The 49,809-nt window shown below is 55.3% G+C and carries 46 protein-coding genes, 2 tRNA genes, 1 rRNA gene and 1 pseudogene (1 of these 50 cut by a window edge); 27 read left to right on the top strand and 23 right to left on the bottom strand.

Translation table 11 applies throughout. The annotated features are described in order from the left end of the window. The 9 genes from N5098_RS05445 to N5098_RS05485 all read left to right on the top strand — a co-directional run. A protein-coding gene (locus N5098_RS05445) for an enoyl-CoA hydratase/isomerase family protein (RefSeq protein ID WP_267636710.1) crosses the window boundary here: on the top strand, positions 1 to 159 show its 3' portion. Its footprint begins 597 nt before the window's first position; only the last 159 of its 756 coding nucleotides appear in the window; the start codon falls outside the window, past its left edge; its stop codon occupies positions 157 to 159. 29 nt (positions 160 to 188) lie between these two features. Beyond that, positions 189 to 1,370, top strand: coding sequence for a thiolase family protein (locus N5098_RS05450; RefSeq protein WP_267636711.1), 1,182 nt, complete (start codon positions 189 to 191; stop codon positions 1,368 to 1,370). Between the two features lie 128 nt (positions 1,371 to 1,498). Beyond that, positions 1,499 to 2,485, top strand: a complete 987-nt coding sequence (gene mvk, locus N5098_RS05455; protein ID WP_267636712.1) for a mevalonate kinase — start codon at positions 1,499 to 1,501, stop codon at positions 2,483 to 2,485. A gap of 6 nt (positions 2,486 to 2,491) precedes the next feature. Then, a complete protein-coding gene (locus tag N5098_RS05460; protein WP_267636713.1) occupies positions 2,492 to 3,274 on the top strand; it encodes an isopentenyl phosphate kinase in 783 nt (260 codons plus the stop codon). A 63-nt stretch (positions 3,275 to 3,337) separates the two neighbouring features. Beyond that, positions 3,338 to 4,648: a hypothetical protein gene (locus tag N5098_RS05465; protein ID WP_267636714.1), complete on the top strand. Its 1,311-nt coding sequence runs from the start codon at positions 3,338 to 3,340 to the stop codon at positions 4,646 to 4,648. Positions 4,649 to 4,732: 84 nt separating this feature from the next. Then, on the top strand, positions 4,733 to 5,605 hold the full coding sequence (locus N5098_RS05470) for a CheF family chemotaxis protein (RefSeq protein ID WP_267636715.1): 873 nt from the start codon (positions 4,733 to 4,735) through the stop codon (positions 5,603 to 5,605). Positions 5,606 to 5,873: 268 nt separating this feature from the next. Beyond that, complete coding sequence (locus N5098_RS05475) at positions 5,874 to 7,220, top strand: RNase J family beta-CASP ribonuclease (protein ID WP_267636760.1); 1,347 nt, start codon at positions 5,874 to 5,876, stop codon at positions 7,218 to 7,220. A gap of 3 nt (positions 7,221 to 7,223) precedes the next feature. Further along, positions 7,224 to 8,258, top strand: coding sequence for a geranylfarnesyl diphosphate synthase (gene idsA3 / locus N5098_RS05480; protein ID WP_267636716.1), 1,035 nt, complete (start codon positions 7,224 to 7,226; stop codon positions 8,256 to 8,258). 69 nt (positions 8,259 to 8,327) lie between these two features. Then, a complete protein-coding gene (locus N5098_RS05485) occupies positions 8,328 to 9,116 on the top strand; it encodes an enoyl-CoA hydratase/isomerase family protein (protein WP_267636717.1) in 789 nt (262 codons plus the stop codon). 18 nt (positions 9,117 to 9,134) lie between these two features. Here N5098_RS05485 and N5098_RS05490 read toward each other — a convergent pair whose 3' ends face one another. After that, on the bottom strand, positions 9,135 to 9,413 hold the full coding sequence (locus tag N5098_RS05490; RefSeq protein WP_267636718.1) for a UPF0058 family protein: 279 nt from the start codon (positions 9,411 to 9,413) through the stop codon (positions 9,135 to 9,137). A 101-nt stretch (positions 9,414 to 9,514) separates the two neighbouring features. Beyond that, positions 9,515 to 9,730 carry a ribbon-helix-helix domain-containing protein gene (locus tag N5098_RS05495; protein WP_267636719.1) on the bottom strand — a complete coding sequence of 72 codons (216 nt, stop codon included), beginning with the start codon at positions 9,728 to 9,730 and terminating at the stop codon, positions 9,515 to 9,517. A 190-nt stretch (positions 9,731 to 9,920) separates the two neighbouring features. Between N5098_RS05495 and N5098_RS05500 the strand changes: the two genes are divergently transcribed. Next, positions 9,921 to 11,264 carry an isochorismate synthase gene (locus N5098_RS05500; protein WP_267636720.1) on the top strand — a complete coding sequence of 448 codons (1,344 nt, stop codon included), beginning with the start codon at positions 9,921 to 9,923 and terminating at the stop codon, positions 11,262 to 11,264. Next, positions 11,261 to 13,009, top strand: coding sequence for a 2-succinyl-5-enolpyruvyl-6-hydroxy-3-cyclohexene-1-carboxylic-acid synthase (menD, locus tag N5098_RS05505; protein WP_267636721.1), 1,749 nt, complete (start codon positions 11,261 to 11,263; stop codon positions 13,007 to 13,009). The genes N5098_RS05500 and menD overlap by 4 nt, the downstream gene beginning before the upstream one ends. 11 nt (positions 13,010 to 13,020) lie before the next feature. On the opposite strand, the gene N5098_RS05510 is transcribed toward menD, so the two are convergent. Continuing rightward, the gene (locus N5098_RS05510) at positions 13,021 to 13,887 is read right to left on the bottom strand and encodes a J domain-containing protein (protein ID WP_267636722.1); all 867 of its coding nucleotides are present in this window, start codon (positions 13,885 to 13,887) and stop codon (positions 13,021 to 13,023) included. 114 nt (positions 13,888 to 14,001) lie between these two features. After that, the gene (sufU, locus tag N5098_RS05515) at positions 14,002 to 14,427 is read right to left on the bottom strand and encodes a Fe-S cluster assembly sulfur transfer protein SufU (protein WP_267636723.1); all 426 of its coding nucleotides are present in this window, start codon (positions 14,425 to 14,427) and stop codon (positions 14,002 to 14,004) included. Between the two features lie 109 nt (positions 14,428 to 14,536). On the opposite strand from sufU, the gene N5098_RS05520 reads away from it, so the two are divergent. From N5098_RS05520 to N5098_RS05530, 3 genes are all read left to right on the top strand, one after another. Next, a tRNA-Ile gene (locus tag N5098_RS05520) sits at positions 14,537 to 14,611 on the top strand. A gap of 164 nt (positions 14,612 to 14,775) precedes the next feature. After that, positions 14,776 to 15,015 (top strand): hypothetical protein, encoded by a 240-nt coding sequence (locus tag N5098_RS05525; RefSeq protein ID WP_267636724.1) that lies wholly within the window; start codon positions 14,776 to 14,778, stop codon positions 15,013 to 15,015. Between the two features lie 60 nt (positions 15,016 to 15,075). Next, positions 15,076 to 15,408, top strand: coding sequence for a hypothetical protein (locus N5098_RS05530; protein ID WP_267636725.1), 333 nt, complete (start codon positions 15,076 to 15,078; stop codon positions 15,406 to 15,408). A gap of 55 nt (positions 15,409 to 15,463) precedes the next feature. Here N5098_RS05530 and N5098_RS05535 read toward each other — a convergent pair whose 3' ends face one another. The 6 genes from N5098_RS05535 to N5098_RS05560 form a co-directional block, all read right to left on the bottom strand. After that, complete coding sequence (locus N5098_RS05535; RefSeq protein ID WP_267636726.1) at positions 15,464 to 16,705, bottom strand: ABC transporter substrate-binding protein; 1,242 nt, start codon at positions 16,703 to 16,705, stop codon at positions 15,464 to 15,466. Between the two features lie 2 nt (positions 16,706 to 16,707). After that, positions 16,708 to 17,925, bottom strand: coding sequence for an ABC transporter substrate-binding protein (locus N5098_RS05540; RefSeq protein WP_267636727.1), 1,218 nt, complete (start codon positions 17,923 to 17,925; stop codon positions 16,708 to 16,710). 362 nt (positions 17,926 to 18,287) lie between these two features. After that, positions 18,288 to 18,530 (bottom strand): DUF7533 family protein, encoded by a 243-nt coding sequence (locus N5098_RS05545; protein WP_267636728.1) that lies wholly within the window; start codon positions 18,528 to 18,530, stop codon positions 18,288 to 18,290. Positions 18,531 to 18,685: 155 nt separating this feature from the next. After that, positions 18,686 to 19,480, bottom strand: coding sequence for a hypothetical protein (locus N5098_RS05550; RefSeq protein ID WP_267636729.1), 795 nt, complete (start codon positions 19,478 to 19,480; stop codon positions 18,686 to 18,688). A 271-nt stretch (positions 19,481 to 19,751) separates the two neighbouring features. Then, complete coding sequence (locus N5098_RS05555; RefSeq protein ID WP_267636730.1) at positions 19,752 to 20,867, bottom strand: oxidoreductase; 1,116 nt, start codon at positions 20,865 to 20,867, stop codon at positions 19,752 to 19,754. A 276-nt stretch (positions 20,868 to 21,143) separates the two neighbouring features. Next, on the bottom strand, positions 21,144 to 23,090 hold the full coding sequence (locus N5098_RS05560) for a sensor histidine kinase (protein WP_267636731.1): 1,947 nt from the start codon (positions 23,088 to 23,090) through the stop codon (positions 21,144 to 21,146). A 345-nt stretch (positions 23,091 to 23,435) separates the two neighbouring features. On the opposite strand from N5098_RS05560, the pseudogene N5098_RS05565 reads away from it, so the two are divergent. After that, positions 23,436 to 23,868 (top strand): annotated as a pseudogene (locus N5098_RS05565) (phosphoenolpyruvate hydrolase family protein); the annotation flags it as partial. Between the two features lies 1 nt (position 23,869). Continuing rightward, positions 23,870 to 25,075 carry a Tm-1-like ATP-binding domain-containing protein gene (locus N5098_RS05570; RefSeq protein ID WP_267636732.1) on the top strand — a complete coding sequence of 402 codons (1,206 nt, stop codon included), beginning with the start codon at positions 23,870 to 23,872 and terminating at the stop codon, positions 25,073 to 25,075. 62 nt (positions 25,076 to 25,137) lie between these two features. Here the strand turns inward: N5098_RS05570 and N5098_RS05575 are convergent, their stop codons facing one another. Further along, on the bottom strand, positions 25,138 to 26,964 hold the full coding sequence (locus N5098_RS05575; protein ID WP_267636733.1) for a PAS domain S-box protein: 1,827 nt from the start codon (positions 26,962 to 26,964) through the stop codon (positions 25,138 to 25,140). 254 nt (positions 26,965 to 27,218) lie between these two features. Continuing rightward, positions 27,219 to 28,670: an ATPase domain-containing protein gene (locus N5098_RS05580; RefSeq protein ID WP_267636734.1), complete on the bottom strand. Its 1,452-nt coding sequence runs from the start codon at positions 28,668 to 28,670 to the stop codon at positions 27,219 to 27,221. A 247-nt stretch (positions 28,671 to 28,917) separates the two neighbouring features. On the opposite strand from N5098_RS05580, the gene N5098_RS05585 reads away from it, so the two are divergent. Together N5098_RS05585 and N5098_RS05590 are read left to right on the top strand one after the other, a co-directional pair. After that, positions 28,918 to 29,637 carry a GNAT family N-acetyltransferase gene (locus N5098_RS05585; protein ID WP_267636735.1) on the top strand — a complete coding sequence of 240 codons (720 nt, stop codon included), beginning with the start codon at positions 28,918 to 28,920 and terminating at the stop codon, positions 29,635 to 29,637. 610 nt (positions 29,638 to 30,247) lie between these two features. Then, on the top strand, positions 30,248 to 32,983 hold the full coding sequence (locus N5098_RS05590; protein WP_267636736.1) for a hypothetical protein: 2,736 nt from the start codon (positions 30,248 to 30,250) through the stop codon (positions 32,981 to 32,983). A gap of 32 nt (positions 32,984 to 33,015) precedes the next feature. On the opposite strand, the gene N5098_RS05595 is transcribed toward N5098_RS05590, so the two are convergent. The 9 genes from N5098_RS05595 to N5098_RS05635 all read right to left on the bottom strand — a co-directional run bounded on the left by N5098_RS05595 (position 33,016) and on the right by N5098_RS05635 (position 40,188). Then, positions 33,016 to 33,450 carry a dCTP deaminase/dUTPase family protein gene (locus N5098_RS05595; RefSeq protein ID WP_267636737.1) on the bottom strand — a complete coding sequence of 145 codons (435 nt, stop codon included), beginning with the start codon at positions 33,448 to 33,450 and terminating at the stop codon, positions 33,016 to 33,018. A gap of 45 nt (positions 33,451 to 33,495) precedes the next feature. After that, on the bottom strand, positions 33,496 to 34,230 hold the full coding sequence (locus N5098_RS05600; protein ID WP_267636739.1) for a DNA-directed RNA polymerase subunit epsilon: 735 nt from the start codon (positions 34,228 to 34,230) through the stop codon (positions 33,496 to 33,498). A gap of 288 nt (positions 34,231 to 34,518) precedes the next feature. Next, a complete protein-coding gene (locus tag N5098_RS05605) occupies positions 34,519 to 35,634 on the bottom strand; it encodes a CapA family protein (protein WP_267636740.1) in 1,116 nt (371 codons plus the stop codon). Between the two features lie 102 nt (positions 35,635 to 35,736). Then, a complete protein-coding gene (locus N5098_RS05610; RefSeq protein WP_267636741.1) occupies positions 35,737 to 36,996 on the bottom strand; it encodes a PAS domain S-box protein in 1,260 nt (419 codons plus the stop codon). Between the two features lie 165 nt (positions 36,997 to 37,161). Further along, positions 37,162 to 37,317 carry a hypothetical protein gene (locus N5098_RS05615; RefSeq protein ID WP_267636742.1) on the bottom strand — a complete coding sequence of 52 codons (156 nt, stop codon included), beginning with the start codon at positions 37,315 to 37,317 and terminating at the stop codon, positions 37,162 to 37,164. A 6-nt stretch (positions 37,318 to 37,323) separates the two neighbouring features. Further along, positions 37,324 to 38,112 carry a DUF7260 family protein gene (locus tag N5098_RS05620; RefSeq protein ID WP_267636743.1) on the bottom strand — a complete coding sequence of 263 codons (789 nt, stop codon included), beginning with the start codon at positions 38,110 to 38,112 and terminating at the stop codon, positions 37,324 to 37,326. A 1-nt stretch (position 38,113) separates the two neighbouring features. Next, a complete protein-coding gene (locus N5098_RS05625; protein WP_267636744.1) occupies positions 38,114 to 39,028 on the bottom strand; it encodes a DUF7551 domain-containing protein in 915 nt (304 codons plus the stop codon). A 362-nt stretch (positions 39,029 to 39,390) separates the two neighbouring features. After that, positions 39,391 to 39,462: transfer RNA gene (locus N5098_RS05630), tRNA-Thr, on the bottom strand. 72 nt (positions 39,463 to 39,534) lie between these two features. Further along, positions 39,535 to 40,188, bottom strand: coding sequence for a DUF7114 family protein (locus tag N5098_RS05635; RefSeq protein WP_267636745.1), 654 nt, complete (start codon positions 40,186 to 40,188; stop codon positions 39,535 to 39,537). Between the two features lie 162 nt (positions 40,189 to 40,350). Between N5098_RS05635 and N5098_RS05640 the strand changes: the two genes are divergently transcribed. The 3 genes from N5098_RS05640 to N5098_RS05650 are packed head-to-tail and all read left to right on the top strand — an operon-like array spanning position 40,351 to position 42,074. Then, complete coding sequence (locus tag N5098_RS05640) at positions 40,351 to 40,878, top strand: SRPBCC family protein (RefSeq protein ID WP_267636746.1); 528 nt, start codon at positions 40,351 to 40,353, stop codon at positions 40,876 to 40,878. A gap of 55 nt (positions 40,879 to 40,933) precedes the next feature. Then, positions 40,934 to 41,377, top strand: a complete 444-nt coding sequence (locus N5098_RS05645; RefSeq protein WP_267636747.1) for an SRPBCC family protein — start codon at positions 40,934 to 40,936, stop codon at positions 41,375 to 41,377. A gap of 1 nt (position 41,378) precedes the next feature. After that, positions 41,379 to 42,074 (top strand): enoyl-CoA hydratase/isomerase family protein, encoded by a 696-nt coding sequence (locus N5098_RS05650; protein WP_267636748.1) that lies wholly within the window; start codon positions 41,379 to 41,381, stop codon positions 42,072 to 42,074. A 12-nt stretch (positions 42,075 to 42,086) separates the two neighbouring features. Here the strand turns inward: N5098_RS05650 and N5098_RS05655 are convergent, their stop codons facing one another. Further along, the gene (locus tag N5098_RS05655; RefSeq protein ID WP_267636749.1) at positions 42,087 to 43,067 is read right to left on the bottom strand and encodes a hypothetical protein; all 981 of its coding nucleotides are present in this window, start codon (positions 43,065 to 43,067) and stop codon (positions 42,087 to 42,089) included. Positions 43,068 to 43,282: 215 nt separating this feature from the next. Here N5098_RS05655 and N5098_RS05660 point away from each other — a divergent pair, with 215 nt between their 5' ends. From N5098_RS05660 to N5098_RS05675, 4 genes are read left to right on the top strand one after another with little or no spacing between them, the layout of a single operon-like run. Beyond that, positions 43,283 to 44,443 carry a sensor histidine kinase gene (locus N5098_RS05660; protein ID WP_267636750.1) on the top strand — a complete coding sequence of 387 codons (1,161 nt, stop codon included), beginning with the start codon at positions 43,283 to 43,285 and terminating at the stop codon, positions 44,441 to 44,443. A 28-nt stretch (positions 44,444 to 44,471) separates the two neighbouring features. After that, a complete protein-coding gene (cheB, locus tag N5098_RS05665) occupies positions 44,472 to 45,527 on the top strand; it encodes a chemotaxis-specific protein-glutamate methyltransferase CheB (protein ID WP_267636751.1) in 1,056 nt (351 codons plus the stop codon). Between the two features lie 40 nt (positions 45,528 to 45,567). Further along, positions 45,568 to 46,614, top strand: a complete 1,047-nt coding sequence (locus tag N5098_RS05670) for a saccharopine dehydrogenase family protein (RefSeq protein WP_267636752.1) — start codon at positions 45,568 to 45,570, stop codon at positions 46,612 to 46,614. A gap of 38 nt (positions 46,615 to 46,652) precedes the next feature. After that, on the top strand, positions 46,653 to 46,934 hold the full coding sequence (locus N5098_RS05675) for a DUF357 domain-containing protein (RefSeq protein ID WP_267636753.1): 282 nt from the start codon (positions 46,653 to 46,655) through the stop codon (positions 46,932 to 46,934). 294 nt (positions 46,935 to 47,228) lie between these two features. Here N5098_RS05675 and N5098_RS05680 read toward each other — a convergent pair whose 3' ends face one another. Further along, positions 47,229 to 47,750, bottom strand: a complete 522-nt coding sequence (locus tag N5098_RS05680; protein ID WP_267636754.1) for a phosphate-starvation-inducible PsiE family protein — start codon at positions 47,748 to 47,750, stop codon at positions 47,229 to 47,231. 346 nt (positions 47,751 to 48,096) lie between these two features. Between N5098_RS05680 and N5098_RS05685 the strand changes: the two genes are divergently transcribed. Together N5098_RS05685 and N5098_RS05690 are read left to right on the top strand one after the other, a co-directional pair. After that, entirely contained in the window at positions 48,097 to 49,059 is a 963-nt protein-coding gene (locus N5098_RS05685) for a transcription initiation factor IIB (protein ID WP_267636755.1), read from the top strand. A 573-nt stretch (positions 49,060 to 49,632) separates the two neighbouring features. Next, positions 49,633 to 49,809 (top strand): 16S ribosomal RNA (locus N5098_RS05690); the annotation flags it as partial.

Below are 49,809 nucleotides of genomic sequence, written 5' to 3' on the forward strand. Positions count from 1 at the left end.
ACTGAAACAATCGCACTGGCAAAAGAGGCCATACACAACAACCTCGGACGACAGTGGGACGATGCAAGAGACCACGAGACGATGTTACAGATACAGGCCTACGGCTCCAAATCTCACGAAGAAGGCGTTGCAGAGTTCCTTTCGGACGGCAGCGAGTAAATAAATGGGCTCCGTGCATAGATAGTTGTATGCAGGATGCCTATATCGTCGATGCAGTCCGGACACCCTTTGGCAAACATGGGGGGTCGTTCAGGGACACACACCCACAAGACTTGGCCGCCGAACCGCTTCGGGCACTCAATGAACGGAACAGTCTCAACGGCGGCAACCCTGTCGAGGACGTTATCTATGGCTGTGTCTCGCCTGTTGGGGAGCAGGGAGTTAACATCGGGCGTCTGGCACCGCTTATTGCTGGGTGGGGCGAGGAGATGCCCGGTGTGCAACTGAACCGGATGTGTGGCTCAGGCCAGCAGGCGGTCAACTTCGCTTCCGGGAACGTCCGCGGTGGCCTCTCGGACGTGCTCGTGGCCGGTGGGGTCGAACATATGACTCGCGTCCCGCTCGCGAGCGACGTTGATACTGACGGCCAGCATTACGCCGACGAAAGTATCGTTACTGAAACATACTTCGAGCATTTTGATGAGCTGACAACACAGGGAGAGGGGGCAGAACGCATTGCTCAACAGCACGGACACGACCGCGAAGATGTCGACCAACTCGCGGTCGACTCACAGCGGCGCTGGGGCGAGGCTGTCGACTCCGGGGCCTACGACGAGCAAGTCGTGCCCGTCGAGACAACTCTCGATGGGGAGTCTGTCGTCGTAGACGAAGACGAACATCCGCGTCCTGAAACGACTCTCTCGACATTAGGTGACTTACCGCTGGTCTTCCGTGAGGAACAAGCGGGTGTCGTTCACGCCGGTAACGCTTCGGGAATTGTTGACGGCGCGGCAGGCGTCCTTGTCGCTGCTGGTACTGCCTGCGAGGAACACGGCTGGAAGCCGATGGCTCGTATTGTCGATACTCACGTCGTCGGTGTCGACCCAGCGACAATGTTGACGGGACCGATACCGGCAACAGAGCGTATTCTTGAGGAAAACGACCTTTCGGTCGACGACATCGACCGCTTCGAGGTAAACGAAGCATTTGCCCCGGTCGTTACCGCGTGGTTGGATGAAACTGGGGCAGACTGGGACCGGACGAACGTCTGGGGTGGCGCAATCGCTCACGGGCACCCACTTGGAGCAACTGGCGCAGCACTGCTTGGGAAACTTCCATACCAGTTGCAGGCGTGTAACGGGCGGTACGGTATCGCCACAATGTGTATCGGATTCGGGCAGGGGATTGCGACCCTCATCGAGCGTGTATGAGACGTATCGTGGTCACCATCACATTCTGCACACGGCTGTCTGTTGAAGCAGATGGGTTGTGATACGTTCCTCTCTCTGTTGACGATGAAACCGATATTTAGAACACGCTCGCTCTCGGAGGTACAGCCATGGTAACTGCAAGCGCCCCCGGCAAAGTCTATCTCTTCGGGGAGCACGCTGTCGTCTACGGCGAACCGGCGGTGCCGTGTGCAATCGGACTGCGCGCAAGCGTGACAGCGGAGGAACGCTCGGCGGGAATGCGTATCCAGGCGAGTGACCTCTCGCTGGATGGGTTCACTGTCGAGTACGACGGCGAGGGAAGAGACCATCCCGACATCGATGTCCCTGACACGCTTGTCCAAGCGGCGATGGGATACGTCGACGAAGCCGTTACACAGGTCAGAGAGGCCGCTGACGCCCCTGAGGCGAGCTTCGAAATCACCATCGAGAGCGAGATACCACTGGGTGCGGGACTTGGCTCCTCTGCAGCTGTTGCGGCCGCGGCAATTGAAGCTGGAACACGAGAACTTGGCGTCGAGATTACGCCGACCGAGATAGCTGAGCGAGCGTACCGAGTCGAGAACACCGTCCAAGACGGGCAAGCATCCCGTGCGGACACGTTCTGTTCGACGATGGGCGGAGCAGTCCGCGTTGAGGGCGACGACTGCCACTCTATCGAGTCGCCTGACCTCCCGTTTGTCATCGGATACGACGGGGGAGCAGGTGATACGGGTGCACTCGTGGCTGGCGTCCGAGAGCGACGCAAAGAGTACGAGTTCGCTGCCGACACCATCGAAGCAATTGGCGATGTTGTCCGGCGTGGCGAGCAGGCCCTCACGGCGAATGATACCGAGGAAATCGGCAATCTGATGGATTTTAACCACGGATTGTTGTCGGCCCTCGGTGTCTCCTCACGAACGCTCGATTCGATGGTTTGGGCAGCGCGTAACGCTGGCTGCCTCGGAGCGAAGCTGACCGGAGCCGGTGGCGGCGGCTGTATCGTCGCGCTTGACCCGACTCCCGAGACGTTGACTGCGCTCGAATACACACACGGCTGTGAGGAAGCCTTCCGTGCGGAGTTGGACACGGACGGCGTCCGCGTCGAATCGGAGTAACTGCCCATGAGTACAACTCATTCGCTGACTGTTCTCAAACTCGGCGGCAGCCTTATCACGCACAAAGACCAGCGCGAAACGGTCGACTGGAACTCACTGGACCGCGCTTGCGCCACAATCGGGACTTTCCTCGGCGATCTGCCCGATGAACACCGGCTTATTATCGTCCACGGTGGCGGCAGCTTCGGCCACCACAACGCTGCAGAACACGGCGTCTCCAGCACTGAAGGAAGTACAGACGCTCGGGCATTGACGGCGATTCATCATGCGATGGGTGAACTAAACGGTGCAGTGCTTGGCGGACTCCATGACCACGGTATCGACGCGCTCCCAGTTCGCCCACTGTCAGTGGCTGCACAGGATGGACCCCTTCAGTTCCCAACGGCGTCCGTCGAGGCCATGCTAGATGAGGGATTCGTCCCGGTGACACATGGTGATGTCGTCGTAGACGACCGAAAGGGGGGAACGATTCTGAGTGGCGACGACATTGTCGTCTCACTGGCACGCACGCTCGGCGCTGACCGGGTCGGTCTCTGTTCGACGGTCCCTGGCGTCCTCGACGACGACGACGCGGTTATTTCACAGGTCGATACGTACGACGACGTCGCGTCGGTGCTGGGGGGCAGTGACGCGACTGACGTGACTGGGGGGATGGCACATAAGGTCCGTCAGCTTCTGGCACTCGATGCAGCCGCCGCTATCTTTGCACTCGACGACCTCTCCCAATTTCTGGAACACGGGACAGCAGGAACCGTTATTTCCGGACACGACGAGGAGAGGAGTCACTGACTCCGGGTTGTCGCCTCGCGGTTCGTCGGAATTTATTTAGTCGTCGTTGTTGATGCAATTGATATGAATACTGTTGATGTCGGAGAGAGTCTGACGTATGGGTTCAAATTATTTGTCTATCTCCTTGGAATCGCCGTAGTTGGTGGTGGTGGGATGGCACTTGGCGGCGCGCTCGCCGGTCCCGAAATTATCGATGGGACAGTGACAGATAATCTCAGCTCACCCGAGTTATTGGGTGGAGCCGTACTCGGCATACTCGGGCTGACTGTCTGGCTTTCGGGCTCGCTTGGACTGACCTACAAACTCCTCGCCGACGCAGTTCAACGGGGAACCCCTGCTGCAACAGACCTGACTGCTGACTCACAAGAAACTAATCAGAAGCCGACGGTTCAACGACCGCCCGAACCAGTAGGACCGTCGCCGGGCGAGCAGGCAGCCCGTCAGTTCGGCCGCGGTTCGACCGTTCCAAGCGCCGCCAACGTTCCGGACAGAGCACGACACCCAGTTGCTGAATCTGACTCGGGGACGGCCCAGACGACCGAGAAGCAGCCTGTGGACACCACCACTCAGCCTCCTGAGCCGGCCGTAGAGACCGAGTCGCCAGACGAGACCGGTGTCACTGAGGATAACTCACCGACAAAACCCGAGTCAACACCCAACGAACCACCGACCGATGGAGACGACTCGACGACAGAACAACAGCCGGCGACCGATGTCACTGAGTCGATGGCTGCTGACAGCACGGACAGTGCTGTCGCTGAGGATAGTCCTTCTCAGACAACAAAACGGGAGTCCGACGACGCGTCGGCTAGTCCGGGTGACCCGAAACTCTTCGATGAGAGTGAGGAAGCCCCAGAAGAGAGACCGGACACGGCTGAGACTGAAGACACAACCGGCGAAACGGACGACGCCTCAACGGAACGGACGGCAGAGGAAATTGCGTTCGGTACGGGTGAAAAACCAGCTTCCGAGGTGCCAGCGACACAGGAAGCAGGTCCCGACTCGGCTGACCAGTCTACGCCGGAACACGCCGACGACAATGAACGTGACACGCCGACGGAAACTGGCTCTATTCCCCCCTACGAAGAGATGGATGAATCTGAGCTGGCAGAGTCTAGTGAACACGAGTCTATCCGGCAGGAGACTGACTCCACACAGGGAGCCAACAGTAAAACCGAGGACGAATCGGATGCTGAGAACGGTTCCGTAGATTCAGATACTCTGCTTTCGCCTTCTCATAGCGAGGACGACCAAACCGAGACGCCCAAACCAGAGGTGGGAGACGATGCTGACGAAACCGACGAGCACGCCGAGGACACAAACAGTGATGATGCCGACGATAACTCCGACACCGGAATGGACCCACTTTCCTGACCCCATCGAAACGGCGCGGTAAGCAACGAGTCACAAAGGTTGAAGATGGTCCTGGCCTTACGGTTCTGGTAGACAATATACTCAATGTCATCAGTGCTTGCGGATTTTGTGGCCCACTTTACGTCCGAGACAGCCGACTGGGACGACCCAACAGAGGGACGTATCTTGTTGAGTGAATCACAGCTTGTCTTGGCCAAAGACGAAGAACAAAAAGAAGTAATTGGGCTAGACCAGGTGTTCGATATCAATACGGAGACAACGCCGAAGTTTGTTGAGCCGATGCCGGGACGACCGGTAACTGTCGCCTATCAGAGCGGAAATAACCGTGTAACTGCCGTTGTTTCCGCAGATAAGACGACGAGCAAAAAATTCGAGACAGTGTTGTTCAAAGGGTTACTTAGCGGGACCTACATGGTGCTCAAACATCCAGCGAAAGTTGGTGGGCGTGTCATGGACACAGAGTTTCAGGGGGGTATCATGGGGCTGTCGACAAATGCTGTCACGTTCGAAATTGATGAGGGACCGGTGACGATTCCGTTAGACAGTGTCGTAGATTTCTCCCGTGAACAGCGGACTGTCAACGGTGAAAACCGGCCGGTGCTCGTAGTTAGTCACATGGATAACGGCGAAGCACTCGAAACCGTCGCAGCGAGCGACTCATCGCGGATTCTGTCGATTCTTGGTCGATATTTCAGGGGTACATACGAAGAGTTGCTCGCCTCGCTCCAGCAAATATCACTCTCAAATGCCGAGACGGAGGCGTTGACAACTATCTACTCAACTGGAGATATGGATGTCTCACTGCCAAGCGTTCTGGGGATGGACCCAAAGAAGGTAAAACGCGTGTTACACTCACTGCACGATAATGGCCTCATCGAAGCGGGCGAGAATGGTCCGGTGTTGACTGCCAAAGGCCAGATTGTTGTCAACGAATATCTCGAACGAGTCAACGAGTAGCGCCGCGCTCCCGCCTGCTTTCGGGCACTGGGATTCCAACCAACGTTCTTTTAAGGCTTGCGGTAGCATATACGCGTATCCGAGCGAACGGTCGCCCCGGGAAACGATACGGGCGACCGGCGTGCCGCCGGAAGACGACGTGCTTGGCCGTTTGGCCAGCACGCCAGACGGTGGCCGACCGACAGAGTCGGGACTCCACACGACCGGAGAGACGGTCGTGCTGGCAGTCGCCGGGCCACCCGGGAGACGACCGCCTCGGCGTAACACAATGGAAATCGAAATCGCAACAATCGGCGGTTACGAAGCGGTTGGACGCCAGATGACGGCAGTCCGAGCAGGTGACGATGTCGTCATTTTCGACATGGGTCTTAACCTCTCGAAGGTACTGATTCACGACAACGTTGAAACCGAGCGAATGCACTCGCTTGACCTCATCGACATGGGTGCGATTCCGGATGACCGCGTCATGTCCGATCTCGAAGGCGACGTTAAAGCAATCGTCCCCACCCACGGCCACCTCGACCACATCGGTGCAATCTCGAAGCTAGCTCACCGGTACGACGCGCCAATCGTCGCATCGCCGTTCACGATTGAACTGGTCAAACAAGGGATTCAAAGCGAGGAGAAGTTCGGCGTCGAGAACGACCTCGTCAAGATGGAAGCCGGCGAGACGATGCGTATCGGTGACCACAACGAACTTGAATTCGTCAACGTCACTCACTCTATCATCGATGCAATCAATCCGGTGCTTCACACACCCGAAGGGTCGATTGTTTATGGACTCGACAAACGTATCGACCACACGCCAGTCATCGGCGACCCTATCGACATGGAGCGGTTCCGTGAGATTGGCCGCGAGGATAACGGTGTCCTCTGTTATATCGAGGACTGTACGAACGCTGGAAAGAAAGGACGCACCCCGAGCGAGGCGACTGCTCGTCGCCACCTCAAAGATGTCATGTACAGCGTTGAGGATTACGACGGCGGTATCGTCGCGACGACGTTCTCCTCGCACATTGCCCGCGTGAAGTCCCTCGTCGAGTTCGCCGACGACATCGGACGCCAGCCCGTTTTGCTTGGGCGGTCGATGGAAAAATACTCCGGCACCGCTGAACGACTCGACTTCGTTGATTTCCCCGAGGACCTCGGGATGTACGGCCACCGCAAATCCGTCGACCGGACGTTCAAGCGAATCATGAACGAGGGCAAAGAGGACTTCTTGCCCATCGTGACCGGTCATCAGGGAGAACCACGAGCGATGCTGACCCGGATGGGCCGGGGCGAAACGCCGTTCGAACTCGATGATGGCGACAAGGTCATATTCTCTGCCCGCGTGATTCCTGAACCGACCAACGAGGGACAGCGCTACCAGTCTGAGAAACTCCTCAGTATGCAGGGTGCACGCATCTACGACGACATCCACGTTTCGGGCCACCTCAACCGCGAGGGCCACTACCAGATGCTTGACGCGCTCCAGCCCCAGCATATTGTCCCGGCACATCAAGACCTCTCTGGTTTCTCCTCGTACGTCGACCTCGCGGAAGACGAGGGCTACAAAACAGGTCGTGACCTCCACATCTCACGCAACGGGCAGATGATTCAGCTGGTCGAGTAAACGATGACACGACAGCAGGCAGTCGAAGGCACTATTGCACGGTGTCGACAGCAGGTCAACGATGCAATTCAGGAGGACCTCCCGGTTTCACAGCCCGAACGGCTCTACGAGGCGTCACGATATCTTCTCGATGCCGGCGGGAAGCGGCTGCGCCCGACAATTCTCCTCCTTTCGGCTGACTCGCTTGCTGATGCAGTCCCCGACGCGAAACCGTACCGTCAGTTCCCGGCTGCTGACAGCAAGCAGGTCGATGTACTTTCGGCCGCGGTCAGTATTGAGATCATCCAGTCGTTTACTCTCATCCACGACGACATCATGGACGACGACGACATGCGTCGCGGTGTCCCGGCTGTCCACCGCGAGTACGATGTGTCAACAGCAATCCTTGCTGGTGACACGCTTTACTCGACGGCCTTCGAGAATATTCTTCGGACCGGTGCACCGCCAGACAGGTCAGTGCGGGCACTCTCAGAACTTGCGACAACCTGTACCGAAATCTGCGAGGGTCAATCGCTCGATATTGAGTTCGAGAGCAGGGGCCATGTCACGCCCGAGGAGTATTTGGAGATGGTCGAACTAAAGACGGCGGTACTGTACGCCGCTGCAGCCTCCATCCCGGCAGTATTGTTGGGATACAACGATGCAGTCGACCCACTACACAGCTATGGGCTTGATATCGGCCGGGCCTTCCAGATTCAGGACGACCTGCTGGATTTGACGACGCCAACAGAGAAACTCGGCAAACAACGGGGAAGCGACCTTGTCGAGAACAAACAGACGCTCATTACTGTCCACGCGCGACAGCAAGGCGTTGACGTGGATTCGCTTGTCGAATCGGATTCCGTTGATGAGGTCTCAGAGGCAGAAATTGTAGAGGCTGTCGGCGTACTCGAAGACGCTGGCAGCATCGAGTATGCCCGCCAGACAGCTCGTGACTTCGTTCAAAGCGGAAAGGAACGGCTCGATGTTCTCCCCGATAACGAGGCTCGTGAGCGTCTTTTCGACATCGCTGACTATCTGGTCGAGCGAGACTACTGACAGACCTCCGTGAGCCCGAACTGAACGCGTCGGGGCACTTTTATCAGCACGCCTCCGAACAACGCGGTAATGGAGACAATCGAGTACGAGATTCACGACCAGCGAGCGACAATCACAATTACGAACCCTGAGCTTCGAAACGCGCTGACTCTCGATACAGCAACTGCGATATCTGATGCGCTGGCTCAAATCGAGGATAGCAACGCCCGCTGTGTCGTCTTGCAGGGCTCGTCAGGGACGTTCTGTGCTGGTGGCGACATTGAACTGATGATGGAAGGGTTGACCAGCGAACGCGATACTGCAGAACTCATGGAGGAAGCGGCCTACCCCATCAACCGAACCGTCCAACGTGTCTATGAGTGTCCGCTGCCGACAATAGCGAAAGTCGATGGGGCGGCGTTTGGTGCCGGCGCATCGCTGGCAATCGCCTGTGATGTCGTGCTCGCGAGCGAACAGGCAACCATGAGTTTCGGCTTCCGTCGCGTTGGTCTGTCGGTCGACTCAGGAACCTCGTATCTCCTGCCGCGGATCGTCGGCGAGAGTACTGCAAAGGACCTCGTTTACTCAGGCGACCTGCTCGATGCAGCCGAGGCAGCAGAGTTAGGACTGTTCAACCGCGTCTACCCGACCGACACGTTCGATGAGAAGGCAAACCAGTACGTCGAGAACGTCACAACAGGTCCAACAGTGGGATTAAAACACTCGAAACAGCTCCTCCAGCGTGGACTTGACCGTTCCTTTGAGGAAGTAATTGATGCCGAAGTGGATGCTATCGAGACCGCATTCCAGACCGACGATTTCGCCGAAGGCGTCGAGTCGTTCCTCGACGAAAGCACGCCGACGTTTGAGGGAGAGTAGCTCTGACCTGTGTCGCCGTTATAGCTTGTTTTCTGCGTCTTCGGCGAGTTCTTTCATCCGCTTGCCGACACGCCCAGCGTCGGAAAACTCGTCGTCGCTCATCGCGTTTGCGAGGGCGTTTCCGAGCACGAAAACAGCATGCTTGTGTTCGCTTTTGGACATATGAACGTCGTCCGGGGTAACTTCAATTTCGTCGTACTGGTCAAAGAGAGTATCGTCTGTGGTCTCAAGGCTGTCGAAGTACTCCATGATGATGACCATCTGCTCGTGGAGTTCTAGCAGTTCGTCCTTGTGCATTGTTGTATCCAATAAAGAGGTATCGGTTCAAGTATGTTTGGTCTTTGCTCGAACCGTACTCAGAAGGCTGTTCGCGGCCAAACCGAGTGCAACTCGAAGAGCTAGAAGACGTACTCGTCGTCGTGGCCCATCATACCGTCATCTTCATACCCAGGTTCATCTTCATCGTCGACTGGGCCGCTCGTCTTGTAGGCTTTCACGCCAGTGGCGACCAGTTCCTCGATAGCTTCCTCACGGTTGAGGAACTCTCCCTCGTCGACGAGCTGGGTGATCTGCATTTCGAGGTGCTCCGGGATAGTAATCTCTACCTTTGGCATCTAACGTGCGACTCTTTGCCTGAGGTGTATTTAAAACTAACGGGGAGTATCATTTGCAACAGTAGACTAACTCCTTCCGGGTCTTGTTCGTGTTCTGTCGCCGTTTTTTCGAGTTTCCCTTGCTGGACTCTGGTTGTCCCTCGAAGCCAATAGTCAGGCTCAAAGGGCCTGCGTCGTAAACCCAACAGAGATGGAGTCTACCCGTGGTGATGAGGTGGCTGCTGGCGAGCCCTGTGTGGTTCAGGGCTGTGCCATCGAGATGCCGTCGCTCCGCTCGGCGCTGGAACTATTCGACGCGCCACGGACAGGGTGGGTCGCGCCGACAACCTCGGTCGTTGCTGGAGGCACAACTGCGACACTTACCGCAACTGGTGCCTGTCGGTTTGAGAAACTTCGGACCGATGCCAGGGCGTTGTTCAGACGCGTCGATACACCTGACACGCTTCCTGATGGAGCACGCCCCCGACTGTTTGGCGGCTTCTCGTTTACCGGAACTGAGAGAGACACGAATAGAACGATGGAGAATGAACCCTGGGCGGCGTATCCAGACGCACATTTCGTGCTTCCAGCGGTTCAAGTAAGTGTTACCTCAGATGGAACGTGGCTGACGACGACAGCGCTCGGGGCAGACGCGAAAATGAAAGCCAGCGAGCGACTCACCCGCTGGCGTGACCGTCTCACGGCTATCCCCGAGTTCGACCGTGGTAATCCGCCCGGTGTCCAAAGCCAGCAACACACACCGACACTCCCCGGCTGGCGGGACGGCGTCGAGTCTGTCATCGACCGAATTGACCGCGGAGCTGTGAAAAAAATCGTTCTAGCAAAAGCGCTGTCTGCGCGTCTTGACCGCGAGCTGAGCGTTGTCGACGTGCTTGCCCGGCTTGGTGAGTCTTACCCCGGCTGTTACCGATTCCTCTTTGAACCGGCCGGCGGTGCGACTTTCTTCGGGGCAACTCCCGAGCGACTAGTCAGTCTTCGTGGACGGACTGTCGATACGGAAGCGCTTGCTGGGTCGATTGGCCGTGGCGAAACAGACGATGAGGACGACTGGCTCGAACAAGAACTCCGTAAAAGCGACAAGAACAATCACGAACACGACTTAGTTGTTGATACGATACACCGGCAACTCGATAGTGTAACCGACAGCGTCGAAACTGGTTCTCGGACCGTTCGAAAACTATCAACCGTCCAGCACCTCCAGACACCGATTCGAGGGACACTCGACGGCGATAGACACGTGCTTGAACTGGTCGAACGCCTCCATCCAACGCCCGCAGTCGGCGGCCTCCCGCCTGTTGGGGCAACCAGAGCTATTGAGGAACTCGAAGGGTTCGACCGCGGCTGGTATGCCTCTCCAGTCGGGTGGATGGACGCAGATGGCAACGGGACGTTTGTAGTTGCGATACGCTCGGCAGTTGCCAAAGCAACGGAGGTCCGACTGTTCGCTGGTGCAGGTATCGTCTCCGACAGCAATCCAGATGAAGAGTGGGATGAACTCCGGTTGAAGTTTCGTCCCATTCTCGATGAGCTATGACCGCGCCAAATCGGAACACGCTCTGGGCTGCAGTGCTTGTTGACGAACTGTCTGCCTGTGGCGTCGAGGCTGTCTGTCTCTCGCCGGGGTCGCGGTCGACACCGCTGACAGTTGCCTTTGCCAACCACGCTGATATCGAGACGTTCTCCCACCTTGATGAGCGTTCCAGTGCGTTTTTCGCACTTGGCCGCGCTCGACGGACGGGGACACCGACAGCGTTGGTCTGTACGTCTGGCACTGCAGCGGCAAACTTTCACCCCGCAATTCTTGAAGCCAGCGAGAGTCGCGTTCCACTCATCGCACTTACTGCAGACAGGCCACCAGAACTCAGAGACAGTGGCGCGAACCAGACAACCGACCAACTCAAACTGTACGGTGATGCAGTCCGGTGGTTCAAGGACCTCCCGAAACCCGAACCTGACGACCGGAAACTTCGGTCGCTCCGCGTGACGGCGGCCCGGGCTGTTGGGGCTGCAAGTGGGATGCCAGCGGGGCCGGTCCACCTGAATGTCCCATTTCGAAAACCGCTAGAACCAACCCCTGTTGAGGGTGACATCCCGACCAATTTTGCCACGGAGGCTCCGCTGGCCGTCAATGGACGGGACGGTCCGTTTGTGGAAACGACACGGGGACGACAGACTGTCGACACAGCGGACCGCGACCGTCTCGCCGCGACGCTTGCCGACACAACGCGCGGTCTTATCGTTTGTGGACCGGCTGACAGCCCGACACCATCCCGTGAGTCACTTGCTGCTCTGGCCGGGGCGACCGGCTTCCCAGTCCTTGCAGACCCACTCTCTGGCCATCGATTCAGTCCGACTGTCGACACTGCACCGCTATGTGGCGGTTACGATTCGTATCTCGACGACACAGACTGGCCGGCACCGGAAGTTGTGCTTCGGTTTGGTGGGTCACCAACATCCAAAACACTCCGGAAATATCTCGCAGATATTGAGACCAGACAGTTTATTGTCGACCCTGCAGGTCAGTGGCCCGAAGCGGAGTTTACCGCAACAGATCTTGTCGTTGCTGACCCGTCACACCTTGCTGAGTCACTCGCTGATACTGTCGACAACTCAACAACGGCGTACCGGGACCGATTTGCAGCAGCCGAGCGTCGCTACTGGGACCTTGTCGATGCGGCTCGCAGTGAACAGTTGTTCGAGGGTGGTGTCGTTGCCTCGGTGGCTGAGAACGCGCCAGACAACGGGACACTATTTGTCTCGAACAGCATGCCGATACGTGATCTTGACCGGTTTGGACGACCGCGGGCAATCCCGCTGACGGTCCTTGGTAACCGTGGCGTCAGTGGTATTGACGGCATCATTTCGACGGCACTGGGTGCGGGCAGTGCGACAGCGACCCCTCTCGTGGTTGTGACGGGTGACCTCGCCTACTACCACGACATGAACGGGCTACTAGCACTTTCCCGCGTTGGCGTCGATGCAACGATTGTGCTTATCGACAACGATGGTGGCGGTATCTTCCATAAACTACCAATTGAGGCGTTTGACCCGCCGTTTACTGCGGAGTTCAGAACACCCCACGGACTGGACTTTGAGCTAACAGGCGATCTGTACGGGCTTGAATTCTGTCGAACACCCGACGAAGCAAGCTTTGTGTCGGCGTTTCAGAAGTCCCTTGACAGAGACGGGACACAGGTACTCTCAGTCGAGGTTGACGGCGAATCTAGTCACCGATTCCGCGAGCGACTCCACGAACGAGTCCAATCTGAGATTCAGTAACGGTGGCCGACTCAGCCAGCAGTTATTGGCCGGATAGCGATGCGTGTCAACGTGGAAAGACCAAGCGGGAAGACGACTGCCGTGACGGCAAAGACGCTCTGTAACGAGAGGATGTCGAAGCCAAGCCCACCAAACAAAAGTGGTGGAAGTAAGATAGTCCAGCTGCCAAAGACGAGTATACCGATTTCGGGGACGCTTTGCAGGAAGGCGATGACAAAGATGACACAGGCCGCAATAAAGAGGTTGATCCCAAGCGGAAATCGCGGGGTGAGCGCACCAAAGAGCAATACAGGATAAACGAGAAATGTCGTCCCAAGCAACACGAACGCGTGTTGGTTGCCAAAGAAACCATCAAACCCTAGTGCATCTACGCCCCGCTCGACTGCATACGCACGGTCGCTACTCCAGACGTGCCATGCCCTATCGTTCTGTCCGGACGACTCTGCTTGTGTACTCTCCTCGTCAGTGCGTGCCCATGCTGCCCCTGATCCAACATTTTCCGTGTTTGAAGTGGCTGTGCCCCGTGCCTGGCGCTTGCGTTCTCGGTTTCCGTAGGTGGCTTTTGTCCTGCTTTTGTTTCGTCTTTTATCTGTTTCACTGACAGTCTCGCTCCAGTCGTCCGCTTTCGGCCCGGAGGTCGCTGTCTCGGTACTTGCACTGACGTAGGACTCGTGTCCCTGACGGTCATATCGCTTGCGCTCTGTTTGGTCAGTGAGTGTCTCCTTTGCTTCGATGAGTTCTTTGGTCTGCTCGCTGGCGTCGTCACTGTCGCTGACGTCCGGGTGTGACTCCTTGAGTCGCTCGCGGTATGCTTGCTGAATTTCTGCGGTCGACGCACTCTCGGATACCCCGAGCAACTCATAGTAACGCTCGGCCATTCGAAACTATATGTATTCAGTAGCAGGCTCTGCGGTAAAAATACTACTGACACACCAGTCCTCGGTCAATCTGTGTAACGGAGTAAACCAAATACGTGGAGAAACTGCTGTGTCTTAGTCTTCGATGGTGGTCTTTTCGATGTCTGTCTCCTCGCCAAAGTAGATACTGGCGCCATCTTTGGCGACTTTTTCGGCGAGAACAGCACACTTGACACGCATCGGCGAGATATCGACCCCGAGCATTTCAGTCATGTCGTCGCGGTCCATCTCTTGTAGTTCGGGGATAGTCTTACCGACGAGCATCTCCGAAAGCATCGAGGCAGCGGCCTGCGAGATTGCACAGCCGTCGCCTCGGAACGCGAGGTTTTCGATGACCTCATCTTCGTCGTCGAGTTGCACGTCGACTTCGATCGTGTCACCACACATCGGATTTTCGCCGACGTGGGTGAACGTCGGCTCCTCTAGCTCTCCGTAGTTCCGCGGGTTCTTGTAGTGGTCCAAAATCTGCTGTCGGTACATGTCGGAGCCGCCTATTCCCATAGCTATCTTTTCTTTGTGTCGGTGACAGTAAAAGAGTTCCGTCAGGGGCTTTTCTGGGTGATACCGATGCGATAGAGTTTAGTTCGATGACCCAGTATGCCCGGACAGCGGGCCTGTAGCTCAGTTTGGTAAGAGCCCCCGGCTCATAACCGGGTATGCGGTGGTTCAAATCCGCCCGGGCCCACTCCCATTTTACCCGACGACTGACCCACTTACCTCCGGGTATAGCGGGTCTGAAATGCTATAATTCGGCAGATTCACGTTCTCAGAATCGGCCGAAAAATGTTACGTTCACTCACTCGGCTACCGATTACAACACCGTCGGGCGATTAGCGTTAGCCGAAGGCGATGGCCGTGAGTAAAGCGGTCACCGGAGAGGTTGAGCAGGATGTCTCCGAGACTGTCGTGAGAAACCGGTCTCGATACGCCGATCTACTCCACCGCCCGGACCCTGACAGCGACGACACGCGCCCGGCGTGTCCGACTCGGGAATCAGAGAAAGAGTACACGACCGTTCCGGCCGCCGCCTACTTGGGGCACTACAAGCTCTGTGGGAATCCAGCGTGTTTCGGGGGTGATTGGCGGTGACTTACCAGTCGCCGCTGTTCAACTTCGAGGATGACTTGGCGGAACTGACCGACGCCGAGCGTGAAGTCTACCAAGCCGTTGAACAGGACGGTATCGGTCCACGACCGTTTCCACGAGGTGACACAATCCGGCGTTATCGTAGAACAGACTGGCGACCAGTACACGATAACCGTCACCGACCAGAATACCGAACTGGACGGTGGACGCGAAAAGTCCCAAGTAGACGCGCTTGCCCGTGCGAAGCGCATCTGTGACGAATACGGTGTTGAGGTGCTGTTCAAATACGAGCGTACAGGGTCGCGGTGGCGGCGAGTGCCGTCGTCGATGAGTCGTCACTGCCGCCCAGACAGCCCCCAAGGAGGCCGCCACCGAGAATTGCCCCACTGCCTTTGATAGCATCTCTGCGTTCGGTACTTCGTGTTGAATCGCGGCACTGTTTTTTTTATCGTTAGAACTTTCCGTTGATGATGTTCGCGACCCGCTCACGGTCGAACAGCCGTTCGTCGACCGGGATTTCCGGATAGGAGTCTTCGCTTCCATCGGCGGGCCACTCTCCGAAGATGTCCGGATACAGCTGTTTCGCCGTCATCTCAAGTTGGAACAGATGCATTAGGGGTCCCTGGAACGGCGTCCCGGAACTGTACACGCGGTCGCTCTGTACGGCTGTGAGTTCGCTTCCGACGGAGTGGTCTTCCAGCGTCTTGCGAATCGCAGCCACGTCGAAAAAGCCGCTGATACCCTGACTGTGGAGGATTACGTCCGGGTTGGCTGCCAGCATCGCTTCATAGTCGAGGCGTCCGTCTTCGTTCTCGTTGTATGTCTGGTCGCTGTCGGCGAATGCATCCTGAACACCGAACGGTCGGAGGTGAGCTTTGGCGAACCCAGGGTTATTCAATTTGTAGGGGCGGAACGTACCGTCACTAAACACGATGAGGCCGACCGTCGGTCGCTCGGACTCCGGCGGGAGGTTCGCCCGAATCCTGCCGTACAGTTCCTCATACTCAGACCGAAACGCCTCGAACCGTCGGCCCTCGCGGAAGACCCCAGCGACCCGCTCCGAGAGTTCCCACAGGGTGTAATATCGGTAGTCCTCGCGACAGCCTTCGGGTGGCTGCGTGTGCTCACGGCTGTAGCGGTTTCCGAACCAGGGTCCGATATTTTCTCGCACCTCTTCGATGTCCTCTTGCTCCCAGTTCTGTGCGAAACTCCTCAGCCAGCACGGGTCCTGAAAGTGGACGTCCGCATCAAGGTCGTAGAACAGTTCCTTGTCGACTCCGTCGCTCCACGCTGCTCTGAGGTCATCACTCTCGATCGACGCCCCATCGATGGCGTCATAGTAGTAGTTCATCGATGTCACGTACGCGTCGGGAGCCCCGAGTGACGCGATGGCGTCCCTGTGACCGAACGCAACCGCCATGTCGGCGTAGTGCGGACTGTATGCGTAGGCCGTCTCAGGGACCTCCTCGAAGATCACCTCGCCCATCGGCGCCATCCGTACCGAGTAGGTATCTTCGGTCGCGGTCTGGGTGGGTGTCGCAGTGTCGGTGCCCGTCTCCGACGGGGTGGGCGTCCCCTCCGAGCTGGAGTCGCTGGTACAGCCAGCCAGCAAGCTACCGCCGATGATGGCCCCGCCATACTTCACGTAGTCTCTGCGCGTCGGTGCCTCGGTGGTTTCGGTGTCGTCGTTCATTGTTAGAGATCTCCGTTGATGATGTTCGCTACACGCTGGTGGTTGAACAGTTGTTCTTCGGGCGAGAAGTCGGGATACAGGCCGCCATCGTATGACGGCCATTCACCGAATTGCTCGGGATACAGCTCCTTGGCGGCCATTTCCAGCTGGAAGAGGTTCAGAATCGGACCCTCGTATTGGATCGCCTGCGGGTGGATCCTATCGTTCTCGACTGCCGGAATCTCTTGTGTAACCGGATCGTTTTTGAGTTCGTTCTCGATCTCGACCCAGTTTCCACGCTCTCCCATCGAACCGGTGCGGAGAATGACGTCCGGCTCGGCCGCGACGAGCGTTTCCCGATCGATCCGTTGGAACCGTTGAAGATCCGGGAAGGCATCGTTCGCTCTGAGCGGGCGGGTACTCGAACGATAGAACCCTGGGGCATTCAGGCTGTACGCCCAGATTCCGTCGCTCAGGCCGGTCCGGGCGATATGTACGTGTGCCGTCCGTGGACGTTCCTTCTGTGGCGGGAGGTTCGATTGGATGGTCGAGATGAGATTCGAGTGGATCTCCGAAAGTGCCTGATACCGTCGCTCTTCCTGGAATACCTTCGAGACTTTCTCGAAGATCTCCCAGAGCGTGTAGTACTGGTACTCGTCGGCCCACGGTTGCGGAGCTTCTCTGTGTTGCCCGCTGAGTGTGTTTCCGAACCAGGGGCCGATGTTCTCGCGGACTTCTTCGATGTCCGCTGTGTCCCAACTGTCCATCTGCGCGGCGACGTACGCCGGATCCGTGAGGTGAATGTCGCTATCGAGATTATAGAGTGTCTCTTTGCCCGCATTCCAAGAATTGGCGAGATCCGACCAGTCGACGGAAACGCCATCGAGGCGTTCGAGGAATATTGGGTAGAGCTTGTCGAAGTCCTCTTGGGTGTACATCGCATTAATGGCGTCGCCGTATCCGAGTGCGAGTGCCATATCGGCGTGATGGACGAGGACAGTGAAGATGCTCTGTGGGGGTTCCTCAAATTCGACCGTCCCGACAGGCGACATCGTCACTGAATATGACTCGTCCTCAGCCGTTGTCTGAGAACCAGTGGTTTCGTTTGTGTCGGTCGAAGTGGATGCTGGATCAGTATTGCCCGAGCAGCCGGCGAGAAGACTGCCGCCGATGATGGCCCCGCCGTACTTCATGTAGTCCCTGCGCTTCGGTGCCTCGTAATGTTCTGAATCGTCTGCCATACTGTTTAGGCCAGCCTAAACTCTTAAAATGGTTTTGAAACTCCGACAGCCTGTTCTGTTGAATAGTCCTCTCTGAGTGAGGGTTGAGCGTCTTCAGCTCTGAGATCGCGGGGCTCACCCACTCACGAGCAGGCCCAAATTCAACTGGTATAGCCAACCACCGCTATTCAACAGAGCACCTACAACAGGAAAGAGAGACTTCCATGCATGATTGTGAAGAAGAATATGGCTCCGATGGCGCCAATGGGGGAGTGTTTCCAGAGTGTCGAGAAGTCGCCAGCCTTGACTTTTGCCACTAAATCGGCAGCTCTAAGCTTTGATAATCACCTTGAGACATGTGGATAGCCAGTTCGAAAAACAGATTACTCTTCTTCGTCGGGTTGGCGGACAACGATACCGACGAGTTTGCTAGCCAACAGTGCTGGCAAATCGCTGGGTGTCGTGATGTACTGGTCGGCGACGACCATCGCGAATGCCACACCAAGTAGTGTGGCTCCGATTGTAAGATTGCCGTCAATGAGGACTCCTGCACCAGCAAATGCGGGCGGAATCGCAACGAGAGCAATTGTCACCCACCCGAACATCTCTAGAATCCCTCGTGCCATTAACACTCCTAAATGTGGGGTAGACATACGGTTAACGCTCTCTTGACCTCTTGGACTGCGATACCTCGCTGATGCGTTTACCTACTCAATTTCGGGGCCCAGTGTAGTGCGATGCGTCCAAAAACCCGTCTCTTGAAATGAGTAATACAGACGATTCACTCATCGAGAAGAGCGTTACAGTCGGCCGCAAGCTTAGTCGCCCTCTCAATTGCTGCCGCTAGGGCTGTTGCGTCCTCGGTTTGATGCACTAATGAGCGATTTGCGTGCATCACGTTGTTCCGGTATCTCGCTATTGAGTCGAAACAGTCTCTGCAACTGTTTTTCGAGGTGAATCCCAGTCCGGTTCGCAGACGGCTGATGTTGGTAACAACTACCTTCAGGTCCGTCAAATTCATAAACTCGCTTAGATGAAGCTCCGTGTTCGCATCCTGCTCTTCACGCCAGCGTTTGATAGCTCGTGTTGTGTTGCGGTTGTCAGCATAAACCTCAGCTAACTCGGCGCTCCCAAATTCGCTTTCGAGAAACCTGGATACCGAGTTGGCTACCTTCGCAAAATAGGGATACAGCCGCTGTTTAGCAACACGGCTGTTTAGATCCGCGAGAGTCATGAATCTGTAACAGGCCGTATCTGGATGGGTGACAATTACGAATGGATACTCGGTCAGGACGTTAAGACAGCGTAGCACAGTGCTCTCATACGAGACGTGTTGGGCACGGTCAACTTGGTTTACCGTATCATCGGCAACGTCAAGATACTCTCGCAAGTCGTACGGCCGTACCGGGACGTAGTCATAGCTTTTCGAGAGAAAGCGCTGTCGTTCGCGCCGCCGTTGTTCTGTGTGCTCCACATCAGTCTTTGCGACGAATTCAATCGGTGAACTGATATCCTGTGCAGGAACCTCATTCGGATAGATGACGACTTCTTCAACGGCCTCGCTATCCCAGTACATCTGTTGTCATACTCGCAGGTGAACTGTAAAATAGATATGGTGGGTGTGTGTCTCGGAGTGATTAATAAAACGTTACTTCTGTCTGACACTGACTAACTCGATTGAGTATTTGGTTACAGAAAACTAAGTGAGTGACAGTATCTACCGTCAACACACCTGTTAGGACAGCATGGATAAGAAACGCTGAGCCAACGGTGAACGTTTTCAATACGCGGCCTCGGCAACCTCTAGTAAAAAACACTTCTACAATCTGTACCGCGAATGGTGATCGTCAGTTGTTAGATGAAGGCGTATTGTTTGGGAGTTCGTGTTCGGAGATGGTCGCCTCCGGACGGAGGAACTTTCGGTAGTCAAACTCAACCAGTTCATCATCATGAGCAGCCCGAGTCGGCCAGTCCGGGTTTGCAAGTGCACTTGTCGCAAGTGTCAGGAGGTCTGCACCGTCTTCGAGCGCACTGCGTGCGGCCTCGGGTGTTCCCAGCCCCCCGTTCGCGATGACAACTGTGTCGTCAGTAACGTACTCAACGGCAGCCTCTCCGAGCGAAAAGCCAGCCTCACCGAAAGAAGAGACTGTCGCGTCGGGCTCGGTCGTGTGTACGAAATCTGCGCCGGCAGCCGACAGTTCCTCGAAGAACACCGCCGCCGCGTCCTCTCCTTCTTTCCACTGGTGTTCAGTATCAGTCACCATCGTCTGTGAAATCCGAATGCCGACAACGAACTCTTCGGGGACGGCATCCGCGACCGCAGAGACGACTTCGGCTGGATACCTGACACGTGCTTCTGGCCCACCACCGTACTCGTCATCGCGCTGGTTCATGGTTGACGAGAGGAATTCGTTAAGGAAATACCCGTTTGCACCGTGTATTTCGACACCGTCAAAGCCAGCCTCAGCAGCATTCTTGGCAGCTGAAACGAATCCTTCTCGCGCCGTGTCGAGGTCGTCGTGGGTTGCTTGCTCTGGCACTGGGTACGAGCCACTCCCGCCGTACGCTTCGGACTTTTCAGCCTCTGGCTGGACCGCCGAGGGCGCGATTGTCTCTTGTGGTTCGGAGGGTGGCATCCCCTGGTTTTGGGCCCCACAGTGCATCAACTGTGCAAAGATTGGTGACCCAGCATCGTGCACAGCGGCGACCACTGTCGACCACGCATCGACGTGGTCGGCAGTGACAAGTCCCGGTTGGCTCAGGTAGCCTTTGCTGTACGCGTTGTCAGTGTAGACTCCTTCTGTGACGAGAAATGAAAACCCACCATCGGCGAATTTTGCGTAGTACTGCGCCATCTCGTCGGTCGCACACCCGTCTTCCGTCGCGCTTACCCGAGTCATCGGTGCCAGGCCGACACGATTGTCGAGCGTCAAATCTTTCAGCGACGTTGAGTCGAACAACATGTCGATAGTAGCTATGTGTTTGACCGGAATAGTCCACTCGCTTTGTTCCTGCCAGAGCCAGCACCGCGACCATCGCAGTTATCGCTTTCAGAGACCCGTTTTACCCTCTCTCGCTATTGCCAACTCTGATTTGGTGGCGACCGATGGGAGTACCGAAACGGTTCACGAGGGCTCTGCTTGACCCGTTTCGGTGTAGTTTGATTCAGTGACCGGTACTGTTAGTCACTGTCCGACTCAGTAAACTTGCTAGCTGCTAAAACATCATAGCGTCCGTAGTCATCGACTGGCCCACCCCCAGGCTATCTCAACGTTCGTAAACTCAAAGCGGACACCGCCGTCGTCTCCTTCGGTCAGTTTGACATCCCAGTTATGTGCTTCGGCCACCCGGCGCACAATCGAGAGTCCAAACCCTGTTCCGTCACTACTTGTGGTGTGGCCGTGGTCAAATACCTCTTCGCGCTGATCTGTCGGAATGCCTCCTCCATCGTCCTCGACGAAAAAGCCGGTCGTCGAAGAAATATCGCTGGTGGTGTCCTCAATCTGACCGACAGTGATTGTGACTGGCGGCTCGTTGTGGTCGATTGCATTCCGAAAGAGGTTCTCTAGAATGTGTAATAGCCGTTCGCGGTCTGCGTTGATATTTACACTCTCCTCGATAGTCAGTTGTGCGCTCTCTGCATTGACGTGTTGCCATGCCTCTACTGCACCGCTTTTGAGTGAGACGGCTGTTACATCCTCGATTGCTTTGCCCGCACGAGAGAGCGTCAACAGGTCGTCAATCATCGCTTCCATGCGCGTGAGGCCGTCTTCTATCTTCTCGAAATGGCCTGCCCCCGGTTCCCTGCGTGCAAGTTCGAGACGAGAGACCACTGTGTTGAGTGGATTCCTGAGGTCGTGGGCCACGATTCCGGTGAACTGTTCGAGCTGATCTTTTTTCTGGCGAAGTATCCGGTCTGATTCAACCCGGGTCAAGGCAGCAGCGGCGAGCTTTGTCAAAATGCGCATAATTTGGCTGTCCGTCCGATCGTATGCGTTGGTCTTTGGATCGCCACAGCTGAACACTCCATGGTCGCCAATTGGTACGTACAGCCCCGACCGTAACGTCCCCCGTTCGTACTCGTCTTGGGTTCCAGCCAAATCGTCGAAGACTTCGGACTCATTACGGCGATAGCTCCGGGCAGCCGGGACATCCTCTCCGACGTGGTAATCCGGGCGCTGCCCAGCGGCTTCGACGTTTTCTTTTGTTGTCGCATACACCCGGAGTACCGTCTCATTCTCGTCAACGAGACGAATGACTGCCCTAGCGTATCCGAGAATGTTTTTCGCTGCTTCGATGGTTATCTCTGCAACGTCATCTCGCGACGTTGCTTGCATTAACTCTTGTCCAGCTGAGTGAAGCACCTTGAAGTGTTCCTCTCGTTGTTTGAGGTGTGTAATATCTTGACAGTATCCTCTGACACGAATGCACGAGTCGTCGCTGGGCACGCGCTGCCCACGAACACGGACCCACTGCCTGCCTTCGGTCTCTAATTGCAGTATCTCATCAACGCTTGATCCCTGCTGTGTCACTCTATGAAATTCCTCTGTAGCTGTCGCTTGTGTTTCCTGTGTGTACAAACTAATAAGCTCGTCGAGTGTCAGCCATCTCTCACCCGATAACTCATGGATTGTCCCAGCGGTTTCATCTAGCCAGATTTTACCTGTCTCGGTATTATACTCCCAGACACCGATATCAGCGATATCGAAGGCGGTTTCAAGTCGCTCGCGCTTTTGTAACCGGTTCTGCCGGACGAGCGTCTCGATACGATCGCGGAGTTCGGTGTACCCAGCCGATAACTGCTCGGCCCGGAAGTACGCCGTGATATTTGCGTCTACCACTGCGCCCGGGCTAGGCTCTGTTTTTGCGCTTGCAAGAAGAGTCGTTGGCCCCTCGAAAAGAAACCCGTTAACCTCCGAAATAAACTCTGTGCCGTGTTGCTCTGGGAAAACGTATTCAACGACGATGCAGTCAAAACACTCCGAATTGAGCGCTGTTCGCGCTGTCTCAGAGGTCGTCACAGTCGTAATAGACAAATTCTCTGACCCAGCGTCGATAGCGCTTACAATGTCGTCAGTCCACTCATCGCCGACGTACAGGATACTGATGGGCTGTTGTGGTGGTCCAGCTACAGCGGAGTGCCACCCTTCGGACTGTCGTGTCTTATCTCCTTGTCCCCCTGTCATTCGATTTCACTGCGATTCAATAAACCGCAATATGCCCGACCTGACGAGACAACTGTGCTTGGAACTACTAGCTGACTGTACGTGTATAACCTTTTTGTGGTCGCGTCGACTCCGCTGTCCCTGTCTGAAGGCGGTCTCTGTCTGGCCTGCTGTGTCTGAGTAGCGCCCCAACGTTGGGCTGTTTTTCGCTTGGAACTGCCCCGGTGTTCCAGCATGGCTGTACAGAGTTTTGCAGTCTGACTCGGCAAATATCCAACACACAGTCGTTGGTAGGTGTCTTTGTTGGTTTCTCATACGTCTGGTGTGTGTCTCATAAGTTCGCGGTCACTGTGTTCTCTATTATTTAAAAACATCGAGACGACGGAGATAGGATACGACAAGGAAGTTGATATAATTCAGGAGGCCGCTGAACAGGGCATGCTCACGTGTCCATACGTCTTCAATGAGTCCAAACCACGCCAAATAACCGAAGTAGGTGCCGACATCATTGTTCCACATGGGACTGATAACATCTGGTGATAGTGGCGCGGAAACGGTACTTGAGCCTGATACTTTCGCTGAGCGCGTCCAGGCACATCACGATGCTGCCAAGGCGGCGTCTGAAACTGTGGTGAGTCCCTGTCATAGCGGACCAACTGCCTGGCCTGACGATGCCGAATACATCTTTCCCGAAACGGCTGGTGTTGTCGGTTTCTCTAGAGCGTCGAATCTCGAAGGACGTCCGACCGAAGATGCTATCGAAACGCAGGCACGAGAGTTCAAACAGATAGAGTTGTAAGATGGCTATTGTTCTCATCGGAACGCTGGATACGAAAGCCGAAGAGATAGCGTTTGCCAGAGATGTTCTTGAAGCCAGCGGTACAGCGGTTCACGTCGTCGATACGGGAATTCTTGACGAACCAGGATTCGAGCCTGATACGACAGCAAGTGAAGTTGCTACCGGTGCCGACACGTCACTTGGGGCAGTTCGTAACAACGCCGACCGAGGTACGGCAATCGAGGTGATGGCTGATGGTGCGGCGACCGTCGCAACTCAGCTTCACGAAGAAGGCGTTCTCGACGGCGTTCTCGGGCTTGGTGGGTCCGGGAACACATCGATTGCCACCACGGCGATGCGGGCACTTCCTGTCGGCGTTCCGAAGGTAATGGTTTCGACGATGGCGTCGGGAGATACTGAACCGTACGTTGGAGCAACTGATATTGCAATGATAAACTCTGTTGTGGACGTGGAAGGACTAAACCAACTCTCCCGACAGGTCATCACAAACGCTGCGATGGCAGTTGTTGGTATGGCTACCGCCGACCCTGCTGTCGAGGTCGATACTGGACCGACAATCGGTATCACGATGTTTGGTGTGACAACTCCGTGTGTACAGGCTGCCCGAACCGCTCTCGAAGATGAGGGGTACGAAACGATTGTCTTCCACGCTACCGGAACCGGTGGGCAGGCAATGGAGTCTCTGGTTCGTGAAGGGGTTATCGACGGCGTCCTCGATGTCACGACGACCGAACTTGCAGACGAACTCGTTGGCGGAGTTCTCTCGGCTGGCTCGGCCCGGCTTGATGCTGCTGGCGAGGCTGCTATTCCACAGGTTGTCTCGCTGGGTGCACTGGATATAGTTAACTTCGGACCACGCGAATCTGTCCCCGAGGAATTCGAGAACCGGCAGCTCCACAGTCACAACCCACAGGTGACGTTGATGCGTACGACCCCAGTAGAGAACAAACGACTCGGCAAACTCATTGCAGACAAACTCAACGCAGCCACCGGGCCGACGACGCTTGCAGTACCACGGGGTGGACTTTCATTGCTTGATGTCCCCGGTGAGAGCTTTCACAACCCTGCAGCTGACCAAGCGCTTGTTCGGTCACTCAAAGAACATCTAAACGACGATGTCGAACTTATCGAGTCCGAGACTGACATCAACGACGAGGCTTTCGCTCAGCGACTCGTAAAAGCACTTATGGCAGCGATGCGTGACTGAGGTGGCAGTGTTTCTGCTTGTAGCGTTGCCGAAACTGACTCAGCAAGCACAACGGCACATTACTATGACAGAAACTGGATTGTGACGACGCTGCCTCGTGGCTCATTTTCACTGAATGTTACCGTGCCATCCGAGTACGTGACAATGAGATGAGCAAGCCAGAGGCCGAGACCGCTCCCGTGGTACAGTTGTTCGATTGCGGTGCCATGAGTCAGTACTTTTCGGTCCATCTCGGGGATACCTGGCCCATCGTCTGCAACGTGGAGTGTTGAGTTACCGGAGTTTGCCAATAACTGTACCTCGACAGATGGCTCTTTTTTATCCGAATGGACTACTGCATTCTCCAGTAACTCGATAAAGGCCTGTTCGAGTGTCGACGTTGCATGTACTGCACAGGCGTCTGGCAGGTCACACGAAATATTTGCTGCCGGATATTTGTCTGATATCCTGCCACAGACAGATTCGACGATGGTAACGAGGTCGACGGTTCGCTCGCCTGGCTGTTCTGTCAGGAATTTCGTAATCTTCCGTTCTTTTTCCACAGTGCGGTTAATTCTCTGGCTTGTCGCATGAATTCGTTCAGCGTCTGTGGCCGTCTCACCGCTGTTTGCTGCTGCTATTTTCTCGGCAAACATCCCGATTGTCGTCATATTGTTGCGGAGATTATGCCTGAGCACCCTATCGATTACTTGCAACTGGTTTTCTCGGGTCTGGAGACCTGTGATATCCCGACAGATTGCAATTGTCCCTTCGATTGTTCCTTCTTCCCCGTAGTAGGGATATCGGATTGTCGAGAAGGTCGCAGACTCAACCGTTGAGAAACTGGGTGAAATCGTATACTGAACTGCGTGCTCCTGTGTGAGGACTTGTTGCTTGCGTGCCTCGATACGGGCGGCTGATTCCTCGTCCATAAACGCATACTCTGTTTTGCCCAGAAGCTCCTGTTTGGTGTGTCCAGTGTACTCCACTAAAGCTTCGTTGACGAGGCAGAAACGCCCATCACAATCTTGTAACATAATTGGATCGCCGACACGCTCAACGATATCTTTGAACCGCTCAAGTCGGTGCTCGGCCTCGACACGTTGTGTGATATCTGATTGCAGGGCGACGAATTTTATCGGCTCGCCGTGTTCGTTCATAACCGGTGCAATCGTCTGAAATGCGTGGTACACGCTGTTATCTTTTCGCTGATTGATGATTTCTTCTTTCCAGACCTCGCCGCCAGAAATTGTATCCCACAACCGGTCGAAGTACGCCGGACTCATTTCCCCGGAATCAAGCATCTGTGGTGTTTCCCCTAGTGCTTCAGATGACGCGTAGCCAGTCATCTCCTCGAATGCGTGGTTGACATATTCGATAGTCCCATCGAGAGCAGTAATATAGATAGCGTGCCCGGCCGCGTCTGCTGCCTGCTTGAACTTCCGCAGCTGTTGTTGTTTTCTGTCGAGTTTGAGCGACTGTGACCGAAGACGCAATAATGCCTTTGTCCGCCACTCTAACTCTGCTTTCTTGATTGGCATCGACACGACCTCGTCGACGGTTTCAAAGACGACACCGTCTGCAATCTCGCCTTGGTCTGTACTGATAACCGAGATATCCGCTTCTGGAAGGAGCAAGAGACACGGCAACAAAACCGATTCAGCCTCACGCTTTCTCTCTCTCTCTCGAAGAGTCTCGCCATGCGTTTTTAATGCATCCCCATCGAGGATACAGCAGTCGAAATCAGCCGAACTGACCTGTTCATCCGGCGAGACAAGTGTGTATACCTCGTGTGACTCAACCCAGTTGACCAGTAGGCGCTGGTCTCCATCTCCGGTAAGCAATGGGAGAATCCGTGTTGCCTCGGAGTCAGGCCCCGGCTCGTCAAACGACCCCTGACGAACAGTCATGATGAGACCACCGCACTGTTGACCGAACAACAGTTGAGTCCAACTGGTGACGCCTCGCTAATGATTTCGTGTACTCGGTGCCGGACGTGGGCCAGCGTTCTGTCGTTAGATACACGCTTGTCCACGTGCTTCGAAAGCGGACAGAAGCGGTCCATCTGTGTTAGCGTGTTTTGAGATCCGTTCATGATTTTGCCGGGAATGTATTGTGTTTCCTCGCTGTACCCTTGTTGGGTCGTTGTCGAGAAGCGAAACAGCTACTCCGTCTCACTACCGGAGGGATTCCACTCCGGGGTGCCCGTGAGAATGCCCCGAAGCTGTGGCAGGGGGTCTCCAACTTGAATGCCGTCTTTTGTTATTTCGAGTTCACGAAGGCTCCGCTCGAAGTCGCTCGTTCGCATTTTTAGCGTTCCGATAACTTTCCGCATCTCACCGCCGTACTCGACGTGGCGCAGGAAAACGATGTTGTCGGCAAGATTGCTTGTCCGTTCCTCCGTTGCCTGAAAGTCGCCAGTAATGTTGTGGACTTCGTTGATAAGAAACGTCGAAACACCGACAGCCCGCAGGAACCGACCAACTCGCAACAGTGCGCTCGTCGGGTCTTCGATCCCACGGAGATTTTGCTGGAAGCCCTGTGTTCCATCAATCATCACCACCTCTGTCCCGTCCGAGACTGTCTCTCGGACCATGTGCTCGAACTCACCGACTGTGAACTCGTTTGGGTCAATCTCGACGACAGAAAGCTGTCCATCTTCCAGTGCAGTCTGTAATGGGATACCGATGGCGTCGGCCCGCTTTTGAAGTGTCCGCTGGGACTCTTCGAATTGGAAGAGAACGCCTTTCTTGTTACCAAGTGCGGCTTGAGTCAGAAACTGCAACCCAGTCGTGGTCTTCCCGACACCTGTGGGACCACTCAAGATTGTTACGGTCCCCTGCTCGATGCCGCCGTACAGTAACTCGTCGAGTTCTGAGACGCCTGATGACAGCGTGCCAGCTGGCACTTCCCGCGTTTGTTTGCCCGGGACGAGTGTCGGCCAAACAGTCAACCCATCCTTGCTAATTCCGTAGAAATGTTTACCACGTCGGAACGAAGAGCCTCTGAACTTTGAGACAGTCACTGCTCGACTGCCCTCGTCGACCTCAAGCGAGATGACCGCATCGACGAGAAACTGCAGGTCGTCGTCGGTGATAGCCCCACTAGCCTGTGAGGTGAGCATCACTGTTGCGTCCACGTCCTTGAGATGGTCGAGCAGGCCAAGAATTCCTGTCCGGAACTGCCGTTCATCGCTCGTCAGATACCGGAACTCTGTTATCGGGTCAAGTAACACCCGGTCAGGGTTGACATCGGCAATTGTCTCACGGAGGTGAGCGACGAACTCCGGTTGCTCTACTTCGGCAGATTCAAACAGCGAGTAAGAGCTGTCTTCTGTGAACTCTTCCTCTGTTGGCGAGAGGTTGTGAAAAGAAATCTCCTCAGCCTCCAGACCGAACGTCTCAGCTGTCTCTTCGACGTACGTCTGTGGCTCGCCCATGTTGACATAGAGACTTGCCTCTCCAGCCTTAACGCCCGCTGATAAAAAGTAGAGCCCAAAAATCGTTTTGCCGGCGCCCGGCGGCCCGCGGACGAGAACGTTCCGGTTGTTGATGAGGCCCCCAGCCAACACCTCATCTAGTCCCTCGCTGCCGGTCGAAACACGTTTGATTTTCATTATTATATACCTGTTTTAAAGATACTTTATCTTGTCGGGCACTGTGTCGGTAGTGAATTTGAGAGGGTGGGGCGTTCTTGGAGTCGGTGTTCATGCCACTCACAGAACTCTTCGAGAAGGGTTTGACGGCACAATACAATGACGTGGGTCTTCGATAGAGTGTTGCCGTCCTATCGTGTCGAACAGTTTCGACAAGTCACCACTCACCCGCCACAGCGTTTATGGACCAATCGAACGAATACCACATATGGATATAAGAGATGCGCTACCATATGACAAACCAGCACTGAGAGATGTTGCACGTCGCTCGCTCGAAGCCTCGTACCCCCTTGACCCAACTACTATCACGGCGGCTGTGGATGAATGGTACGCCAAGGAGACGCTTGATGAGCGTGTTCAGCAAGACAAACAGCTGTTGCTCGTCGCCGAACAAAACGAGCAAGTGGTTGGCTTTGCAGACGCCGAACAGACCGGCGAATCGACGGCCGAACTCTACTGGCTCCACGTCGACCCAGCCTATCGAACAGAGTCGTACGGCGAACGACTGTTTGAGAAGGTCAGAGCAACGTTTGAAAATCGTGGCGTCCCAAATCTGCTAGGGCGCGTACTCGCTGTCAACACAGCAGGTGGGGGATTTTACGAACGTCACGGAATGGAGAAAGTCGGCGAGGAGACCGTCGATATTGACGGGACGAGCTACGCCCAAGAGATTTATGCGGAAGGTGACACAGATGCTGAGGCACTTCATGTCGACGGGACGACGGTCTATATCGACCACACGGCGACGGAGTCGGGGTCACTTGGTCAGTTCCACCTCGTTTACGCCGAGGAAGATGGTGAGCACTACGGCTACTGGTGTGCGAAGTGTGAATCGCTTGCCAACGCAATGGACGCGATGGGTCGTATCCAATGTGACGGCTGCGGGAACACGCGGAAACCGACTCGCTGGGACGCCGCCTACTTGTAAAGGACTGCGACTGTCGACCGTTGTACAACTGCTTTGGATGTTCTCCTAACCAGCCATCCAAGCGAACGACGTTCGGTCACACTTCTGTTCGCAACCTCGGTAACGAAGCTACACCATCACTCTCGGACGAGAAATACCTGAGATTGAACAGCTCTGTTTTTGTGTCGGTATCTGGATGCCAATGGCACTCTTCTTGTATTGTCATGGCTGTTTGGTGGTGCTGTCTCTGTCGGATGGTATCCTCGATATGGGTCTGCACGGCCAGTACGAACCGGCTTTGAGTTAGACGCTCAACGGGAAGTGGCTCCAGCGCGCTGAGAGGCTGTCGTCTATAACATGGCCGCGAAGTACGACAGCAGTGCCGGGAAGTGGAACAGGGCCTACGACACCGCCGATACGACTGCTTCATTGTTCCTCTCTCTTTGTTCAGGAACTTTGGATTCGTCAGCGCGGAGACCACTGCTGCAAACTCCCTGTGAGGCCGAGTTGAAGCAAGTGTTCGGTATCGTGGGTAGCCGTGTCCGTCTCGGGAGCTGACTTCTATTTCTGAAACAGAGAAAATGATACACAACTAAGTACTTCGACACTTCACTGTCATGATGAGGTCCCCATGAAACGACGAGACATACTCAAAACTTCTGGAGGTATTGCGCTTACACTTTTTGCCGGTCGGACAGTAACTGCACAGGAGAGCAGTGAAGCGGACGACGCAATCGATTTGATTCCCGCGCCGTCGGAACTTGACGGTACATTCGTCCGACTGACACGTACCGAAGTCTCTGAAGACTCGGAGTCAATGCGAGGTCACGGTGCTATTGCCAAACTCGACGAGCTCGATCCTGACAACGTTGACCACGTTGCTTGGGCCTTGGCTGATGAGGAAGTGTCGATCAGTGCTGTCAAGGGCACATTCGACCGCATTGAGGCCGGTGACGAAGTCGAAACTACTGATAGCTGGCGAGTCAGCACGCTTAACGACGAAAAGCTTGCAGTCGCAAGCACCGACGGTCTGGCTGTACTCGCTGAAGGCTCCGACAAGGAGAGTCGTATTGAGGTAGCGAGGACTGGCTACGAGGTCGGTACTGGCGACGCAGACGCCGCCCTCGACAGTATTTCGTCTCTTGATGTGGCCTTCGAGCGGCTCAAAGAGTACAAGATGTTTGTTTATGTTACGGATCTAACCTCTGGGCTCCCTCCGGTGATAGCAGAGAATCTTGCATCGATCGGGGGTGGCTTTGAGGTCCAACCCCCACTCCGTGGCCAAGAGGGAACGTTCAAAAACGAATTCGTCTTCGAACAGGCTTCTGAGGCTGATCTTGACGAAGATCAAGTTTCGGAGATTATCCAGAAAATCGCAGTGGGTACACTTGTCGACAGCGAAATAACGTTTGATGATGACTTTGTCTACGTCTCGACAGTTATCGAGGCACCACCCGAACAAAGTCGGGAGGCGTCGCCCGATGCTTCAATCCGGCTGGAGAATAACCAAGCCGACGGCACTGCCACGCTCACACACAAGAACGGTGAGGCGATTCCTGCTGACGCACTCGAACTCTGGATTAACGGCGAGCGTGCTGACGACCAGCCCGCCGACAACATAGACACCTTCGAGAGCGGTGACTCGCTTACCGTCGACACCGGACCAGTGGCGAATGTCTTCCTCCAGTGGGTCAACGAGAAGGGAACGAAGTACTTCGATTATGTCGATGAGGTCGTCGGAGAAACACTGTTCGAGTCGATGTTTGACCCAGCAGCAGAGACAGTCAAACTGACCTACACGGGCGAGACGCCTGTCGACCCTGATTTATTCCTGATCGAACATGACTGGCACGAGATGGTCGATGGAGAGCGTCAGTACAAGGATGAGAAACTGACCGAACCGCTTGAGTCTATCGACGGCGACCTGACAAATGGCGACTCGATTGTTGTCGACGGTATCACGCTGCGTGACTCTGTCCACCTCGAACTCGATATTCCTGACAAGCCAGCGGGCACGTTCGGTCCGCAGAAGACAGTTATTCGGTACCGTGCTCGGCCACCACAGATACACATCGGTCGGGAGCCCAACGAAACAACGGTCGTGGAGTATTTCGACGATACGGAACGTGACGCCGGCAACTTCCGTATTCTCGTCGATGGAGAGGCGGCGGAGACACAACTGGCCGACAAGCACGAGACGCTCGAACGTCAGGATACCGTCGAACTTGAGTCGGCCGAACTTGGTTCGAAAGTTTCTGTCGAGTGGACTGCCGGTGACGAGTCAACGGTTATTCAAGAGCGTGTGCTCAAGCCTCTGGTCAATTTCACGATTGAATACGACGACGAGAACGGGACAGCAACAATCACGCACAGACGCGGCGAGTCGATTGCCGCGGACGCGCTCGAAATCAGTATCAGTGACGAGCCAGCAGAGATACAGCCAAGTGACGAGTTTACTACGTTCGACGAGGGAGACACAGTGACCACGGCGGTCGAGCCGTTCACGAAGGTGTCTCTTAGCTGGTCAGACAACGGTGCAACCGAGGAGCTCAGAAGCTCTGTCGTCGGGGAGAATCTGTTTGAGGCGAGCTATGATCTCAAGACAAAGCAGGTCGAACTAACGTACACCGGCGAAGAATCTGCTGACCCAGAGAGAATCGATGTCAAAACGTTCGGAGCGACTGAATCTCCAACTGAGAACCCATTTGCTGAGAAACACGAAACCTTGTCTGCTGGTGATAGTGTGACAGTCGAGGATGTCTCACCGGAGTTGACAGTTCAAGTTGTGTGGACTGAAGCTAACGAGTCCTCTCAAACAACAGCGAACGATATTCTCTTCTGGTACAGACCAAAGCCACAGTACGCCTTCGACTTCGAGACTCGTAACGGGACGCTCGTTGCGAAATACGAAGGAGAGAACCCACGTCAAGCCAATCACTTCCAAATACGCGCTGGGGGTTCGAAAACGGAGGCACAGTTTACCGACGAGTACGACACGCTCGAAGGTGGTGACGAACTCGAAGTGGGTTCGTTCTCACCGGGAACAACTGTCGTTATCGAGTGGGCCAGCGACGCCGAGGACAACGAGTTGCAACGACACGTCGTCATTCCGACCGCCGAGTTTGAGGCGAGTTACGACGAGGACGAGAGCGAAGTTCGTATCAAACACGCCGGCGGCGACGATATCAAAGCGACATACCTCGACGTATACGTCTCACAGGTAACTGACGGACTTGTCGCCTGGGACGGCAAGGGAACAGTCACTGAAGGAGACTCGACGACCGTAACTGCTACAGAGAAACCCAAGCAGATAACCATCGTCTACCGCGAGGAGTCAGCAATCGACGAAATCCGCCTCGAAAAGTAACGTCGGCCACCTGAAGTAACTTTCTCGAGCGGTTACGCGTTCTGTGTCGGTGCCGAGTCGACAACTGTCGAAAGGCGTGCGTTTTCCTTGATTTTGAGACCAGCACCGCCGACTGTGAGTGGGACGCGTGGCAACGACGACACTCGAATTGTTGGATGGGAGACGCCGCGTTCCAGCACCGCTTCCCGTGGCTGAACTGTCACCCTTGTTCCCCCAACAAGTGACTCGTTGTACTCGATAAGGTACGTCCCTGCGTCCAGATTCCACCATTCGTAGTCGTCGTCGGGGTTGCGCTTCTCGCGCTCGTGTGGGCTCACGCTGGCGTCTTCGAGTTCCCCGCCGCCAAAATCGACCCGCCCCGGTGTTTCGACGACGTAGATGTTGGCGACAGTCAGGTCGAGACCGTGACCCGCTGTCTGTGTGGGTTCGTGGATGATTCCATCGACCAGTTCGGTGAACTCGCTCATGGCCAATATATCGAACACGAACGATGTTAAACCACCGTGGTACTCTCAGATGGTTCCTTCGAAGGCAGGGAGTGCCGGGTCGTTCCGAGGACAACGGCCGAACGCGGCGTCGTCGATGTGGTCGGCCAGTTCCCGTTCTAGCGCTGATTCAAGCTGGTCTACACTGGCAGGCGTCAGGTCACACGCGGAGAGAAGGCGGGCGTACTCGTCGCTCTCTGCAAGCCGCTGGAGTCGGTCAGTCAACTCACGGAGGCGTGCAGGCGGTTGGCTCTTGACCCACTCTTTGTCGTCGAGCCCAAGCCAGGCGTTTCGTTCGGCATCGACCACCCGCCCAGCGAGGACGAGCGCAACCCGCGATATGGTCCGGTGGCCACCGAGGTCCGCTGGGTCGAGTTCCGAAACGACGCCAAGAACGCGGTCACGTTCCCAACTGGAGAGGTCAAGCGAGTTACACAGTGCCTGGGTCACCCGAAGAACGTCTAGTTGTTCGAGGCGGTCGCTGTTGCCTTGCAACTCGGCACGGCGTTCCTCGTGAAGGGCACGAACGCGCGGAGCCATCTCGTTTTCTGGCTTTTGAGCGTAGCCGATACGTGTGGCGCTCGGGGTGACCATATCTCGCCGTCGTGGCTGTGTATCCAGAGATTGCGTTTCGCTAGCCGGGTCGTCTGTGGCTGTCGTCAACCAGTCGGCGACTCTGGCGGCCACTGCTCCGATGTGGTCATCGCGCCGGTCTGTTCTGTCGTGTGTGCTCTCGGTCGCTGGTGGGTGTTCAACGCTCATAGATTGTAGAGTGGACTCTCTGTCTGACTGGCAATGGGGTCCGGTTGTGTTGTCGGAGGCAATGTTGCTGGCATCTCGGTCGCTGATTCGAAGCTATTCTAGTATCTTTGCCGGACCCGTAGCTACCGTGAACTGATAGAAAAAAGCAACGATTTTATTTCGTATGTTTTCTTCGTTTAATAATATGGGGCGCATATATAAAAAACCTTTGCCACTACCAGCAATTGTCACTCCTATACGGCCACACTCTCGGCACCGACCACAAAAATCTATCATCCAAGGCCACACTCAGCACTCGCCAAGCGGGACCGAAAGCACGTCGCCATCGCGCTTGACCTGGACATCGTAGGGGGCCGACCGCTCGGCGATGGTGTCATGGACCCAATCGGCAATTGCGCCTGTGGCGAGCGTCGCTGTTTCGTCTTTAATGTGTATCGGGACAACGCGCAACTCGTCAAGGGTTCCGTCGGTGACGACCAGTTCGAACATCGCACTTCGCTTGTTGCGGACGCCTTGCCTGTCGACGTAGTCGACGTAATCGTCGACAAAATCACCTGCATCGTAGATGATTGGCCGGCCTTGATACACTTCGAGCCCCTGAAGCACGTGAGCACTGTGTCCGTGAACGACATCGACGCCCTGCTCGACGAGCCACCGAGCGAATCCTTCCTGTGTCTTGTCGGGTTCTGTCTCCCAGTTGGGGCCCCAGTGAAGCGACGCAACAATGAGGTCCGGGTCATGTGACTGTGTGCGAGAAATAATATCCTGAACAAGTCGTCGTGTCGAGGGAATCGAATTACTGAGTTCGACAAAAGCGGTACCGGCCTCGCTTTTCCCAGCTGCGTATTCCTGATACTGGTCAGTCAGTGCGAATGTGGCAACAGTCAGTCCACTGCTCTCGAATACAGCCGGCTCAACTGCCGTATTCCGCTTCTTGCCGGCACCTGTGTATGCTATCTCTGCCCCGTCAAGATGGGCTTGTGTCTCTCTGAGTGCAGTACTGCCGAAATCGAGAGTATGGTTGTTTGCCAGTGAGACCACGGAAGCTCCTGCACGCTCCAGTGCAGGGATGGCAAACGACGGGTCTGCCCGGAAGTAGTACGTTTTGCCCGGCCAGCGGTCGCCATCTTCGGCAATGCAACATTCTAGGTTGAGCACAAGACCATCTAACTCCTCTACCTGTGACAGTGTTGACCCCCAGACCCCAGCCGGATCGCCCCCGGTCCACCTTTCGTTCACACTCCGTCCAAGCATTACATCACCGACAAATCCAATACGAGCACTGGCCGCTCCTGCGTTGAGACACTCGACGGTCTCTCTAGAGGTGTGACTGCGTGAGATGATACCGGAACAACCGGCCAGACCGGCAAATCCCGTAGCCAGAACGCTTCGACGTGTCCGCATTCTGTATAGCGTGTCGGTCAGTGGTGAGTTAAGACTGTTGGCACTACGATAATGAGTGGTCTGTTTTCAACTACGGTGGCGTCGTAGTCTGGGGCTGTTCTCCTACTCAGAGTACGAGCCAGGACAGTCTGGCCGGCGCAGTTCAATCGTGATTCGCGTTCCGTCGAAACGGCCTGCGTCGACGTGAAGGCTTCCACCGGAACTGCGGATAATCCAACGAGTGAGCCAGATACCTATACCGGTACTGTGAGACAGTGCGGTTTCTGTCTCCGCTGTCAGTACTTTTTTCTCGATATCCGGAAGGCCAGGGCCATTATCTTCGATTACGAGACTGATATGCGTCGCGGGATTACAGGAACTCTCCGATAACTCAACCCGGATACGAGCAGGGTCCGAATTGTTGTGTTCGACTGCATTCTCAAGGAGGTTATCGATTGCATAGGGAAGGAGTTCGTGAGCAACGGCAGGCGCGGGCTGTTGACTCGGTGTATCGATGTGGACAGCCGGCCAGTTTTGTTGAAGACGGGTTAGCCGATTGTCGACGACAGAATCCAACGAGAACGTTGTAAGCGCTTCTTCTTTTTCAGTGTCTCGGAGTTTCTCTATCTGTCGTGCACGGTTACTCAAACTGACAACGTTTTCGAGGTGTCGTTCAATCGTCTCGATGTGTTCATTGTCTTTTCCGATGGTGTCGGCGATGAGTTCAAGATGGCCTTGAATAACCGTGATATCGTTCCGGATATTGTGTCGCAGTACCCGATTGAGAACAGTAAGGCGCTGCTCTCGTTGCTTTTGAGCGCTAATGTCGCTGATGACGAACGTTGCGCCGGTGAACGTATCATCGTGGTTGTACAGCGGCGCAGCCCACAGACGGACATCGAGAAGTGACCCGTCTCTGTGGTGACACTGCGTTTCGATTCCAGTCAGATGTTCTCCTTCTTCGAGTTGTGAAACAGACGACGCCACTGTGTCCGACGTGTCTTGGAACAACTGGACAAAGAACTCTCCGAGAACGCTCGACTCTTCCCACCCGAATATCCGAGTTGCACCTTGATTCCATAGCTGTATTGCCCCGTCGTCCCCGACAACGACAATGGCGACAGGTGCGACCTCGATTACTGAGACGAACCGATTGACGACGTACTCAACGGTAGTGGTGAGAATATCGACCTCCTCCTGTGGCGTCAGTTCACGGTGAAGAATCGTCACGAGGTCAGCCACGAGTTGATCAAGCAACTCTTCACGGTCCGTCGTTGCGTGTGATTGATAGGTTTTAAGCAGTAGCTGTTGGGCCTCACTATGGCCCTGTGTGTCGAGCACGTCGAACAGCGCACCGACAAGTTGCTCTCTATGCTTGCTCATCTTATCAGCACATCGTTGTGGCAGTTTGTGGCCGCTGAGGAACAGTGACCGTCCAGAACCGAGTTGCAACGAGCGGAGGTACTCGTCGAAAGTCTAACGTGATATCTTCTCTCATCGGACACTCCGGCGGAATCGACCCCTGTCAGCCCCGGCCAGAACCACTTCTCACTCTTTGGATGCGTTCTCATTGGTGTTTTGGCTCCGAGTTGTGTCCGACAACGTGTCATTTTCGTCGTCATCGACGCTATCGGCTGAGCCAAACAATGCGAGATAGAGCCACGATTTTAGTTGGCCGCGTTGTCGGCGAGGACCTGGACTCATCAGATATCAGGCCCTCCGGAGTAGGTGCTGACGAACGACATCCTGACATTCAGCACATACCGTGTACAAACGTGTCAGGGTGGACAGAATGGGATACTCAACTGGAAGATCCTGATAGAGATACGAAACCAGTTGCTCGTGTTGAATCCCGATATCGGCACTTTCGCTGGTACTCGTTTGTATAAACGCCTGCCGTTGCTGAACAAGTTCGTCACAGCGGTCACGATATCTACACAATCTCTCATGCCGCTCTCGTAACTCGTCGAACCCCTCGTCAGTCAGTGGTGTCTGGTCTACAGTCACTATCCACTGGGTCATCTCGTCGACAGCCTCACAGGCAGCGTCGATACGGGTTGTCTCATCTGTAAGCACTTGACTGAATATCGAGACCTCTGCTCGGCGCGCATTCGCTTCCGAGAGGAGTATCTCTTTGAGCTCTGTGGAGAAACTGGTTTCTGTTGTCGGGGCAAGTGCCACCGCAACTGAGTTCGTAAATTCGCTTCGAATCGTCTCAAGCAACGATTCGGAGCCGTCGATATCGTTGAGACTGTGTGGATGGACCGTCTCCGCAAAAGCGGTCCGCACTGCTCGGCAACGGTCATCCGCCGACGAGTCAGCACCAAAATGCCCACCGCCAGTAGCCGTGATACCGGGGGCTGTCGACGACGGCGACTCGACGGAAAGCTCGGTCACTCGGTCGATAAACGAATCAAATCCGTCGATTTTGCCATCCACGATTTCCTGTTCATCTTCAACACGAACGCGTGCCTGGTTGATATTTTCTTTTATTGACATACTATTGGTTTGCAGTTATTGGGGCGGTAGCGAGACCATTCGGTTCTGCTGTCTCTGCGAAGACAAATGTGGCTTGCCAGCTATTGTTCTGTTCGACGACGCGAATCGAAGCGGGGGGGTGACTGGGCCGGCGACGGTACAACTCAATTGCGATTGGAAGAACAGGGAGTCGGCCACGCTGGGGCGTAAGTTCGTACTCCGACAGCTGGACGACAACTGACCGGGCACCTTTGTTCGGGTGGAGAGACCATGGTGAGCAAGTGTGGCTCCCGAGCAGTCCTCGTTCTTCGAGCGCATTGAGTGTCACTGAGAGGGGCTTGTGTGAGATGTCGGTCGGCCCGACTCGGGTTGCGGCTTCCGTGAGCACTTGCCCCTGTTTGGCAGGCTCCAGTCGGCTATCTAATTCTGTCGCGATACCTTCAAGCAGACACAGACAGAGGTCGTCCGGGTTGTCAATTGACTCGGCCAACTCGAAATAGGCATCCATAACTGCTGTTTCGACGGTCTCGAACTCAAAATCAGAGAGCGTCTCGAAGACGGCCGCTGCCACCCGGTGACAGAACTCGACACGTTCGGGACACGCTAGGTCAAGCGAAGAGCCGTTGAGTACTGGTTCTGAAAGGGTTTGATACCCTCCACACCCCTGGTTGTCGCTGCGTTCCGTTCTCAATGACTCCAGTTCTTGACAGACAATCAGATCGTAGTACGGAACTTGTGGGTCGTACCGCCGGAGTGCGGTTCGATACTGTTCGGTAGCACGAGCCGCGCTCCGTGCGGTCGCCCGGTCGTCGAATCGCTTTCCAGCGGCTGGCACTGGCCGTTCACGTGTCCGGCTGCAGGCAATATAGTAATCGCCTGATTCGCTGGCAAGTTGCTCGATATGCGCTCTAATTTCTGAGAGTGTCGTTCCGACCATATGTTGGCTTATCTCCGTGTCTGCCTGATTTTCGCGTATGCCGCCCGTTTGCGTGAGTTATTGTTGGCTGTCGCCTCTCTGCGTGTGGTCCGAGTTGAACCGATTACTTCGGCACCTATGATTTAGGACAACCTAAAACAATAAAACGACTTCGGTTTTGGCAAGCCTAAAAAGTAATACACAGACAGTAAGCATGCTATGCACTATTTGTTGTTTACTATGGCGTGGTGTGGTCTCGTTCTATTGTCGCAGATTCTCTTGAGAAAGGCTACAGTACCCGTGGGCCGATAACTGCTTTCGAATCCCAACAGAGGTGAATACAACAGATAGTCGTCGCTGTTCAGCCGTCAAGTTGTGAAAAGAGCCTAGGCCGGAATTTGAATCCGGGGTCTCGTCCTTACCAAGGACGCGCTTTACCGCTAAGCTACCCAGGCGCGCATCACTTTGTTACCGCGATTGGTCTTTGAACGTTTCGATTTGAGCGCAGATTGTGGCGCGTCCACATACTACTCATCGTACTCGTCGACTTCAGTTGCCTCAGGCGCGCTAGCAAGCGTCTTTAACCGCTCTTCGACGCCTTCGAGTGCTGGCTCGGGCTCGGAAAGCGGTTGGGTCCCGATGTCCCGCGCAAGGCTCTCCCCGTACGCGGTAATCGACGGTGGGACCGTCTGGAGTGCCATATCCGCGCCCGCGTTGACCGCGAGCGCGATGAAATCTTCTTCCAGCGAATACTCTTGTTCAGTTAGCTCACCGTTTTGGTCGTATGTCTGGTATCGCCCAAAGCGTCGTGCCGCCTCAACGGCTTGGTCTGTCACGCCTGAATCAGCGAGGTAGTAATACCCCCTGGAAACCAGGACGGCTGCAGCCAGTAAGTCAAGGTAGTAATTTCTCTGATTACTGTCTTGGGTCCATAACTCATCCGAGAGAATCGAGCGTGTCAGCCGAAGCCCCTCGTAGGTGAGCTGGACGCCTGCAGCGTGAAGTGCACAGGAGGCCTCGTCGAATGACGGTTCGAGTACCCGTGCAGTCCGAACCGTGAGGATAGCTGGTGTCAGAGACACGTCGCCGAGCGTGTTCCGGAGATGGGCCTGGAACGCAGGCGGCTCGACGTCCGCAAGCGAATGCGCCAGTGTCTCTCTGACGACGGAAACTTCTGTCACTGTCCGTACCTTGGTGAAGGAGCTAAAAAGCTCTTTGAAACTACCCTTACATCACCGGAAGACCCAGACAGCCAATCATTGGGGGGTCAATGACCTCGTCTGGGGTCTCTCGTGGGGTCGGCGTGCACAACAGGAAAGTACTCCCGGGACGGACTGGGCCATGTGCAACGTCTCGAAATCAGCACCGACGTGTACCTCCCTCCCGAGGATGTTTACGAATTTCTCCTCGATTTCCCGCGGTACGCACGCTACTCGAAGTATCTCGACCGTGTCGAACAGTACGGTGACGGAGACCCCGGCACCGAGTACGACCTCGTCTTTTCGTGGTGGAAACTCTCCTATACCGCACGCTCTGCGGTCACTGATGTCGAGCCGCCGTGGCGTATCGACTGGGAAACTGTCAAAGATATCGACGCCAACGGGTACTGGCGCGTCGAGACGGCTGACGAACAGGTGGATGACGACACTGAACCGGCCTGTGAGGTGTTTTTCATCGTCGAGTTCGATACATCAACCGCGACACGGGACGCGTTCACGCTTCCACGTTTGATTTCTTTCGATGCGATTCTTGACCGCGTTATCCCGAAGATTCAAACCGAGGGCCGAAGAGTTGTCGAACGGGTCGTCGCCGACCTTGAGGGAAAAGAACGTGATGTCGAGTTACGCGTCCACGAAACGCCATCACTCTGAGTCGGTTGCTGGATGATAAACAAGGGTTAATTACCGGAGTACCCTACATAACTGTATGACTGTCGAGGTGGAGCGCGCGTTTGACGTCGAAGCGCCGATTGATGTGGTCTGGCCACTGTTGTCTGACGAAGAGACAAGAGCAGAGACAATCGGCGTTGTCGATTCCTACGAGGTCCGCGGTAAGAGCGGTCACAACAACGTTATCTGGAATCTTAGCTTACCGATTCCTGTTATCAGCTCTACAGTCTCGGTCCGGACACGAGATGTCGAACGCGACCCACCAAACTATGTCAAGTTCGCTGGCACATCGAAGGTAATGACTGTCACCGGCGAACACGAACTGAGCGAGACGGAAACTGGATGTCACGTTGTCAACCGGTTTGTTGTTGACGGAAAAGTGCCTGGCATTGAGAGTTTCTTCAAGCGGAATATCGACACGGAAATCAGCAATTTCGAGCAGGCAATTCAGGACAGTGCGGCAGATGTCGAGGAGATCTGAGGTGATTGACACAAGTGTCGACGGCTCGGTTCGGGTAGTTACACTTGACCGGCCGGCTGCGAAGAATGCGCTCACTCCAGCAGGACTCGACGCGCTAGAAGCAGCCTTTGAAGATGCTACGGAGCCAGTGGTCTACCTGCATGGCGCTGGTCGTGCGTTCTGTGCTGGGGCTGACCTTGATACCGTTGCATCTCTCGACCGCGAGTCAGCAGTTGACTTCGCCGAGCACGGTCAGCGTGTGGCCCGAACAATCGAACAGTACGACGGTGCCGTCGTTGCCGGTATCGACGGTCCGGCACGAGGTGGCGGTGTAGAACTAGCGCTTGCCTGTGACCTTCGTGTTGGGACGCCGGAGGCAACGCTGGCCGAAAGCGGTGTGTCGCTGGGCCTGTTTGGCGCGTGGGGTGGGACGGCACGGCTCCCTGCTATTGTCGGTGAAAGTATAGCACTAGATATCGCACTCTCGGGGCGCGTTCTCTCAGCACAAGACGCTCTCGACGCGGGAGTACTCAGCCGCGTCAGCGCTGAACCGAGAGCTGTCGCTGACGAACTCGCGGCCAACGACGAGACGGCACTCCGAACAATCAAGCACAGAGTCAGAGATACGGCTCCACAGGCTGAACAAGAAACGCGCGAAGCGGCAGCGTTTGGCGAACTTATCGAACGTCCTGACGTTCCCCACCGTTTCGATGAGTGATTGTTTTCTTTCTCACGGGACGGTTTCAAATGGTCGAATGGTCCACTCACCGTCACGGTACGCCTGCAGATAGTAGCTGATTCCTGGCTGGTGGGCAGCGCCAGTGATGATATGGACTGGCGTGTCTTCGGGAGCGTTGTAGAGCACATATGCAACAATCCGCTCGTTGCGCGCGTGCGTGAACAGTTCGAGTTCAGGGTCATGTCGTCGCAACCACTCACGTTCGAGGGGTTGTGGCAGAAACACTGTCTCGTAGTACTGTTGTAACTCCACGAGCTGGGACGGGTTAGCAGCAGCCTGCTGAGAGAGTTGGAACGAGACGAAATCCTCGCCAGTTGCAAGCTCCTCATGTGAGGTCAGAAACCCCGATGCGATATCACCCAAAGCAGCAGTGAACCGGTCGCCGTACATGTTCTTCCCGGCGTCGATGAGCGTGAATGTCCGTTCGCGAAATTCTGAGGCGACCGACCGGAGGTCTGCTCCGAGACGCTCGTCAGCGGCAAACTCTCGGTTAATCTCTCCCGGTATGTGCGAATCGATATTCTGTTCGCGACAGTGATGCATTGCCCACCGGTAGTCGTCGACCTGACAGACATCGTCCATATCTGCAAAGTACATTGGGCGGATACCCTGTTCACAGTATACCGCGGCCCCGTTGTCGAGGTAATTTGTGATATGCTTGCGGAGGAAGCACCGCTCTTTTTGCGTATCGGCGTGCGTAACGCCGTGGACGAACACCGGTCGGCCATCGACGGCGACTCGTGTCCCTGGTATCGTACTCTCTGTGCTCTTTGGGCCGTCTATTTCCCGTCTGTGGAGTATTTTCCAGCGTTCTTTTGCCTTGAGGTAGGCATCGTGTTCTGACACCGTGTCGATAATCGACGTGAGTGCGTCGAGTGTGTCAGCGTTGCGGACTGCATCGAGCCATGTCCGCTCTTTTCCCGTCAGACTGCCGCCGCCTGCTTTTTTGGCTGTGTCTGACTCGTCGGCCATGCTGTTACATTTTGCTGTGGTCATAGTAAACCGTTGTCCTGACAGCCGTGCCTACAGTAGCCTGTCTCGTGCATTGATCATAGACTGTCTGTCGCGTATCTAACTGAGGAACTATCTTCGCATAACTTTCTGATCTGTCGTGTCAATTCATTCTGTCTGTCTCATTACCGCCAGTCGCCAGTACAGTTTTGGTGACTGCGAACCGAGTCAGTGGTATGGATGGGGACCACTGCAACGAGACACCACCCGAACATGGCCACTCGGACAGGTGGCCGACGTGGCTGTGTGAGACAGTCGACACTGTTCACACGGTACTCGATGAAGCACACTCCCCGGCAGCTCTGGGAACATCTCTCGTCGACTCACTCATAACTGTTTCTGGAGTCGGCTTCGTTTGGGTCGGGACCGAGCGGGGAAGTACACTCAGAGTACGTAGCGGGCCATCGACTACGTCACTCCCGTCAACGCTGGAGCCAGACGGTGAAACACTGACGGGAGTTGTCGAGGCAAGCGGCGATGTGTGGACGGGAGCAGAAACTGACCATTCCGATGTCTCGAGAGTAGTGGCTGCAGCTGGTGCAGATATAGACAGGTACGCATCGTTCGTTGCAATCCCGCTTCACGGAGACAAGGGAAAGTACGGCGTGTTTCATTTGTATTTGGACAGCTCCGACCGGACGCACGAGGAGACTCTCTCGTCGGTCGGTTCGGCAATTGGCCGACGAATCGATGCCTTTGAGACAGCCTCCCAGTTGACACGCGAACGCAAGCGACTGGAATCGCTGCGGAGTCTCGTTTCTCACGACCTCAGCAACCCGCTGAATGTCGCCTCCGGTCGGGTTGAACTCGCATCGATTGACGAGGACACTTCTCATCTCGATACTGTTGAGGCCGCTCTGACTGAGGTGGATGAACTAATGAAACGTGGTGTAAGCCTAGTCGAAGTTGGCCACCCTGTCGAGGAAACAGAAGAACTCTCGCTCGCGTCGCTAGCACAGGACTGCTGGTCCGATGTGAACACACAACAACACGACCTTGCTGTCGAGGACTTCCAGTTTGTTGGTGAGCGCGCACGTGTGAGAGTACTATTGAACGAACTCTTGGAGAATGCCTCTCTCCATAGCGACGATACGATGACCGTCGAGGTCGGCCCACTCTCGGAAAGCGTTGGGTTCTACGTCGCGGACAGCGGGCCTGGGATTCCCGCTGATGAACGTGAATACGTCATAGACGCTGGCTATACCACGTGCCCGGACAGAACTGGTGTAGGACTCTCGATAGCGACAGAAGTCGCTGGGGCACACGGATGGGATATTACAGTTGGTGCTGGGGACAGGGAAGGAACGCGTGTCGAAATCGTTGTTAGCCACTGGTAAGAAGCACATACAGAAATGGTACGTACATATGCATGACGGAGAAGATGTGGTAGAGGCGGTTGTCGTCGATGACTCTCAGTTCATGCGTGTCCAGATAACTAAAGTACTCGAAGAGGGGGGTATCACTGTCGTTGACGACGCACGGAACGGGACCGACGCTATCGAGACAGTCGAAACGCACAATCCAGATGTCGTAACGATGGATGTCAAGATGCCGGGAATGGACGGTATCGAGGCTGTCAAACGAATTATGGCGACACATCCGACGCCGATTCTGATGTTGAGCCGGTACACCGAAGAGGGAGCAGAGACGACATTCGAGGCACTTGATGCCGGTGCCGTCGATTTCTTTATGAAGCCCGGCGGTGAGGTGTCGACTTCTCTTCTTCGGTCCGCTGAGGATCTTGTTGATTCGGTCCGTCTCGTGGCACAAGCCGATGTCTCCGCGATACCGTCGACATCCACCGAGACAGCAACGGCAACGCCGGAACCGCTGCATTCGACATCCCCGGCGACAGTGGTCCTCGCTGCATCGACCGGTGGGCCACCAGAGGTACAATCAATACTCTCAGCGCTCCCGGAGACGTTTGATGCCCGTGTCTTCGTTATCCAACATATGCCCGATGAGTTTACTGCCCGGTTCGCCCAACGACTAGATACCCTTTCTGAACTTGCTGTTCAAGAGGCAACGCATCGAGGCTCAGTCAAGCCGGGTGAAGCTGTCGTCAGCAAAGGAGGCTATCATCTGGTTCCTCGAAACGACAATGGGACAGCAATATCTTACGACCTCACACAGAGTGAGCCAGTACACAATGTCCGCCCTGCGGCCGATGTGACACTTGAATCTGCTGCAGCAGTCTGCCAGCACCCACTTGTTGTTGTTGTCCTCACTGGGATGGGGTCAGACGGTGCAGTCGGTGTCGAACACGTCGCTGATGCCGGTGGGACTGTTATTGTCCAGAAGCCAGCAACCGCGAGCATCGCCACAATGCCTGAACACGCAATCGAGACTGGCTGTGTCGACGATATCTGTCCGCCACAGGCGATTCCAGAACGGATTATCGAGACACTCAGAGATTCATAGCAACTTGGTGCTTTTCTGGGAGGGAATGCTACGTACCGGTATGACGACGCTAATTTACGGTGCATACGGCTACACTGGTGAACGCATTGCCCGTGTGGCAGCCAAACGCGGTCTTGATATTATTGTTGCTGGTCGACACGGGACAAAAACGCGCGGCCTTGGAGTCGAACTCGGCGTCGAGTCACGAGTATTTGAGCCGAGCAACGCAAACTCGTCCCTGAACGAGGTTGAGACTGTTCTCAACTGCGCTGGTCCTTTCGAGCAAACAGCCGACCCGATTGTCGACGCCTGTCTCGATACAGGGACAGCATATCTCGACATCACCGGCGAGCTTCCGGTCTTTGAGGCACTTGCCGAGCGTGATAGAGAAGCCGAGGAAGCCGGTATCCCGCTCCTCCCCGGTCTCGGGTTTGATATTGTTCCAACTGACTGTCTGGCCTGTCATCTTCATGACCGCCTCCCGGACGCAACGCAGCTCCGGCTTGGTGTCGAGGCACGGACTGACGTCTCGGGTGGAACTGTGGCCTCTGCAGTTGAGCATGCAGGCCGTGGTGCATGCATCCGCCGGGATGGTGTCTTGGAACGTGCGACGATTGGTTCTCACTCGCAAGAAATTGACTTCGGTAACGGCTCACGGAACGCGGGTCTTCTCCCGCTTGCTGATGTTTCGACAGCGTACTACACTACCGGTATTGAAAACATCGAGACGTATATGGCCCTCCCTGAACTGGCTACCCACACACTCCAGCTAACCCAGCCCCTTTCAGCGCTGCTCGCGGTCACGCCGGTAAAACGGACAGTTCAGCAGTTGGCTCGCTGGCTAGTCGGTTCCCCTTCCGAACGTGGCAGTGTCTTTGTCTGGGGCGAAGCATCACATGGCGAGGAAACCGTCTGTTCTCGACTCGAAACGCCTGATCCGTACGCATTGACCGTCAATGCCACAACAACGGCGCTCCAGCGCCTCAACGCGATGGATACACTCCCAACTGGGTTCGAGACGCCTGCAGTGGTCTTTGACGCTGACTTTGTCCTTGGCCTCGATGGGGTTGAAGGGTTCCATGATGACCCAGTGACCGGTTCTGTCTGAAGTAACAGATCTATGGACGCCGAGCGCAAACTGTCTGTATGGCCGACCTGACAGAGAAAACCGACCGATACGAGCAGTTGCTTGACGAGGCGCTTACTGCCGCTGAGATTGCGTCACAACCGGAGACACCACTGGCGAACGGTGCTGCTGATTGTGTCGAGATGGCCCGTTCGTATCTCGAAGATGGCCGTCACTTCCGTGAGGAAGACGACCTCGTGAATGCACTTGCCGCATTCTCTTATGGGCACGCTTGGCTAGACGCGGGCGCGCGCCTTGGACTGCTTGCTGTCCCACAGGAGGGCCATCTGTTTACCGTGTAACGTAGCCAGCACCTATTTCGTGCATATTCGACGCCGTGATTGTTATATTGGTCCGATTGATACGGTCCTAATTGGACTGTTACCCACGATAAACACAGGGTACGTGTCTGTACATGTGACGCGACGCCGAACCCCTGTGTGTCCGTGAGATTTCACACTGCATAGCAGGTGTCTCTGTGTTTTAACTGTACTCCGGGATTACGTCTCCGTCCTCAAGGAGCAACGCAGGGGAGCGGAGCGACCGAGTAGGGTAGTTCACCAGCGCCACGTGTTGGCAACCATTCACGATTGAACTTACTCTTCGGAGAGTAATCCGGCGTTGCTTCCATAGTTTTGTTCGGCAAAGAGCAGTGCAACCAACGCAAAAATAATGATTCCATAGGAGCCAGCAGCGAACAGGGCATCCTTTGTCGAGGCGTATTCGCCTGTTCGAAAAATAATGGCTTTCCGAACCATCGCGATGACTCCGGTATAGATAACAAGCTGGACGATTCGTCGGGTCTTGTTTTCCTCGACGTACGCAAGAACCGTCTGGTATACCTCGACAATGATGAGCAACAGGAGACCTGTATCTATAAATCCAATAACGACGAGCGGGTCAGTGATACTCCCAGACTGCATTGCCTCAAGTATCTGTAACATCAGGTCGATGACCCCGATTGCAAAGAGTATTGCAAAAACGGTAGCCGCAGCCAGTTCGACTCCCTGAACAAAGCGGCCAATAATGCGCGAGTATTGTTCTTCTAACGACTTCGAGGCGTCTGGACTATCTGTGTCGGACGGACCCTCTGGACCGGCGGACTGCTCATCGCTCATTGATAAATCATACTGCTTGTATCCGGGTCGGTTACTGCTCACCCAATGAAATGTATGTGCGCTAGACACATATATCGCCGGTCGTAGTAAGTTGAAACGGTGACTGCTCACCGGCCACTGCGTTCCTCTGGTCACACTGCCCGGCCCACACGAGACACTTTCTCAATACATACTCGCGGAATAACACACGCTATTCTGATCTTTGTGGCCGTATTCGATGCTCTCTACTATAATCAGATTGTAAAATAGTGGGGTAACTTTTATATGTGTGAATTACTAACCAGACATTAGCGAAACGACCGGCAGACATATGTAGGTTTGTTATCCGGCAACAGAAAATCCAAAAATGAGTGAATCACCACCCCGTACGCGAACGACCGAGCGAACGACCGAACACGACGAGACAGAGAAAGAAGACGTCTGTCCGGAATGTGGCGGCAGTCTTGCAACAGATGCAGAACACGGTGAGACTGTCTGTACCGACTGTGGACTAGTTGTCGAAGAAGACGAAATTGACCCTGGACCGGAGTGGCGTGCCTTCGATTCGAGTGAGCGAGACGAGAAATCCCGCGTCGGTGCACCGACGACAAATATGATGCACGACAAGGGCCTGTCGACGAACATTGGCTGGCAAGACAAAGACGCGTACGGCAACGCGCTGTCGAGTCGCCAACGCGAGAAGATGCAACGGTTACGTACCTGGAATGAGCGGTTCCGTACCCGCGACTCCAAGGAACGTAACCTCAAGCAAGCCCTCGGCGAAATCGACCGGATGGCCTCCGCGCTTGGTCTGCCTGAAAATGTTCGGGAAACAGCAAGTGTCATCTACCGACGCGCGCTCGAAGACGACTTGCTTCCCGGCCGCTCTATCGAAGGGGTCGCCAGTTCGTCGCTGTATGCGGCGGCACGGCAGGCCGGAACACCGCGCTCGCTCGACGAACTTGAACGCGTTTCTCGCGTCGACCGGATGGAACTCACCCGAACATACCGCTACATTATCCGCGAACTTGAACTTGAAGTTAAACCCGCAGATCCAGAACACTATGTCCCGCGGTTTGCCTCTGAGCTTTCCCTCTCAGAGGAGGCTGAGCGACGCGCGCGGGACCTGATCGAACGCGGCCGCGGACAGGGTGTTATCAGCGGTAAGTCGCCCGTCGGACTTGCGGCAGCTGCCATCTACGCTGCATCACTACTGACCAACCAGAAGCTCACCCAGAGTGAAGTCGGCGATGTGGCCGACGTTTCTGAGGTCACAATTCGGAACCGCTACCACGAACTGCTTGAAGTCAACTCGGAAATACAGTCCTGACGCCGCCACACATCTTTCTGTACCGTTGTGCCTGAGTGTTTACCAACATTCAATCAAGACAACTAGTTCATACCTTCAATCGACTATCACACTCGTTTCGATTCGACGGCCTTAAACAATCCTGCCTCCTCGGTATAGATACGAAGCAGCGCGGGGCGACGTTCCCCGCCGAACCCGTCTGTCGTTCGACGCCCTTAAGTGATACAGGGCACTCGTGACAGACTGTAAATCACCTTACTCCGGGACGACCCGGGGCAAGGCAATCCGATGCCCTTAAGTGGAAACGGGCATTCCGGGTGAATACAACGAGGTTCGGTCGGGGTCGACAACGCCCGACTGCACTGGACACGATTCGATGGCAACTCGAAGGGTTTATACCCTTCACCGCCAAACAATCTGGTCCGAAGGAAATGAGGATTCCACCCCTGCGGTCCGCCGTATAGATGGGATCTGATGTTAGCTCTGGTAGTTCGGTGACACTCGGTCGGTTCTCGAGTGTCCCGATAGTCGATAGCAAGTTAGCAACACATACCGTATGTGTTCCCGCCTAACCGCCTCCCTCTGGGAGGCAACATTCCGGTTGATCCTGCCGGAGGCCATTGCTATCGGAGTCCGATTTAGCCATGCTAGTCGCACGGGTTTAGACCCGTGGCATATAGCTCAGTAACACGTGGCCAAACTACCCTATGGATGAGAATACTCTCGGGAAACTGAGGCTAATTCTCAATACAGCTTCCATGCTGGAGTGCA

This window comes from Halovenus rubra, from assembly GCF_026586665.1.
Classification (GTDB): domain Archaea; phylum Halobacteriota; class Halobacteria; order Halobacteriales; family Haloarculaceae; genus Halovenus; species Halovenus rubra.

What these genes read in the sequence shown, in the direction of transcription:
- N5098_RS05620 (WP_267636743.1), bottom strand. Translation starts at nt 38,112, where the DNA reads ATGTCAATAAAAGAAAATATCAACCAGGCACGCGTTCGTGTTGAAGAT.
- N5098_RS05655 (WP_267636749.1), bottom strand. Translation starts at nt 43,067, where the DNA reads ATGGCCGACGAGTCAGACACAGCCAAAAAAGCAGGCGGCGGCAGTCTG.
- N5098_RS05660 (WP_267636750.1), top strand. Translation starts at nt 43,283, where the DNA reads ATGGATGGGGACCACTGCAACGAGACACCACCCGAACATGGCCACTCG.
- N5098_RS05535 (WP_267636726.1), bottom strand. Translation starts at nt 16,705, where the DNA reads ATGAACGACGACACCGAAACCACCGAGGCACCGACGCGCAGAGACTAC.
- N5098_RS05475 (WP_267636760.1), top strand. Translation starts at nt 5,874, where the DNA reads ATGGAAATCGAAATCGCAACAATCGGCGGTTACGAAGCGGTTGGACGC.
- N5098_RS05510 (WP_267636722.1), bottom strand. Translation starts at nt 13,887, where the DNA reads ATGGCCGAGCGTTACTATGAGTTGCTCGGGGTATCCGAGAGTGCGTCG.
- N5098_RS05495 (WP_267636719.1), bottom strand. Translation starts at nt 9,730, where the DNA reads ATGCCAAAGGTAGAGATTACTATCCCGGAGCACCTCGAAATGCAGATC.
- N5098_RS05580 (WP_267636734.1), bottom strand. Translation starts at nt 28,670, where the DNA reads ATGAAAATCAAACGTGTTTCGACCGGCAGCGAGGGACTAGATGAGGTG.
- N5098_RS05490 (WP_267636718.1), bottom strand. Translation starts at nt 9,413, where the DNA reads ATGCACAAGGACGAACTGCTAGAACTCCACGAGCAGATGGTCATCATC.
- mvk (WP_267636712.1), top strand. Translation starts at nt 1,499, where the DNA reads ATGGTAACTGCAAGCGCCCCCGGCAAAGTCTATCTCTTCGGGGAGCAC.
- N5098_RS05470 (WP_267636715.1), top strand. Translation starts at nt 4,733, where the DNA reads ATGTCATCAGTGCTTGCGGATTTTGTGGCCCACTTTACGTCCGAGACA.
- N5098_RS05575 (WP_267636733.1), bottom strand. Translation starts at nt 26,964, where the DNA reads ATGACTGTTCGTCAGGGGTCGTTTGACGAGCCGGGGCCTGACTCCGAG.
- N5098_RS05675 (WP_267636753.1), top strand. Translation starts at nt 46,653, where the DNA reads ATGGCCGACCTGACAGAGAAAACCGACCGATACGAGCAGTTGCTTGAC.
- cheB (WP_267636751.1), top strand. Translation starts at nt 44,472, where the DNA reads ATGCATGACGGAGAAGATGTGGTAGAGGCGGTTGTCGTCGATGACTCT.
- N5098_RS05645 (WP_267636747.1), top strand. Translation starts at nt 40,934, where the DNA reads ATGACTGTCGAGGTGGAGCGCGCGTTTGACGTCGAAGCGCCGATTGAT.
- N5098_RS05585 (WP_267636735.1), top strand. Translation starts at nt 28,918, where the DNA reads ATGGATATAAGAGATGCGCTACCATATGACAAACCAGCACTGAGAGAT.
- N5098_RS05465 (WP_267636714.1), top strand. Translation starts at nt 3,338, where the DNA reads ATGAATACTGTTGATGTCGGAGAGAGTCTGACGTATGGGTTCAAATTA.
- N5098_RS05600 (WP_267636739.1), bottom strand. Translation starts at nt 34,230, where the DNA reads ATGAGCGTTGAACACCCACCAGCGACCGAGAGCACACACGACAGAACA.
- N5098_RS05615 (WP_267636742.1), bottom strand. Translation starts at nt 37,317, where the DNA reads ATGAGTCCAGGTCCTCGCCGACAACGCGGCCAACTAAAATCGTGGCTC.
- N5098_RS05610 (WP_267636741.1), bottom strand. Translation starts at nt 36,996, where the DNA reads ATGAGCAAGCATAGAGAGCAACTTGTCGGTGCGCTGTTCGACGTGCTC.
- sufU (WP_267636723.1), bottom strand. Translation starts at nt 14,427, where the DNA reads ATGGGAATAGGCGGCTCCGACATGTACCGACAGCAGATTTTGGACCAC.
- N5098_RS05595 (WP_267636737.1), bottom strand. Translation starts at nt 33,450, where the DNA reads ATGAGCGAGTTCACCGAACTGGTCGATGGAATCATCCACGAACCCACA.
- N5098_RS05485 (WP_267636717.1), top strand. Translation starts at nt 8,328, where the DNA reads ATGGAGACAATCGAGTACGAGATTCACGACCAGCGAGCGACAATCACA.
- N5098_RS05500 (WP_267636720.1), top strand. Translation starts at nt 9,921, where the DNA reads ATGGAGTCTACCCGTGGTGATGAGGTGGCTGCTGGCGAGCCCTGTGTG.
- N5098_RS05605 (WP_267636740.1), bottom strand. Translation starts at nt 35,634, where the DNA reads ATGCGGACACGTCGAAGCGTTCTGGCTACGGGATTTGCCGGTCTGGCC.
- N5098_RS05545 (WP_267636728.1), bottom strand. Translation starts at nt 18,530, where the DNA reads ATGGCACGAGGGATTCTAGAGATGTTCGGGTGGGTGACAATTGCTCTC.
- N5098_RS05560 (WP_267636731.1), bottom strand. Translation starts at nt 23,090, where the DNA reads ATGACAGGGGGACAAGGAGATAAGACACGACAGTCCGAAGGGTGGCAC.
- N5098_RS05450 (WP_267636711.1), top strand. Translation starts at nt 189, where the DNA reads ATGCAGGATGCCTATATCGTCGATGCAGTCCGGACACCCTTTGGCAAA.
- N5098_RS05670 (WP_267636752.1), top strand. Translation starts at nt 45,568, where the DNA reads ATGACGACGCTAATTTACGGTGCATACGGCTACACTGGTGAACGCATT.
- N5098_RS05555 (WP_267636730.1), bottom strand. Translation starts at nt 20,867, where the DNA reads ATGTTGTTCGACTCAACGTCGCTGAAAGATTTGACGCTCGACAATCGT.
- N5098_RS05540 (WP_267636727.1), bottom strand. Translation starts at nt 17,925, where the DNA reads ATGGCAGACGATTCAGAACATTACGAGGCACCGAAGCGCAGGGACTAC.
- N5098_RS05680 (WP_267636754.1), bottom strand. Translation starts at nt 47,750, where the DNA reads ATGAGCGATGAGCAGTCCGCCGGTCCAGAGGGTCCGTCCGACACAGAT.
- N5098_RS05590 (WP_267636736.1), top strand. Translation starts at nt 30,248, where the DNA reads ATGAAACGACGAGACATACTCAAAACTTCTGGAGGTATTGCGCTTACA.
- idsA3 (WP_267636716.1), top strand. Translation starts at nt 7,224, where the DNA reads ATGACACGACAGCAGGCAGTCGAAGGCACTATTGCACGGTGTCGACAG.
- N5098_RS05550 (WP_267636729.1), bottom strand. Translation starts at nt 19,480, where the DNA reads ATGTACTGGGATAGCGAGGCCGTTGAAGAAGTCGTCATCTATCCGAAT.
- N5098_RS05625 (WP_267636744.1), bottom strand. Translation starts at nt 39,028, where the DNA reads ATGGTCGGAACGACACTCTCAGAAATTAGAGCGCATATCGAGCAACTT.
- menD (WP_267636721.1), top strand. Translation starts at nt 11,261, where the DNA reads ATGACCGCGCCAAATCGGAACACGCTCTGGGCTGCAGTGCTTGTTGAC.
- N5098_RS05460 (WP_267636713.1), top strand. Translation starts at nt 2,492, where the DNA reads ATGAGTACAACTCATTCGCTGACTGTTCTCAAACTCGGCGGCAGCCTT.
- N5098_RS05525 (WP_267636724.1), top strand. Translation starts at nt 14,776, where the DNA reads ATGGCCGTGAGTAAAGCGGTCACCGGAGAGGTTGAGCAGGATGTCTCC.
- N5098_RS05570 (WP_267636732.1), top strand. Translation starts at nt 23,870, where the DNA reads ATGGCTATTGTTCTCATCGGAACGCTGGATACGAAAGCCGAAGAGATA.
- N5098_RS05685 (WP_267636755.1), top strand. Translation starts at nt 48,097, where the DNA reads ATGAGTGAATCACCACCCCGTACGCGAACGACCGAGCGAACGACCGAA.